The sequence below is a fragment of the Microvirga sp. 2TAF3 genome, assembly GCF_052114965.1.
Lineage (GTDB): Bacteria > Pseudomonadota > Alphaproteobacteria > Rhizobiales > Beijerinckiaceae > Microvirga.
The window spans coordinates 226,625-270,106 of the sequence record NZ_JBFRFT010000003.1; the positions used below are offsets into that span (position 1 = coordinate 226,625).

The following is a 43,482-nucleotide window of genomic DNA, read 5'->3' on the forward strand; positions in this document are numbered from 1 at the left end:
CGGCGTTATTTCACGAGCGAGCGCCGGTGCGCTCAGCAGCGCACAGGAAATCAAAGCCGCCAACCACTTCATTGTCATGCTCCAACAGATCCATCGGCCTATCTGGACCATGTAAGCGGCGCGGCGGAAGGTCAAGGCTCCGCTTGCCGCTTTAATAGATCCCCGAGCTGTTCAGGACGAGCGGCGCGCCCGCCGATAACGGCGGCCGAACCGGTGGCGCATAGGTCTGCTCGATGGGACGCGACGGCGGAACCCGCGAATAGGCTGCGTTCGGTCCCGGTAAATCGGCCGAGAATCCCGCACCCGCATTGGCCGACGGCCGGGGCATCGGGGACTGGAGAGGCGCCGCAAGGGCGGGAGCAGCGGGGATGCCCTCCTCCGGAATATCCTGCTCCATGTCGATAGGCGCCAGGTCGGCCATCTGAGTCATGTTCGCATCGGCCGGGCGACCGCGGTCGGGATCGATTCGCGCCGTGAATTTCAGGATCGGCTTGCAGATGCGCCTCGTGCCCCGGGGATCATGCCGGGCGAGGTCGATATGCAGGTGATCGTAATGGAAAGGGTCTGAGCCTGGGGCGAGCACGGTCGTGAAGTAACGGCAGGCCCCGACGAAGGCTTCGCGCAAGAAATCCTGCTCCGCCGGATCCCCCTTCCACCCTTTCCCCACCGCCACTTCCCGCCCGTCGGCGAGAATGAAGGCCATGACGTCCAGGGCATTGCCGAAGGCATGCTCGGAGGTCTTGGCGCCCCTCTGGTTATTGCGAGGCCGGCAGGAATAGGAGCCTGCCTTCAGATCGACCACCGGCACGCCGAAATACATCACGGCCGCCGGCTTCACGATCTCATCGAGCCAGGTATCGATCCGGGGGATGATCGGGCAGGCCAGCGTCACCTTGGATTTCAAGCCCACCGAGCCGTTTCCGAAAGCGGCCACCTTGAAAGGATAATCGATACCGCAGGCGCCGGGCCCGTCGATCTTGGAGGACAGGGCCATATAGGCGGATGGCTGAACGAGCCGTTGCGCCAGACAGGCCTCTTCCGCCTGCGCACGCCAGGGCTCGCGCTGTTCGAATCGGAACAGCCCGCAACCCGTAAGACCAAGCCCAACAAGCGATAGGGCAAAAAACGCAACTAACCCACGACGCATGACGGCAAGCTAGGCTCACTTGTGTAAACATCTCGTCAACGTCGACGATTATTGTCCTGAGGAGCTAAAAATCAGGGACTGCGAACAGAAAATTCGAAAAATGGTCAATCGCCATAGCAGGTTAATGAATAGATTTAACCTTATGCCGATATACATATGCATATTTTCCCGACATCTTTGAATTAAGCTTTTTTACGATTACGCACAAAATTCATATTTCATTGGCAGAACAACACATTAAGACCTTGGAAACCAATATATCCGTTACGCATCTCTAATTTGACAGGGAGGGTGGGCTTCCCACCAAGCTGAACGTTTGTTAACTTACCCCTCCATTTAGACAGGGGTCACAAATGAACCTGACGTCGAATTTAGATAAGGCCTCCAAACTCAACATCGCGGCGGTGTGCGTTTCGCTCGCCTTCATCTGTGCGATTGTCGTCGGCGTTTTCTAAACGGCAATTCCGGTCGGACCGCGGGGATCCGACACCTGACCAACCCATCTCATTTCAAGACACGCTGCCGGACCTTCCGGCAGCGTTTTTCATGAATCCAGGCACGGCGTCTCGGTGAAAGCCCAGGACGTCACGTTGATTTCCATCTTGCACTTTGCCAGCTTCGGGCCCTCGGTCGTCCTGAGGCAGACCGTTGCGCCAAGGGCAAAGGTCTTCCCTTGAGCCCTGCAGTAACAGTCGAGCGGATTATGGCTGGGCGCCTGCGCCTGATCGGTGCGCGGCGGCTCGAAAGCGCCTGTGGATGTGGCGATCAGCAGGCTTAGGGCGACAACGACGCTACGCATGAGCACCTCCGTCGATCCTTTTCCAGTCGATGGTCCGCCTCTGGCAACATCCCGTCAAGCGAGATATGAAGCCTAGATCATTTTCAGCAAAACTGGACTCCGATTTTGCGGTGGAAAATGCGTCTTTTCAAGAAGATAACGCCTTACGCCCACCGCTCGGTGGCCTCGTCGTCCAGGGCTTTCGCCTCGACCCAGCCGCCGATGATCCCGTCCTTGAGATGCTCGCGCTTCCAGAACGGCGCATGGGTCTTGAGGTAATCCATCAGGAATGAGGCGGCCTCGAAAGCGGCCTCGCGATGGGCGGAGGCGGTCAGGACCAGGACAATGTCCTCCCCCGGGCGGATCTTGCCGAAACGATGGATGATGGTGGTCCCCATCAACGGCCAGCGTTTCTGCGCCCCGGCTGCGATTCTGGCGATTTCCGCTTCCGCCATGCCGGGATAATGCTCAAGCTCCAGGGCGGAGAGCCGTCCTCCCTCATCCCGGCACAGGCCCGTGAAGCTGACGACGGCGCCGATATCGGCACGGTTTCTCGTCAGCGCCGCCGTCTCGGCGGCAAGATCGAAGCTCTCGGCCTGAATCCGGATGGTGGTGTTCACACTCGACCTCGATGTGATCGGCTAGCCCCCGGTCATGGGCGGGAAGAAGGCGATTTCCCGCGCACCGGCGATGGCCCTGTCAGGCTTGGCATGCACATGGTCGATGGCGGCGCGGACGATGTCTTCGTTCTCGAAGGCGTATTCGTATTCCTCGCCGCGCGTCTTGAGCCAGCGCACGAGATCCGCGACGGTCGCGACCTCCTTCGGCACGTCCACATCCTCGTCCGTCCTGCCGATGCGCTCCCGCACCCAGGCGAAGTAGACGAGCTTCATGGCGCCCTACCCTTCATCCATCATATGGTGGATCCCGGTCTTGAGATAATCCCAGCCTGTATAGATCGTCAGGATAGCGGAGACCCACAGGAGGATTGTTCCGATCAGGACCGTTCCCGGCAGAACCGTCTCGCCCGCGGGTCCGGCAATGAGGAAGCCAACGGCCACGATCTGCGCCGTCGTCTTCCACTTGGCGACTCGGCTGACTGGAACGCCGACCTTCAGCTCCGCCAGGAATTCCCGCAGGCCCGAGACCAGGATTTCCCGGCACAGGATCACGATGGCCGCCCACAGGGACCAACCCAGAATCGTCTTGTCGGCCACCAGCATCAGGAGGCAGGCCGCCACCAGCAGCTTGTCGGCGATGGGATCGAGCATGCGCCCCAGGGCGGATTGCTGCGCATAAGTGCGCGCCACGTAGCCGTCGAGATAATCCGTGATGCCGGCAAGGGCGAAGATCCCGAGCGCAGCCCAGCGGGACCAGTGATCCTCCGGCCAGAACAGAAGACCGACGACCGCAGGCACGGCCGCAAGCCGACCATAGGTCAGCAGATTCGCGAGATTGAAGGCCTTCGACCGGCGCATGGAGGAGGCGGTGCTCATGGAAAAGGCAGGAAGCATGCCGAGGGACGTTCCGTCAACCGGACTTCGCCGGCCCGGCTTTAATTGGAGGTGCGTCGCTCGGCGGCAAACAACGAAATCCGACTTTACCATCGAGCAATCGTGAAGATGACGCCGGGCCCGTGTCACCCTCTCTCGTGGAAGAAGTCGTAGACCGCGCGCGCCGTCGCCGCATTCACCCCCGGCGCCTTTATGAGGTCCTCCAGCGCCGCCCTCTGGATCGCCTTCACGGTGCCGAAATGGTGCAGGAGCGCCCGCTTGCGGGTCGGCCCGATGCCGGAAATCTCGTCGAGCGGGTTCTTCACCATCTCGCGCTTGCGCTTCGCCCGATGCGCCCCGATGGCGAAGCGGTGAGCTTCATCCCGCAGGCGCTGGACGAAATAGAGCGCGGGGTCGCGCGGCGGCAGCTTGAAGGGCGGCTGTCCGGGCTTGAAGAAGGTTTCGCGCCCGGCGTCGCGGTCGCGTCCCTTGGCGATGCCGATCAAGGCGACGTCGTCTTCGCCAACGCCCACCTCCGCCAGCGCCTGACGGGCCGCCTCGAGCTGTCCCTTGCCGCCGTCGATGAGGACAAGATCCGGCCAGGCGGGGAAGCTGTCGTCATCCGCCTGCTCCATCTCCCCCTCGAGAGGGGAGGATGACTGGGGTTCCTCCTTCACGAGACGCGCGAAGCGCCGCTGCAGCACCTCGCGCATCATGCCGTAATCGTCGCCGGGCTTCAGGTCCTCCGACTTCATGTTGAAGGTGCGGTAATGCTGCTTCATGAAGCCGTTCGCCCCCGCCACCACCATGGCTCCGACCGCGTTGGTGCCCATGATGTGCGAGTTGTCGTAGACCTCCACCCGCCGCGGCGCCTTCGGCAGGCCGAAGGCCTGGCCGAGGGAGACGAGAAGCTTCTGCTGGGAGGCCGTATCGGCCAGCCGCCGCCCGAGCGCCTCCTTGGCGTTGCGCTGCACGTAATCGATGAGCTGCCGCCGCTCGCCACGCTGGGGAGCGTGAATCTCGACCCTCGCTTCCGCCCGAGTCGACAATGCGGCCGCCATGAGCTCCGAATCCTCGATCTCGTGGGAGAGCAGGATCAGGCGCGGGGCCGGCTTGTCGTCATAGAACTGAGCGACGAAGGACGAGAGAACCTCCTCCGGGCTCATGGACTTGTCGGCCTTCGGAAAGTAAGCGCGGTTGCCCCAGTTCTGCCAGTTGCGGAAGAAAAACACCTCCACGCAGAACTGGCCCGCCTGCTCGTCGATGGCAAACACGTCGGCCTCTTCCACCGATTGGGTGTTGATGCCCTGAACGCCCTGGATCGCCGAGAGCGCGGCGAGACGGTCGCGGCAGCGGGCCGCGCGCTCGAATTCGAGGTTTTCCGCCGCCTCCTGCATCTCCGCCGTGATACGCGCCTTCACCGCATTCGACTTGCCGGACAAAAACGCCCGCGCCTCGTCGGCGAGCTTGGCATAATCCTCGGGCGAGATTTCCCCGGTGCAAGGGCCCGAGCAGCGCTTGATTTGAAACAGAAGGCAGGGCCGGGTGCGGTTCTCGTAATAGCTATCGTTACAGGAGCGCAGCAGGAATGCGCGCTGCAGGGCGTTGATCGTGCGGTTGACAGCCCAGACGCTGGCGAAGGGGCCGTAATAATCGCCTTTCCGCTTGCGTGCGCCGCGATGCTTCACGAGCTGCGGCGCCTCGTGGTCGCCCGTCAGCAGGATATAGGGGAGCGACTTGTCGTCCCGCAAAAGCACGTTGTAGCGGGGCTTGAGCTGCTTGATGAGGTTCGCCTCGAGCAGCAGCGCCTCGGTTTCCGTCGCCGTGGTGACGAACTCCATCGAGGTGGTTTCGCCGATCATCCGGGCGATGCGGTTCGAATGGGCCTGCCCGCGGGCATAAGAGCCCACGCGGGCCTTCAGGCTCTTCGCCTTGCCCACATAGAGCACGTCGCCCTTGCCATCGAGCATGCGATAGACGCCCGGCGCATTGGGCAGCGTCGTCCAGAACCGCTTGATGACCTCGGTTCCGCGCTGGACCGAGCCGGGATGGGCTTCCAGATCGAATTCGACATCGGACCCGCTCTCCAGCGAGACCGCATCGTCATCGTCCTCATTGTCCAGAATGTCGGGGGGAACGTCGTTGGTGGTGTTGCGACTCATGCGGAAGATTTAAGGATTCCCGCCTTCACAGGGAAGAGCCTGGGACGAACTGGCAATAGCCCCCCATCCCGTCTAAACCACTAAGCCCCTGGATATGAACGGAGCTCAGGATGCGTCTGTCGATCGTCACCTCCGCCGTCATCGCGGCTCTCGTCGGCTTCGGCAGCACCATCGCGATCATCATCGCGGCCGCCCATGCGGTGGGAGCGGATGCGGCGCAGACCACATCCTGGGTCGCCGCGCTCTGCCTGAGCATGGCGGCGACGAGCGGATTTTTGAGCGTGCGCTACCGCATTCCGGTCGTCACCGCGTGGTCGACACCGGGCGCGGCCCTGATCGCGGCTTCGAGCGGAATCTCAATCAATGCCGCCGTGGGCTCCTTCCTGCTCGCGGGTGCCCTCATTATCCTCGCCGCCGCCGTCAAACCTTTCGGGCGGCTGATCGAGCGCATCCCGACCGCGATCGCGGCCGCGATGCTGGCGGGGGTTCTGATCCGTTTCGTCATGGCCGTCTTCGAGAGCGCACAAGGGGCACCCCGCCTCGTTCTTCCTCTCGTCGCCGTCTTTCTCCTGGTCCGGCTCTTCAATCCCGCCATGGCGGTGCTCGCGGTGCTCTTCATCGGTTTGGGCCTCGCCTTCGGGGACGGCCTTGCCCACGTCCCCTTCTCCGAGTTGACCTTCTCGTCGCTGACCTTCATTCCGCCGGCTTTCGAGCCCGCCGCCCTCATCGGCCTCGGCCTGCCGCTTTTCCTCGTCACCATGGCCTCTCAGAACCTGCCGGGCTTCGCGGTGTTGCGCGCTTCGGGCTATACGCCGCCCTCGCGCCCCATCCTGGCGGTGACAGGGCTCTCCTCGGTCGTGACCGCTCTGTTCGGCGCGCATACGAGCAATCTCGCGGCGATCTCGGCGGCGATCTGCACCGGGCCCGACACCCATCCCGATCCGACCAAGCGCTGGCTCGTCGGCCCTTTCTATGCCCTCACCTACCTGATCTTCGCGATCTTCGGCGCCGGCCTCATCGCCCTGATCGCGGCGCTGCCGCCGGAGCTGATCAAGACCGTGGCCGGGTTGGCGCTGATGGGGGCCTTCACCGGCGCGCTGAGTTCGGCCCTTTCCGAGGAGGCCAAGCGCTTTCCCGCGGTCCTGACCCTGGCCGTGACGGCTTCCGGCCTTTCCCTGTTCGGCATCGGCTCGGCCTTCTGGGGTTTGGCGATCGGACTTATCGCCCTAGGACTTGATACCCTGGCCCGGCGGATCCGCAAACGGACCTGATCTGGACGGCGGCGCCTGTTAAGCTTAAAACTTCGTTACCACGAAGAAGCGGCACGGGAGGCTCCATGGCCGGAATGAAGCATGCGGAACGCTTAACCGCCTTGGCGATCACGGTTCTGCTGGGAGCCTGCCAGTCCGATTCCTTCGGCTCCCTGAGCGGATCGCCCGAGGGCGTGCCCATCGCCCTTGAGAGCATCGACGGCGCCCCGGCCCCGGTCCGGACGGCCTTCCTCGGCGAACTGACCACAGCCGCCTCCAGCCGCAAGGTGGAGCTTGTCGGGTCGAGCGCCCAGGCGCGCTATCGGGTCCGCGGCTATCTTTCGACGGAAACGACCGGCGGCGAGACCACGATCGCCTATGTCTGGGACGTGTTCGATTCCGAAAAGCGCCGGGCGAAGCGCCTGACCGGTACGGGCCCCGTCCGCGTTGCGGCCAAGTCCATTTCCGCCATCGACAAGGAGACGCTCGCCACGCTGGCCAGCGCGAGCATGGACGAGATCGCCGAGTTCTTGAGCGCCTCGAAAGCGGAATCGCCGATCCAGACCGCCGCCTCCTTCGACCCTGACGCTGTTGCGGCTCAGTAACGGCAGCCCGCCAAGTCAAGAAAGCTGCAAACTGCGGCCATGCGCGTATTGTGACGGTTTCTTATCGCTGCTAAGACCCATGCGCCTTGCCGCACAAGGGCAACAACGTCACGCGGTGGGCTCCACAGGTCACTCTTTAGAGCCAAAGATGCGTTCATGAAGCTCGTCGCGGGAAATTCCAATCGTCCGCTGGCGGAGGCCATCTCCGCCTATCTCAATGTACCGCTCGCCAAATGTCAGGTGAAGCGCTTCGCCGACATGGAAGTGTTCGTCGAAATCCAGGAAAACGTGCGCGGCGAGGACGTGTTCGTGATCCAATCGACGTCGTTCCCGGCGAACGACCATCTGATGGAACTCCTCATCATCATCGATGCCCTGCGCCGCTCCTCGGCGCGCCGCATCACGGCGGTGGTCCCCTATTTCGGCTATGCCCGCCAGGACCGGAAACCCGGCCCGCGCACGCCGATCTCGGCCAAGCTGGTGGCGAACCTCATCACCAATGCCGGCGCTGACCGCGTTCTGACCCTCGATCTCCATGCCGGGCAGATCCAGGGCTTCTTCGACATCCCCACCGACAACCTGTTCAGCGCGCCGATCATGGCGCGGGACGTGAAGGAGCGGCTGGACGGCGGCAACCGTATGGTGGTCTCGCCGGATGTGGGCGGCGTGGTACGCGCCCGCGCGCTGGCCAAGCGCATCGATGCCCCGCTCGCCATCGTCGACAAGCGCCGCGAGCGCCCAGGCGAGTCGGAGGTGATGAACATCATCGGCGAAGTCGAGGGCCGGTCCTGCATCCTGCTCGACGACATCGTGGATTCGGGCGGCACCCTGGTGAACGCGGCCGACGCCCTCCTCGCCAATGGGGCGAAGGAGGTCTACGCCTACATCACCCACGGCGTGCTCTCCGGCGGCGCGGTCTCGCGCATCGCCAATTCCCGCCTGAAGGAACTCGTGATCACCGATTCCATCATGCCGACGGAAGCCGTGAAGGTGGCGCACAACATTCGCGTCGTCCCCATCGCCCAGCTCATCGGCGAGGCCATCGGCCGCACGGCGACGGAAAGCTCGGTATCGAGCCTGTTCGATTAGAACACAGCCTGTCTCGAATGGACGCTTCGGTCGCGACCGAAGCGTCCATTCGAGACGCCTATATTTCCCCTCTGCTAAGCCCGCCCTGCTTTGACACATTGCGAAGGCGGTATGCAGATGAACGACGTTTCAATCCAGGAAAAGGCTCTTCCTTCCCACCGCGTGATCAATCCGTCGGTCCTTTATTTTGGAACTCCGGTCGCGCTGATCACAACGATGAATCCGGATGGCACTCCCAATATCTCCCCCATGTCGTCCGCCTGGGCGCTCGGGGATCGGGTCGTGCTTGGGATGTCGACCGGGGGACAGGGAAGCGAGAACGCCGTCCGTGAGGGCGAATGCGTGATAAATCTCGCTCCCGCCGGCCTTTGGGAGCAGGTGGAGCGACTCGCCCGGACCACTGCCCGCAATCCGGTTCCTGAATACAAAGCTGCTGCTGGCTATCATCACGAACCGCAAAAATTCGGGGCGGCCGGCCTGACTCCCTTGCCCTCGGATCTCGTGCGCCCGCCGCGCATTGCCGAATGCCCGCTTCAGTTCGAGGCTCGCATCGTGGCCGTTCACGCCTCCGGCGGAGAGGAATGGCGGGCAGGTTCCCACCATCCCTTCGCCATTATCGAGACCTGTGTGGAGCGCGTCCACGTTCACGACGACATGACGATCTCGGGGACGAACTACATCGATGTCAGCCGCTGGAAGCCCCTGCTATATGTCTTTCGGCACTATGTCGCAGCCGGAACCGACCTCGGCCGGACTTTCAAAGCCGAGGCATGAGAGCCTGCCAACTTGTTGCATTTCCGGGCGGCTTTCTCTATAAGCCGCCTCGCGCCCGCTCGACACCCTTGGAGGCACGGGCGCCCGACCTGACGGCCGCCAAAAAGGTTTTAGGACCCTGGGCGGCCTTCGGTTTTTAACCACCTGTTTTTAAGGACCACGACCATGAGCGATATCAAGCAGATCACGGCCGTGGCGCGCGACCGGGCCGGCAAGGGGGCCGCCCGGGCCGTTCGTCGCCAGGGCCAAGTTCCCGCCGTCATCTATGGAGGCGGCCAGGCCGCCGAGGCGATCTCCCTCGACTTCAACCAGACGAAGCAGCTGATCTTCGCCGGCCACTTCCTCACCACGATCTTCGAGATCGACGTGAACGGCAAGAAGACCCGCGCGATTCCGCGCGACTACCAGCTCGATCCGGTGAAGGACTTCCCGATCCACGTCGACTTCCTGCGTCTCGCCAAGGGCCAGGCGATCAAGGTCGTGGTGCCGGTGCACGTGGTCGGCCAGGAGAAGAGCCCGGGCGTGAAGCGCGGCGGCACGCTCCAGATCGTCGAGCACTCGGTGGAACTGCTCGTTCCCTCCGATGCGATTCCGGACTTCATCGAGGCCTCCGTCGCCGATCTCGACATCGGTTCGTCGGTCCACCTCGCAGATATCAAGTTGCCGAAGGGCGCCAAGCCGACCTCGACGGAGAACGTCACCCTCGTCACGGTCGTCGCTCCGTCCGGCATGAAGGAAGAGGAAGCGGCTCCGGCAGCGGCCGAGGGCGAGGCTCCCAAGGCCTAAACCGCCTTTACGCCGGGCGTCTGCCCTATCGATCGGCTTCGACGCTCCGACCGCAAGGCCGGAGCGTTTCTTATGAGGGTGTCCCGCGATGCGCCTTTTCGTCGGCCTCGGCAATCCTGGATCCCGCTACGCCAAGAACCGCCACAATATCGGCTTCATGGCAGTGGACGAGATCGCGCGCGCCCATGGGGCCTCCCCCTGGCGCAAGCGCTTTCAGGGCGAGACCGCGGAAGCCGTGATCGGGGGCGAGAGGGTGCTTCTCCTCAAGCCGCAGACCTACATGAACGAGTCCGGACGGGCGGTGGCGGAAGCCCAGCGCTTCTTCAAGATCCCGCTCTCGGACATGACGGTCTTCTACGACGAGCTCGATCTGCCCCCCGCGAAGCTCAGGGTGAAGGTCGGCGGCGGCAATGCCGGGCATAACGGCCTGCGCTCGATCACAGCCCATAGCGGCAACGATTACCGCCGCGTGCGGCTCGGCATCGGTCATCCAGGCCACAAGCCGCTGGTCCAGGCCCATGTTCTCGGGGATTTCGCCAAGGCGGAGGAGCCCTGGGTCGAGGATCTGACCCGCGCCATTGCGGACAATGCGGCGCTTCTCGCCAAGGGCGAGGATGCGAGCTTTCAGAACAAGGTCCACCTCGCCATGGAGGCGAAGGGCTGGACGGACGTGAAACGGCCCGGCGAGAAGCCCGGCCAAGACAAGAACAACGCCGGCTGACGCCGGCACGCAAGGAGTGAGGCCATGGGCTTCAAGATGGGTATCGTCGGACTGCCGAATGTGGGCAAGTCCACCCTCTTCAACGCATTGACCCAGACGGCTGCGGCGCAGGCGGCGAACTATCCGTTCTGCACCATCGAGCCGAATGTGGGCGACGTGGCCGTGCCGGACGACCGTCTCGAAAAGCTCGCCGGCATTGCCGGCTCGGGCCAGATCATCCCGACCCGCCTCACCTTCGTGGATATCGCGGGCCTCGTGCGCGGCGCGTCCAAGGGCGAAGGCCTCGGCAATCAGTTTCTCGCCAATATCCGCGAGGTCGATGCGGTCGCCCACGTGGTGCGCTGCTTCGAGGATACCGACATCACCCATGTGGAAGGCAAGATCGATCCCATCACCGATATCGAGATCATCGAGACCGAGCTGATGCTGGCTGATCTTGAGAGCCTCGAGAAGCGCGTCACGGCGCTCGAGAAGAAGGCGAAGGGCAACGACAAGGAAGCCAAGGAAACCCTCGACCTCGTCAATCGCACGCTTCCCCTGCTGCGCGACGGCAAGCCGGCCCGTCTCGTGGAGCGCAAGCCGGAGGAGGAGCGCCTGTTCCAGATGCTCGGCCTGCTCTCCTCCAAGCCCGTCCTCTATGTCTGCAACGTGGAGGAGGCTTCCGCGGACCAGGGCAACGCCTTCTCGGCCAAGGTCTTCGAGCGCGCCAAGGAAGAGGGCGCCAAGGCCGTCGTCGTCTCGGCCAAGATCGAGAGCGAGATCGCCGTGCTCGCCGCTGACGAGCAGAAGGACTATCTCGACGCCATCGGCCTCGCCGAGCCCGGCCTCAACCGCGTAATCCGCGCCGGTTACGAACTGCTCGGCCTCATCACCTATTTCACGGTCGGCCCGAAGGAAGCCCGCGCCTGGACGATCACCACGGGCACCCGCGCCCCGCAGGCGGCCGGCGTCATCCATACGGATTTCGAGAAGGGCTTCATCCGGGCCGAGACCATCGCCTATCCGGATTATGTCTCGCTGAAGGGCGAGGCCGGTGCGCGCGATGCGGGCAAGCTGCGCCTGGAAGGCAAGGAATACACCGTGCAGGATGGCGACGTGCTGCATTTCCGGTTCGCAAACTGACGGATTTGTGAACGGCGGCTTGGCCGCACGTTCAGCTGCGTCGTGCGTTAATCCTGCATGGAGGGACAGCCCATGCAGGATTCATTGGAAGATATCGCCTTTGCGGTGGGCGGGGCTGTGGTCTCGCCGGGTCCCGGCTCGGCCGAGCTGCTTCTTGCCATTCTTATCGCCTGCGGGTTCGCGTTCAGCACCCTCTATGCCCTCTTCACCGGACGGCACGGGCACGTATCCCGCTGGCCCGAGCGCCACTCTTGAGCGGGATCGTTCGCAAGTCTTGACGCGTTGAGCATCAGACCCTTCTGATGCTCCTTCCATGCAAATTCATCATCGCCATTCCTGGAATCTCTCCCCCGCAGAGGCCATCGCTCTTCAGAAAGAGCTGAGAACCGAAGTCGTTTCCGACCGCCCCATCGACCTTTCAGCCGTCCATGTCGTCGCCGGCGTCGACGTGAGTGTGAAGAACGAGCAGTCGCAGGCCGCCATCGTCGCGATGACCTATCCGGGCTTTCTGCCCATCGAGACGGTCCTAGCCCAGCGCCCCACGCCCTTTCCCTACATTCCCGGGCTCCTGAGCTTCCGGGAGGGTCCGGTGCTGGAGGAGGCTTTCGAGAAGCTGAAATCCGCGCCCGACGTCTTCCTCTTCGACGGCATGGGCATCGCCCATCCCCGCCGCATCGGCATCGCAAGCCATATGGGCTTGTGGCTGCAGCGCCCGACCATCGGCTGCGGCAAGACGCTTCTGTGCGGACGCTACAAGAACCTGGCCGAGGAGAAGGGCGCCGCCGCACCCCTCATCGATCGCGGCGAGACCATCGGCGTGGCCCTGCGGACCCGCACGGGCAAGAACCCTATGTTCATCTCACCCGGCCATCTGGCGGACATCGAGACGGCGGCAACGCTCGTCCTAGCCTGCTCACCGAAATATCGCTTGCCCGAGCCGATCCGCTTGGCGCACAACGCCGCTGGACAGTTCAATCCGTGACCTTCGCGTTGGGAAAGGGCCGCCATGGGCCTTTCCGTTCCATGCAGACGAAAGCCCGATGCCCCGTTTTGCCTTTGAAGACTTCACACCCGGCTCGACCCAAGTTTTAGGCCCGATCACCGTCTCGAAGGACGCGATCATCGCGTTCGCGCGGGAATACGATCCGCAGCCCTTTCATGTGGACGAGATCGCTGCCAAGGACAGTTTCGTAGGCACCCTGATCGCTTCGGGTTGGCATACCTGCGCGCTCAACATGCGCCTGCTCGCTGACGGCATTATCCTGGATTCGACCTCCATGGGATCGCCGGGGATCGACGAGCTCAAATGGATGAGGCCTGTCCGTCCGGGCGATACGTTGCGCTCGCGGATGACGGTTCTCGATTCCCGTCCCTCGAGGAGCAGGCCTTCCATCGGCCTCGTGCAGTTTCAGTTCGAGATGCTCAACCAGGATGACGAAATCGTCATGATCCAGAAGAACTGGATCATGTTCGGGCGCAAGGAGACCGGCCTCGCCATCAACGGAAGCCGCCGCCCTCCGGTGGAGCGAGCTTCCTCTGCATCTGCGTCGGCCATCGAACTGCCGCCCATGTCGGCCAATCCCTATCTCGAAGATCTCGTCGCGGGTCAAACGGAAGTCCTGGGCGAGTATGCTTTCACGTCCGAGGACATCATCCGCTTTGCGAAGCAGTTCGACCCGCAACGTTTCCACGTCGATCCGGACGCCGCGAAGGTGAGCCTGTTCGGTGAACTTTGCGCCTCGGGCTGGCAGACGGCCAGCATCTGGATGAAGCTGTTGGCGGGTCATCGCGACCGCATCCGCAGCGAGACGCTCGCCCGCGGCGAGCGTCCGGCAAGGCTCGGCCCCTCTCCGGGGTTCAGCAACCTGAAATGGCTGAAGCCCGTCTATGTGGGCGACACGATCACCTACCGCACGACGCTGACCGGCAAGCGTGTCTCCGCCTCCCGCCCCGGTTGGGGGCTGGCGACCCACCACAACATCGGTGTGAACCAACACGGTGAAGAGGTCTTTGCGTTCGATGGCGCGGTGTTCTGGGAAAGACGGTCTGAAAGGTAAGGCCGCGTTTGCGGCCGGGTCGGACTCCCTGCGGCGCCCCGAAATGGCGAACTCCACTGTCATTCCGGGCTCTCGCTAACGCACGCCCCGGAATGACAGTGGGAAGTCGCCGCAAGGCCAAAAAGCTCAGTGCCCTTCGAAGCTCACGAGGCTTCGCACCTCGACGCCGAGATCGCGAAGTTTCGCGGCGCCGCCGAGATCCGGCAGGTCGATGACGAAACAGGCCGCCACGATGTTGGCGCCCATCTGACGCAGGAGCTGCGTCGCGGCGACGGCCGTGCCCCCGGTGGCGATCAGGTCGTCGACGATGATGACCCGCTCGCCCTGGCCGATGGCGTCCGTGTGAATTTCCATCTCGTCCACGCCGTATTCCAGCGAATAGGCGATCCGCACGGTTTCATGGGGCAGCTTGCCCTTCTTGCGGATGGGGACGAAGCCGGCTGAGAGCTGGTGGGCGACAGCACCGCCGAGGATGAAGCCCCGCGCCTCGATTCCCGCCACCTTGTCCACGCGCCCGCCCGCGAAAGGATGGACGAGTTCGTCCACCGCCCGACGGAACGCACGCGCATCGCCGAGCAATGTCGTAATGTCCCTGAAGACGATGCCGGGCTTCGGATAATCCGGAATCGAGCGGATCGCTGACTTGAGATCGGTGAGAAGACGCTGGTCCATACACGTACCCTGACACATTTGAGGACGAATGACATCATCCGGGGAGCCGCGTCATGCCCGAACCGTTCCAGCGAACGATTATCACCGACATCGATATCCCCTTCGGAAGCCTGGTTTTGTTTTTCGTGAAAGCCTCGCTCGCTGCAATCCCGGCAGCCTTCATCGTCGCTTTCATCCTGGCTTTTATCGGCTGGCTGCTCCGGCTCATCTTCGGATTCGGGATGATGGGCGGAATGGTGACATGATCAGGCCGCTGCGGGTGTGAGAACCCGGCCCGCCACCGCATCGAGCTTCTTCAAAAGGCTCGGATCCCATGCGGAAGGCGCCGTCATGATAGCGTTGTCGAGAGCACGGTCGGAACCGGCCGGACAGGCTTCATGCTCGGCGGGGAAGTGTTTCGCGACCCGGGCGATCAGCTTGGCTACCTTCGCCGAATTCTGCTGAGCAACGGCAACGACCGCGGCCACATCCACGTCCCCATGCTCCGGATGCCAGCAATCGAAATCCGTCACCATGGCGATGGTGGCGTAAGTGATCTCGGCTTCGCGGGCGAGCTTCGCCTCCGGCATGGCGGTCATGCCGATCACGTCGTAGCCGAGCCCCTTGTAGGTCATCGACTCGGCATAGGTCGAAAATTGCGGCCCCTCGATGCAGACATAGGTTCCGCCGAGCCGGAAGGGGAGGCTCTCCTCGGTCGCCGCTTCCGCGATCCGTTGCTGCAACAGGGGGCCGACCGGATGGGCCATGGGCACATGGGCCACGCAGCCACGGCCAAAGAACGACGTCTCGCGCTTGTGGGTACGGTCCACGAATTGATCGACCAGCACGAAGACTCCCGGAAGAAGCTCCGGCTTGAAGGCGCCGCAGGCCGAGACCGAGATCAGATCGGTGACGCCTGCGCGCTTCAGGACATCGATATTGGCGCGATAATTGATATCGGAAGGCGAATAGCGATGCCCGCGTCCATGGCGGGGCAGGAAGACGACCTTCGTCGACCCGATACGCCCGATTCGCAGCGCATCCGAAGGCTCTCCCCAGGGAGACGATATGTGTTCCTCACGGAGGTCTTCGAGCCCGGGCAGATCGTAGACGCCCGATCCCCCGATGATACCTAATACGGCCTTGCTCATCGTTCCTGCCCTCCTTCGATCCGGGCTTTCTGCGTTCGGGGAGAATGTAGGGCCCGATCGCCGCCTTGGGCCATGACCACCCGCGCACCATCCAAAGAAAAAGGCCCCGGAACGGGGCCTTTTCATCTCAACTTCGCCTAGGCTCAGCTGTGCGTCGCCGTGACGTCGCTATGCCCGACCTTGGCCCAGACCTTCTTCTTGGTGAAGTAGAGCAGGCCGGACAGGAGTATCAGGAAGAGGATGGCCTGGAAGCCGATGCGCTTGCGCGCCTCGAGCTTGGGCTCGGCCGTCCACATCAGGAACGCGGTGACGTCGCGGGAATATTGGTCGACCGTCTCGGGCGCCTGAGGCTGGCCGTTCGCATCCTTCGGATACTCGACCTGGCCATCGCTCAGCGGCTTGGGCATGGCGATGATGTGGCCCGGGAAGTACTCGTTGTAGTGCCCGCCCGCCGGAACCTGGGAGCCTGCCGGAGGCTCCTTGTAGCCGTCGAGCACCGCGTGGACGTAGTCAGGGCCGGTTTCCGCGAACTGCGTGAACATGTCGAAGACGAACCAGGGGAAGCCGCGCTCATAGGTGCGGGCCTTGGCCATCAGCGACAAATCCGGCGGCGCCTTGCCACCATTGGCCGCAGCCGCCGCGTTCTCGTTCGGGAACGGAGCGGGGAAATGATCGGCCGGGCGGGCGGGACGCTCGAACATGTCGCCGGCATCGTTCGGGCCGTCCTGGACCTTGTACTCGGCGGCGAGCGCGCGAACCTGCGCCTCGGAGAATTCCGGACCGCCGGGCTCCGCCAGATTGCGGAAGGCCACATAGTTCAGGCTGTGGCAGGAGGAGCAAACCTCCCGATAGATCTTGAAGCCGCGCTGGAGCTGAGCCCGGTCGAAGGTGCCGAACGGACCGTGGAAGCTCCACTTCAGCTGGGGCGGAACCGGAGTTCCCTCGGCAGCGAGAGCGGGAGCCGACAGGCCGAGAACGGCCGCGGCGATGAGAAGAGTACGCTTCATCATGATGTTATTTCCCCAGCGCTCGCATCAGCCCTTGGACTGCGGCTCGGCACTGGCACCGGCCGGCAGAGCTGCTCCACCCTTCACACCCATCACGGATTCGAGGATCGAATTCGGCAGCGGCAGCGGACGCTCGATGAAGCCCAGCAACGGCAGGATGATCAGGAAGTGGATGAAGTAATAGGCCGTCGCGATCTGCGAGACGATGACGTACCAGCCCTCCGGCGGCTTCGCGCCGAGCCAGCCCAGCAGAACCGTGTCGGCGACAAGGATCCAGAAGAACTGCTTGTAGAGCGGGCGGTAGGTCGTCGAGCGGACCTTCGAGGTGTCGAGCCACGGCAGGAAGGCCAGGACCGCGATCGAGGCGAACATGGCGATGACGCCGCCGAGCTTGTCCGGAATGGCGCGCAGGATCGCGTAGAACGGCAGGAAGTACCATTCAGGCACGATGTGAGTCGGCGTCACCGACGGATTCGCGGGGACGTAGTTGTCCGCGTGGCCGAGGAAGTTCGGGATGTAGAACACGAACCACGCGAAGAAGACCAAGAACACCGCCGTGGCGAAGAGATCCTTGATCGTGGCGTAGGGCGTGAAGGGAACCGCGTCCTTGCCAGACTTGATCGGAACGCCGGTCGGGTTGTTCTGGCCCGGCACATGCAGCGCCCAGATGTGGAGAATGACCACACCGAAGATCATGAAGGGCAGCAGGTAGTGGATCGAGAAGAAGCGGTTCAGGGTCGGGTTGCCGACGGAATAGCCGCCCCAGAGCAGGCTCTGGATGGTGTCGCCGATGCCCGGAATGGCCGCGAGGATGTTGGTGATGACGGTCGCACCCCAGAAGCTCATCTGGCCCCACGGCAGCACGTAACCCATGAAGGCGGTGGCCATCATGAGACCGTAGATGATGACGCCGAGGATCCACAGGATCTCGCGGGGAGCCTTATAGGATCCGTAATAGAGGCCGCGGAAGATGTGGATATAGACCGCGACGAAGAACATCGAGGCGCCGTTGGCGTGCAGATAGCGGATGAGCCAGCCGAAATTCACATCGCGCATGATGTGCTCGACGGACTGGAACGCCATCGAGGCATGCGGCGTATAGTACATCGCCAGGAACACGCCCGTCACGATCTGTGACACAAGCATGAACATGAGGATGGCGCCGAAGGTCCAGAAATAGTTCAGGTTCCGCGGAACGGGGAACGCGATGAACGAGGAATGGATGAGGCCCGCGATGGGCAAGCGGCTTTCGAACCATTTGCCGAAGGCGCTCTTGGGAACATAGGTGGTGGAATGCTGGCTCATGATTATCGCCTGATCGGATTGGCCGTCGCGGAAGGTTACGCCTTGGCTTCTTGGCCGATGACGATCTTCGTATCGGACGCGAAGGTGTAGGGCGGGATCGGCAGATTGATCGGAGCCGGGCCACCACGAACGCGACCCGACGTATCGAAGATCGAACCATGGCACGGGCAGAACCAGCCCTCATATTGACCCTGATGACCCAGTGGCACGCAGCCCAGATGGGTGCAGTTGCCGTAGACGATCAGCCATTGGGCGTGGCCGGGCTTGACGCGGGCCGAGTCAGGCTGCGGATCGCGAAGGGCCGCAACATTCACATCCTCGGCAGCCTTGATCTCGGCCGGGGTGCGGTTGCGGATGAAAATGAGCTTCCCGCGCCAGAACACCTTCACGATCTGGCCTTCGGCGATCGGCGTCAGATCGACTTCGACCGGCGCGCCAGCGGCGACCGTGGCCGCGTCGGGCGTCATCGATTGAATGAAGGGCCACACCAGGGTAGCGCCGCCAACGGCAGCGGCCGCACCGGTGGCGATGAAGAGGAAATCGCGCCGTGTCGGCTCAACGACGGTAGAGGTGGTCTCGGCCACTTGGCTCTCCAGCATACGTCAACAAACGAGAACCGCGCATCTGCGGTGACTTGGCAACCCAAACCGGCAATCCAAGCACCCGGCACGCTGCTCGTTTGAACAAGCATACGCGCCAATGCGCGCGCAATGCGACTGGGCGTCGCCACGCGAAGCGCTCTTTGGCATGGTCAAGCCCGCCTGTCTATAGGTGGATTGGACTTGTTCCAGTCTCTCTCACTCAGATTACCGCCGTTTCCTCGGCTCCGAGGAAGCCGCCGGACTGGCGCCGCCAGAGCCTGGCATAGAGCCCGCCCCTCCGCAAAAGCTCCGCATGGCTGCCCTCTTCGACGATCCGGCCCTTGTCGATGACGATGAGCCGGTCCAGGGCCGCGATGGTGGATAGCCGGTGGGCGATGGCGACCACCGTCTTTCCTTCCATGAGAGTGGAAAGCGCCTCCTGGATCGCCGCCTCGACCTCCGAATCCAGGGCGGAGGTCGCCTCGTCCAGGACCAGGATCGGGGCATCCTTCAGGATCACGCGGGCGATGGCGATGCGCTGGCGCTGCCCGCCCGAGAGCTTCACCCCCCGCTCGCCCACATGGGCGTCGTAGCCGCGCCGGCCCCGGTGATCCTCCAGATCGAGGATGAATTCATGGGCGTGGGCGAGGCGCGCCGCCTGCTCGATCTCGCTGTCCTTCGCCCCCGGACGGCCATAGGCGATGTTCTCCCGGATCGAGCGGTGCAGCAGGGAGGTATCCTGCGTCACCATGGCGATCGCGGCCCTGAGGCTGTCCTGGCTGACCTTGGCGATGTCCTGCCCGTCGATGAGGATTCTCCCCTCCTCCACATCGTGGAGGCGCAGGAGGAGAGAGGTGATCGTGGTCTTGCCCGCCCCGCTCGTGCCGACGAGGCCGACCTTTTCGCCGGCGTGAATCGTGAGATTCAGATCCTCGATCACTCCGTCTTCCCGCCCATAATGGAACGAGACGTGATCGAAACGCACCTCGCCTGCCGTCACCTCGAGCTTCTCCGCTTTCGGCGCATCGACGATGCCGTGCGGCCGGGCGATGGTCTCCATGCTCTCCTGCACGACGCCGATATTCTCGAAGACTCCGCGCACGGTCTGCATCACCCAGCCGGACATGGCGAGGATGCGCATGACGAGGGACAACCCGGTCGCCGCCTCGCCGCTCGTCATCAGCCCGCGCATCCATAGGGAGATGGAGAGCGCGCCGGTCGCCACGAGAAGGGCGCTGTTCATGAGTGCGAGGAGGCCCGTGACGCTGGTGATGAGACGGAAGGAGTTCAGAAAGGCTTCCGTGTGCGCGGCCAGCGCGCTCTGGACGGCCGAGCGCTCCTCCGCCCTGCGGGCAAAGAGTTTGACGGTCAGGATGTTGGTGTAGCTGTCGACGATTCTCCCCACCAGGACGGAGCGGGTATCGGCCACGGTCAGGGATCGCGCCCTCGCCCGCGGCACGAAATAGCGCAGCAGAAGGAGATAGCCGACGATCCAGAGCCCCATCGGCAGGGCGAGCCAGGGGCTGATCCTGGAAAACAGGCCCAGCGCCGTGAAGGCGAAGATCGCCACATAGAGAAGCGTATCGAGCACCGTTACCGCGATTTCGCGGATGGCGCCCCCGGCCTGGGTGATGCGATTGGCGAGACGCCCGGCAAAATCGGCCTGGAAATAGCTCAACGCATGGCCCAGCGTGTAGAGATGGGTCCGCCAGCGGATCATGTTGGTGCTCTGCGGCACCAGAACCTGATTCGTGATCGCCTCATGCACGAAGTGCAGGACCGGCCGCACGAACAGGATCGCGGCGGCGATGAGCAGCAGCGACGTTCCGTGATCGGCCCAGAGCGTATCCGGTGTTGCATGGGCGAGGATGTCCACGATCCAGCCCAGGATGACGTAGAGCGAGGCCTCGAACAGGCCCACGATCAGGGAGGCGATGAAGAGAACGAAGAGCCAGAAACGGATCGGCCGGATATAGTGCCAGGAGAATGCACTGACCGTTTTGGGAGGCGTCTCGTTCTCGTTGAAGGGGGAAAACGGGTCGATCTGCTTTTCAAACCACCGAAACATTCCGGTCCTCGGATCATCCCTCGCCCAGCCCTGCTATAACACGACAGGCGGCGAAGCGTTCACTTGACGTCGGCGCGTGCTTTCGCCGATGAGGCATGCCATGCCCCGACTTGCTCTTTATCAACCGGACATCCCGCAGAACACCGGCACGATGCTGCGCCTGGCCGCCTGCCTCGGCGTCCCGGTCGAGATCATCGAACCGGCGGGCTTCGACGTCTCGGACCGCAACCTGCGCCGCTCCGGCATGGATTATCTCGACCGCGTCGCGATCACGCGCCACATCTCCTGGCGCAGTTTCGAGGCATGGCGGCAAGAGAGCAAGATGTCTTCGAGCAAGGCCCCTTCGAGCAAGCCCCGCCTGATCCTGGCCACCACGAAAGCCGCGACGCCCTATGCCAGCTTCGCCTATGAGCCCGACGACATCATCCTGGTTGGACGGGAATCCGCCGGCGTTCCGGACGAGGTCCACGACGCGGCGGATGCACGGATCATCATCCCCATGCAGCCGGGCCTGCGCTCCCTCAATGTCGCGGTCACGGCGGCAATGATCTTAGGGGAAGCGCTCCGGCAGACGGGTTCCTTTCCGGACCCCACCATTCTACAGACATGAGCGAAACCGACCCAGCCCTCATCCTGAGGAGAGCCGCCAGGCTCGTCTCGAAGGACGAGGGCGATTCCAGAGTGCGCTGGATCATCCTTCGAGACGCTTCGCTCCTCAGGATGAGGCTATCGCCTCCGCTTGCCGAGGACCAACCATGACCGACCCCGCCGTTCAACGCCTGCAAACCGAGGCCCCTGTCTGGTTTTCCGCCCTGCGCGACCGGATCTGCGCCGCTTTCGAGACGATCGAGACTGAGGTGACGGCACCCCTGCCTCCGGAGGCGTCCGAGCCCGGCCACTTCGAGCGCAAACCCTGGGAACGCAAGGATCACAGCGGCAATCCGGGTGGTGGTGGCGTCATGTCGATGATGCGGGGCCGGGTCTTCGAGAAGGTCGGCGTGCATGTCTCCACCGTCCATGGGGAATTCGCACCGGAATTTCGCGGCCAGATCCCGGGCTCGGACCAGGATCCGCGCTTCTGGGCCTCGGGCATCTCGCTGATCGCCCACCCCTGGAACCCGAACGTACCAACCGTTCACATGAACACCCGTTTCGTGGTGACCACGAAGCCATGGTTCGGAGGCGGCGCGGACCTGACCCCGGTGCTCGACCGGCGCAGGACACAAGAAGATCCTGACACCGTCGCTTTCCATGCCGCCCTGAAGGAGGCGTGCGAGCGGCACCCCTCCGCGCCTTACGACAAATACAAAGCCTGGTGCGACGAGTACTTCTTCCTCAAGCACCGCAAGGAGCCGCGCGGTATCGGCGGCATCTTCTACGATTACCACTGGACCGGCGACCCGGATGAGGATTTCGCCTTCACCCGCGATGTGGGCGAGACGTTCCTGAAGATCTACCCGGAAATCGTCCGGCGCAACGTGAGTACGGATTGGACGGAAGCCGACCGGGTTGAACAGCAGGTACGGCGCGGGCGCTATGTTGAGTTCAACCTACTCTACGACCGGGGTACGATTTTCGGCCTGAAGACCGGTGGAAATATCGACTCGATTCTCTCCTCCATGCCGCCGACCGTCCGCTGGCCTTGAGAATTCAGGCCTTGAGAATTCAGGCCTGGGCAAAAACCCGGCCGAGGAGAGCCTTCGCATAGGCCTCGTCGGCGGGGCAGCCCTCGGCGAGCCATATCCGGCGGCCCTGCGCCAGAAGTTCGCCGATCTTCGGCCCCTTGGGGATGCCCCGCTCCACCAGATCAGCCCCGCGGAGCGGAAATACCGGCAGCGGCTCGGCCCCGCTTCGGAACCGAATAAGCGCCTCCGGGGCGCCTTTCTCGAGGGTCGGCCGGGGTTCGCCCGCCGTCGCGGAGAGAACGAGCGAGACCGTCTCGACGCCATGTTCGGCCACGAGGCGGCGGATGGCCGTGGCATCCAGCGGCAGAGACGAGGACTTGAGACTGGCGAGCAGCTCGGCATAGGCGGCAAGCCGGCGTTGCTCGTCGTTCGAGAGCCGCAGGCGCTCGCGCAGGCGCTCCGCATCCTCCTCGGTCATGATCGCAAGCGCGGCCAAGCGCTCGACCGGATCCGCGCTCCGGTCCGGCGCGGAGGCGATCCTCTCGAACCGCCCGAACTCCGCCGCGCCATCCAAGATCCATGTCAAGAAGCCGTGCTCGGCCAGGATCTGCACCGTGTCCTGGGCCCGGCGCGCCACGAGCAGCTTCAGAAGCTCGTGCCGGATCCGCTCGCGGGACAGGATGGCAAGACCCGCCCGCTCAGCCCCGGCAGCGACGAGCCCTTCCGGATCGGGGCCGTTTTCGGCGTATTCCGCGTAGAACCGGAAGAAGCGCAGGATCCGCAAGAAATCCTCACGGATGCGGATATGCGCATCGCCGATGAAGCGGACGCGCCTTGCGGCGAGATCGGCAACCCCGTCCGTGTAATCGTAGAGGCGACCGTTGAGACCCAGCGACAGGGCGTTGATGGTGAAATCCCGCCGGAGCGCATCCGCCTCGAAATCGCGGCCGAAACAGACCACGGCGTAGCGGCCGTCCGTCTCCACGTCTTCGCGCAGGGTCGTGACCTCGAACGGCTCACCTTCGACGATGACGGTGATCGTGCCGTGATCGATGCCTGTGGGAACGGATTTGAAACCCGCCCGATGAGCACGCTCCATGATGCCGTCCGGGGACGCAGTGGTGGCGCAATCCACCTCCATCACGGGCCGCCCGAGCAGGGCGTTGCGCACCGCACCGCCGACGATGCGGGTCTCTTCGCCCTCGCCGTTCATCGCGTCGAGCAGGCGGCGCAGCTTCGGCCGCTCCAGAAGACCGGCGAGCGCCTTTTGATCGAGGGTGTGAATCACTTGAACTGCCCCGGAACGACACGCCCGTTTTCCACATGCGTCGGGACGAAGGCGCCGGTATGACGCTCGGCCAGAAGGCCGCCGATAAGCAGAGAGAGGATCACGAAGGCCAGCCCGGCAATGGCGACCCAGGGCACGTGATCGCTCCAGGAGGACCAAGCCAGGGGATTGCGGCGGAGGATGACGAGATAGATGGCGAAGGCGGCGAAGGGGAGGAGGAAAAGCAACAATTCCTGGATGATCGCCCGCGTCATGAAGTGTAGAGCCTCTCATAGAGATTGCGGAGGATGCCCGCCGTGACGCCCCAGATGTAGCGTCCTTCGTAAGGGATTGCATAGTAGCGACGCACGGAACCCTTCCATTCACGGGAGTGAAGCTCATGGTTGGCGGGGTCCATCAGGAAGCTCAAAGGCACTTCGAAAGTGTCCGCCACCTCGTGCGGATTAAGGGCCAGCGTGTAGGAAGGCGAGACCCGCGCGACCACGGGCATGACGAGATAATTCGTGGTGGACAGATAGGCGTCGAGATAGCCGAGCGGGCTGATGAAACGGCTGTCGAGCCCGATTTCCTCCTCCGCTTCGCGATAGGCCGCGGCCAGGATGGAGGCATCCTCGGGATCGACCCGCCCGCCCGGAAAGGCGATCTGCCCGGAATGCTGGCGCAGGCCCGTCGCCCGCTCCGTGAACAGCAGGGTCGGCTCGTCCCGCATCACGACCGGAACGAGGACGGCGGCCTCCTTCGGTGTCAGCGGCTGGGCCAGCGGGACATTGTCGAGGGAGTGGTCGCCCCGCGGATTGGCGAGCGCATCGCCGAGCTCCGGCGGCTCCGGCCGCAGCCTCTCGGCGGCAAGCGTCAGGAAATCGGGCGCGTCGAGAGGAGCAAGCCTCATCGGAATTCACCTCAATCCCGAAGCGGGAGCGATGGGAAAAAAGGCGCCGCCTGCCCGAACTCCGTAGAGCGCTTCATTGTCCAGGACCCGCTCTTCGCCCAGATCGATCAGGTCGAACGCTAGGGACCGCGTCACCAGCGCCCACAAATCGCCGCGAACTTTCACATATGGCTTCACGCCGCCGCCCGCATCCTGCTCGAAGCGCAGGGGATGATCGGGCCCGACCTGCACGAGATCGTCGACATTGGTGCGAAAGGCGATCTGGCGCTCCTCCTCGTCTCCCTCGACGGCCATTTCGACAGCCAGGAACGGCGCATCATCGACGACGATTCCCACCCGCTCGACCGGCGTGACGAGGACGTAACGCTCCGGGTCTTTGCGCAGAACCGTGGAGAAAAGCCGCACCAGCGCGGGGCGATTGATGAGCGTACCCATGTAATGCCAGCTTCCGTCGGCGGCGATGCGCATGTCGATCTCGCCGCAATAGGCGGGATTCCAACGTTCCACGGGAGGCAGGCCCTTACGCGTTCCATCCGCTCCGAGCGCTTCGGCGAGGCGCGATAGCGCACTGCTTTGAGCTGAGGCGTTTGGATCGGTCATGACACAAGCGTGAACAAGAAATTACACCTCAAGGATCGACGAACGGCTATCAATCGCTACTTGCTAGAGCATAGAGCCAATGCATGCGCCGTCCAGTTCACCGGTTCCTTGCTGCGGCGCAAAGCCCCCCTTGCCTATCGATGCCGAAGGAAGGCACAGTGTCGGTCGGGGCGAACGCTAATGAGTGGAAGGATAACTCATGACGGCCAGTATCGCTCAACCGCCTACCGCGCTGGACGATGCGATCATCCGCAATGCGGAAGCGACGCTCGAAACCGTGGGACGCGCCCGTGAAGCGATCCACTCGGTCATCTTCGGCCAGGAAGATGTGGTCGATCACACCCTCATCACTCTTCTGGCCGGCGGCCATGGATTGCTCGTGGGTGTTCCCGGCCTCGCGAAGACGAAGCTCGTCGAAACCCTCGGCATCGTGCTGGGCCTCGATGCGCGGCGGGTGCAGTTCACCCCGGATCTGATGCCGTCCGACATTCTCGGCTCCGAAATCCTCGACGAAGGCGCCGACCGGCGCCGCTCGTTCCGCTTCGTGAAGGGGCCGGTCTTCACCCAGCTTCTCATGGCGGACGAAATCAACCGCGCCAGTCCACGCACCCAATCGGCCCTCCTGCAGGCGATGCAGGAGCATCACGTCTCGGTCGGTGGCGAGCGGCATGATCTGCCGCAGCCCTTCCATGTCCTCGCCACGCAGAACCCAATCGAACAGGAAGGCACCTACCCTCTCCCCGAGGCCCAGCTCGACCGGTTTCTTCTGGAGATCGACGTCGGCTATCCGGACCGGGCTGCGGAAAGACGCATCCTCATCGAGACCACAGGAGCGGACGAGCATAAGCCGGTCGCCGTGATGAACGCGGAAGCGCTGATGAATGCGCAGCGGCTCGTGCGCCGTCTGCCCGTCGGCGAAAGCGTGGTCGATGCGATCCTCGATCTGGTGCGCTCCGCGCGTCCCGGCAACGAGGCCTTTGAGGGCGTCACGGACAAGCTGCTCTGGGGCCCCGGCCCTCGCGCCAGCCAGTCGCTCATGCTCGCCGTACGCGCCCGCGCGCTGATCGAGGGCCGTGTCGCGCCATCCATCGCCGATGTGGTGGCCCTGGCCGAACCGGTGTTGAAGCACCGCATGGCGTTGACCTTCTCCGCCCGCGCGGACGGGGAAACGGTCAAGAGCGTCGTCGGCCGCCTCACGGCGCGGCTGGCGGGCTAGGATCATCGTCATGGTCCGTACCCGGGTCCTCCCGGAAACTGCCCGCACCCCCGGCAGGCACGAAACGGAGTCTGGGCTGACCCTGGCGCAGCGCATGCCTCACCTCGTGCTGGAATCGCGCCGGGTGGCGGCAAACCTGTCTCACGGCATCCATGGCCGCAGACGGGCCGGGATCGGCGAGACCTTCTGGCAATTCCGCCCCTTCGTGACGGGCGAAGCGGCGCAGCGCGTCGACTGGCGCCGCTCGGGCCGCGACGACAGGCTCTATGTGCGCGAGCGCGAATGGGAAGCGGCGCAGAACATCTGGTTCTGGATCGACCGCTCGGCCTCCATGGGCTACGTCTCGGACCTCGCCCAGGCCCCCAAGATCGAGCGGGCGATCGTACTCGGCCTCGCCCTGGCAGATGCCTTCGTGGAAGGCGGCGAGCGGGTGGGCATGCTCGGCCTCATGCCGCCCCGCGCCACCACCCGGATCGCAGAAGCCATGGCGGAAACCATGGTCGCCGACCGCTCCTCGCTGGAGGACGACCTGCCTCCGCAGGCTCCCATCGCCACCCTCGATGAGGCGATCCTGATCGGCGATTTCCTGACTCCGGCGAGCGAAATCGCCGCCGCCGTCGAAGCCATTTCGAGCAGGGGGGCGCGCGGGCACTTGGTGATGATCGTCGATCCCGTCGAGGAAACCTTTCCGTTCCAGGGGCAGGCCGTCCTGCACGATCTGGAAGACGGCATCTCCCTCAGGATCGGCGATGCCATCTCCTGGGGCGCGGCCTATCGGGGGCGTATGGACGAGCATCGGGACAAGATCGAGCAACTGGTCCGCCGTCGCGGCTGGACCCTGACGATCCACCGCACCGACCGCCCGGCGAGCGAAGCGGCGCTGCGCCTGATCACGCTGGTCGCGGCTACGCGCGGTGCCGATGTGGGAAGGCGCTAGATCATGCTGGGCCTCCCCCTCACCTTCGCCGCCCCATTCGTTCTGATCGCGCTCGCCGCCCTGCCGGCGATCTGGCTACTCCTGCGGATCACGCCGCCGCAGCCGAGGCGGGTCGATTTTCCGCCTCTGAGAATCCTCGCCGATCTGCGTCCCGAGCGGGAGACGCCGGCGCGGACCCCCTGGTGGCTTCTGCTGCTGCGGCTGGCTCTGGCGGCCTTCCTCATTCTCGCCGCTGCGGGGCCGATCTGGAATCCGCAGTCGGAGGGCAGCAGCCGCGCCCCTCTGCTTCTGCTCGTCGATAACGGCTTTGCCGCCGCGCATGACTGGCGCGACCGGATGAACCTGGCATCGGGACGCATCGAGACGGCCGAGCGCGAGGGGCGCGTCGTCGCCGTCGCCGCGATGGCGGAAGAGCCCCAGGACATCCAGCTATTGGCTCCGGCGGCAGCCCTGGAACGCCTGCGCTCCTTCAAGCCCCTCCCCCATCTGCCGAACCGCCAGATCCATCTCGACGCGGTCCGGCGCTTCCTGGAAGCCACGCCCGATGCGGAGATCGTCTGGATCAGTGACGGCATCGCGGGCATCGACAAGCAGGGCTTCGTCGACGGTCTGGCCCCGCTGGCGTCCGGGCGGCGGATCACCATTCTCAAGGCGGAACAATCGCCGGCTCTCGCCCTTGCCGACATTGCGAATGCCGGCGGGCAGCTGAACGTCACATTGGTTCGAGCAGAAGCGAACGGACGCAACACCGGCATCGTTCGCGCGCTGGATCTGAAGAATCTGCCGCTCGCCGATGCGCGCTTCACCTTCGCGCAGAATGCAACGGAAACCAACGCCGCCTTCGATGTGCCGACCGAGATCCGCAACGCCATCGCGCGGATCGAAATCCTCGGCGAGAGCTCGGCCGGAGCCGTGAGCCTTCTCGACGAGCGCGGCAAGCGCCGGCGGGTCGGCCTCGTCTTCGGCGGCACCGCCGACCAGGCTCAGCCGCTCCTGTCGCCCGTCTATTATATCAACAAGGCTCTGGCTCCTTATGCCGAGATCCGGGAAGGCCGAGGCGGCGTCGCGGATGCGGTCAACCAGCTTCTCGACGAGCAGGTTTCCATCCTCGTTCTCGCGGATGTGGGCGGGCTCGACAGCGAAGCCCTGGCCAAGGTGACCTCTTTCGTCGAGCATGGCGGCCTGCTGCTGCGCTTTGCCGGATCGCGCCTTGCCGCCGGCAACGACGATCTCGTGCCCGTGCGCCTGCGCCGGGGCGGCCGCAATCTCGGCGGCACCCTCTCCTGGGACACGCCCAAGACGTTCGCCCCCTTTACCCGGGAGAGCCCGTTCTTCGGCCTGAAGATCCCTGACGAAATCGGCATCCGCCGCCAGATCCTGGCCGAGCCCGACGGCGATCTTCCTGCCAAGACATGGGCCGCTCTTGCCGACGGTACGCCTATCGTCACGGCGGATAAGCGCGGCGACGGGCTTGTCGTGCTCTTCCACGTAACCGCCGACACAACCTGGTCGAACCTGCCCCTGTCGGGCCTTTTCGTCGACATGCTGCGCCGGATCACGGCTCTGGCCGGCGCGGCAAGCGATCCTACCGCCGAAGCGCGCAACGCCGAGAACCAGACCGTGGCTCCTCGCCTCACCCTCGACGGATTCGGCACCTTCACATCGCCGCCGGCGACCGCCCGCGCCGTGACCCGCAATTATGCGGAGCGCGCAAGCGCGGAACACCCTCCCGGCTTCTATGGCCCGGTGGATTCGAGCCTTGCCGTGAACACGCTCGTGGCCGGCGACCGGCTGGCTTCGCTCGACTATGCACCCCTCAACGCCCGTATGGCGCCGCTTGCGGGCTCCCGGACCGTCGATCTGCGCGCGCCCCTGTTCAGCCTGGCGATCGTCCTTCTCCTCATCGACACCCTGGCCTCCCTCTGGCTCGGCGGGCATCTCGGAAACCTGTTCGGCCGCATGCGCCGTGCAGGAGCGGGCGCGGCTGTCGTCCTGGCCGCCCTCCTCACGGTGAGCGTGGCGCCCGATGTCCATGCCCAGGAGCAGAAGCCGCCTCTGACCCAGGAGAGCAGGAATTCCGCCCTGACGACACGGCTCGCCTATGTGATCACCGGCGACGAGCAGATCGATTCCACCAGCAAGGCGGGGCTCACGGGCCTCACGCAGGTGCTCGGCATGCGCACCGCCCTCCAGCCGGGGGATCCCATCGGCATCGACCCCTCGCAGGACGAGCTCGCCTTCTATCCCCTGCTCTATTGGCCCATCGTCGCCACGAGGCCGGCCCCGAGCGAAGCCGCCATCCGGCGTCTCGACGCCTTCATGAAAGGGGGCGGCACGGTGATCTTCGACACGCGGGACGCCTTCAGCGCCCGCCCCGACGGCGCGGTGAGCGCCGAGGGGCAATATTTGCGCCGCATGCTTTCCACCCTCGACATTCCCGAGCTGGAGCCGGTACCCGCCGATCACGTCCTGACCAAGACCTTCTATCTTCTCGACGATTTCCCTGGCCGCTACGCCACGGGCCAGACCTGGGTCGAGGCCCTGCCGCCCGCAACGGAGGAAACGAGCAACCGCCCGGCCCGCTCGGGCGACGGCGTCTCGCCCATCATCATCACCTCCAACGATCTGGCCGCCGCCTGGGCCGTCGGACCGCGGGGAGAAGCCCTCTTCCCGGTCGTCGGCAGCGATCAGCAGCGCCAGCGGGAGCTATCGTTCAGAAGCGGCATCAACATCGTGATGTATTCGCTCACCGGCAATTACAAGGCGGATCAGGTGCATGTGCCGGCCCTGCTCGAGCGTCTTGGGCAATAGGGTGAGGACATAGCGATGCTTTCGGTCAGTTTCTCACCCCTCATCCCCGTCTACGTCCTCTGGACCGTCGGTGCGGTCGCGGCGATTCTCGCCGTTCTGGCTCTCGTCTCCCGGGGGCCTGTCGCCATCGTGAGAGCGCTTGCCCTCGCCCTGATCCTCCTGGCGCTTGCCAACCCGTCCCTGGTTCAGGAGGAGCGGGAGAAGGTGAAGGACATCGTGGCGGTGGTCATCGACCGCACGACTTCCCAGACCCTTGGCGACCGACAGGAGATGACAGACAAGGTTCGCGCCGAGCTGCAGCGCCGCTTCGGCGCGCTTCCCGATGTGGAGCCTCGCTACATCGAGGCCGACGACGGCGCGGGGGATGACGGAACGCGTCTTTTCGCGGCGCTTTCCAACGGCCTTGCCGACGTACCGCCGGACCGGCTCGCTGGCGTCCTCTTCGTGACCGACGGCGTTGTGCACGACATTCCGCCCTCCGTCGAAAGCCTCGGCTTCAAGGCGCCGCTGCACGCCCTCATCACCGGGCGTCCCGATGAGCGCGACCGGCAGATCAAGCTGCTGGAGGCTCCCCGCTTCGGCATCGTCGGCAAGGATCAGACCATTCGCGCGGTCGTCATGGAGCGCGGCGGCACCGGCTCCGCCACCGTGACCGTGCGCCGGGACGGACAGGAATTCTCACGCCAGCAGGTGCGGGCCGATACGCCGTTCTCGATCAATGTGCGCATCGAGCATGGCGGCGCGAATGTGATCGAACTTGAGGTGGACGGCCTGCCCGACGAGTTGACCCTGGCCAACAACCGGGCCGTCGTTCCCATCGAGGGCATCCGCGAGAAGCTGCGCGTCCTCCTCGTCTCGGGCGAGCCGCATCCCGGCGAACGAACATGGCGGAACCTTCTCAAGTCCGACGCCAACGTGGATCTTGTCCATTTCACGATCCTGCGCCCCCCCGAGAAGCAGGACGGGACCCCCATCAACGAGCTTTCGCTCATCGCTTTTCCGACCCGGGAATTGTTCCAGCAGAAGATCAAGGAATTCGACCTCATCATCTTCGACCGCTACGCCAACCAAAGCGTTCTGCCCTCGAGCTATTTCGAGAACATCGTGCGCTATGTGCGCGAGGGTGGTGCGATGCTCGTGGCAGCGGGACCCGAATTCGCAAGCTACGGCAGCCTCGCCCAGACACGGCTTGCGCCGATCATTCCCGGCGCGCCGGACGGACGTATCGTCGAGGAGCCTTACAAGGCGCATATCACCGACACGGGCGCGCGCCATCCTGTCACGCGGGACCTGCCCGGCTCGGAGACGCAGCCGCCATCCTGGGGCGAGTGGCTGCGCATCATCGGCTCGCAGGTCAGTTCCGGCGCGACGGTGATGTCGGGTGCGAACGACCTGCCGCTGCTCGTCCTGCGCCGGGAGGAGAAGGGCCGCGTCGCGCTTCTCCTCTCCGACCATGCCTGGCTCTGGGCGCGCGGCTATGACGACGGAGGTCCGCATCTCGATCTTCTGCGCCGCCTCGCCCATTGGCTGATGAAGGAGCCCGCGCTGGAAGAGGAAGCCCTGCGCGCCAGCGCCGCCGGTCGCGACATCAGGATCGAACGCCAGACCATGAAGGACAGCGCCGATCCGGTCATTCTGAAAGCACCGAGCGGCGCGGAGAGCAGCGTCGCCCTCACCGAGACGCGACCCGGCCTGTTCACCGCGCAGGTGGCGAGCCGCGAACTCGGACTCCACACGGTCCGCTCGGGCGATCTCATCGCTTTCGTGAGCATCGGGCCCGCCAATCCGCGCGAGCTGACCGATGTATTCAGCAATACGGACGCTTTGCGTCCCATCGCCGAGGCGACGGGCGGCTCAGTCAGGCGCGTGGCCGTGGAGGGTGACAAGGGCATCACAGTGCCGCGCATTCTCGCCGTGCATTCGGGCTCACGCTTTTCCGGCAGCGACTGGATCGGGATCAAGCCGAGCGAGAGCGCCATCGTTCGCGGCATCTCCGTCTTTCCCCTGGCTCTTGGCCTGCTCGGCCTCGTGCTGCTGGTCGGCGCGACCCTTGCGGCCTGGCTTGCCGAAGGTCGCCGTCGCGCCTGACCGGCAATCGGGACAGGTTCGGATCCAACGATCTCTTGAGATAAGATAGCGCTTGTGAGCGGGAGCGGGCACTCCTCCCTTTGAGCATTTCTTGGCATTTTCTTGTGACAAGCATGGGCGTATACTAATGCGCCATAAGGATTGCCGACTGAGCATCCGCATGAATGGAGGTTTTCTCCATGCCCGAGTATCCGGCGCCTGAACGTCGTCGCTTCGACTGGCTGAATCTGCTGCTCCTGCTGGTGCCTTTCATCGCTCTGCTCTGGGTTCCTTTCTATAATTCGATAGAGCCGACCATCGCAGGCATCCCGTTCTTCTACTGGTATCAGTTTATCTGGGTGTTCATCACGTCGGGCCTGATCCTCTGGGTACATCGCAGAGCGGGCTAGGAGCCCCTGTATCTACGAACTGCCGGCGACCCGTTCCGAGGAGTTCGGACATGAACTGGACCGCGCTGATCGTCTTCACATTGCTGTTTGGATTCATCACCGCCCTCGGCTTCGTCGCCGCCAACTGGCGACGCGGCGATCTCGACCTGCTGCATGAATGGGGGCTGGCCGGCAGGCGTCTCGGAACGTGGGTCGTCTGGTTCCTGCTGGGCGGCGACGTCTATACCGCCTACACATTCATCGCGGTGCCGGCACTCGTCTTCGGCGCCGGCGCCATCGGCTTCTTCGCACTGCCTTACACGATCATCGTGTATCCGCTGGTTTTTCTCATCCTGCCGCGCATGTGGTCCGTGGCGCACAAGCACAACTACATCACGGCGGCCGACTTCGTTCAAGGCCGGTACGGCAACCGATGGCTCGCCCTTGCGATTGCGGTGACGGGCATCGTCGCCACCATGCCCTATATCGCGCTGCAACTCGTCGGCATCGAGGTAGTGATCGGCGCCATGGGCGTGCAGGCGGAAGGCATCCTTGGCGAATTGCCGCTCATCATCGCCTTCGTCATCCTTGCCGCCTTCACCTATACGAGCGGGCTGCGGGCGCCCGCGATGATCGCAGTGGTCAAGGATACGCTGATCTACATCACGGTGATCGCCATGGTGATCGTGATTCCGATCGAGATCGGCGGCTACACCAAGATATTCGCCGCCATCCCGGAATCGAAGCTCCTGCTCGCGTCACCGAAGGACGGCAATCTCGGCCAGTACTCGGCTTATGCAACGCTGGCGCTCGGCTCCGCCTTCGCTCTCTTTCTCTATCCCCACACGGTCACCGCGATCCTGAGTTCGAGCGGGCGCGAGGTGATCCGCCGCAATGCCGCTTTCCTGCCGGCCTATTCGTTCCTGCTCGGGCTTCTCGCCATCACCGGCTTCATGGCGCTGGCCCTGAATGTCGACAAGCTGCCCGAATATGCGCCGCAATTCGCCCGCTACAGGTCCAATTTCGCGGTGCCTGCGCTGATCCTTCATTCCTTCCCGAACTGGTTCGTCGGCGTTGCCTTCGCCGCCATTGCGATCGGGGGCCTGGTGCCGGCGGCGATCATGTCGATTGCCGCCTCGAACCTGTTCACGCGCAACATCTACGTCCAGTTCATCCGGCCCGACTGCACGCCCAGGCAGGAGGCGCAGAACGCCAAGATCGTCTCCCTGATCGTGAAGTTCGGCGCGCTGGTCTTCATCCTCGCCCTGCCGCTGCAATACGCTATCCAGCTCCAGCTCCTCGGCGGCATCTGGATCAGCCAGACCATTCCGGCCGTCATCGTCAGCCTCTACTCGCGCTGGCTCAATCCCTGGGCCCTGCTGATCGGCTGGGCCGTGGGCATCGTATCCGGAACGTGGATGGCGGCGTCTCAAGCTTTCCAGTCCGCCGTCGTGCCTCTCACCCTCGACGGCCTGACCATTCCCGGCTATGCGGCGCTCTATGCGCTCGGGCTGAACTTCGCCACGGCCATCGTGCTCTCGCTGGTCCTCAACCCGATCCGCGCGACGCGCGGCATGGACCAGACCGTCGCCGCAGATTATCGGCTCTAGCGCATCGTGCACAAAAGTGGACCCGGTTTTTCGCTGACGCGGACCTTCGGTTCGCACAAAACGATGCGCCGCTTCAAGAATTCAGAGCGGCAGCGTGCCTACCATCCCCTTTGCATGGGACAGGGCGCCGTCGGCCAGTTCCAGTACGAGGAACCGATCCGGATTGACCGGCCCGGGAAGCTGGAGATGTCCCGTCGGGACGCGCTTGAAGCCGAAGCGGCGGTAATAGGGCTCGTCGCCCACCAGGAGCACCAGGGTATGCCCCTTCTCTCTGGCCGCTTCGAGGGAGCGCCGCATCAGCGCTCCGCCGATGCCCCGGCTCTCGAAGGCGGGCTCGACGGTCAGCGGACCAAGCATCAGGGCTTTCTTCGTTCCCGCCAGCACCGGCGTCAGGCGAACCGAGCCGACGAGCAGCGTACCCACGAGGGCTGTGAAGGAGAGATCGAGCAGATGCGGCGCCCCCTCCCGCAGCCGGGAGGCGGTACGGGCAAAGCGCCCCGGGCCGAAGGCGCGCTCATGGAGGCGCTCGATGGGATCGGCGTCGATAGGTTGTTCGGTGCGTATGATCAGAGAGAGCTCGGTCATGAACGGACTCGCAAAGGACGAAAAGAATTGTGGGCTGGACTGGTGTCAGCCGTTTCGTCGTCGCAAGTTCCGGGTTGTGGTCATGAAGATTGAGCGTTTCCTGAAGTTTCCTGGCCATAGCAGCGTCTGCGGTTCTGTGCAAACGGTTCTGAACGCGCAACCCTTACCAAGCGGTCCTTGGAGGCTCGCCATCGAGGATTTCCGCCAAGCGCCGGCGGGTGGCGGCGCTTACCCCTTCGGGAAGCCGGTCGAGCGGAAAGAAGCCCGCCTCGGCGATTTCCCGGTCGGGAACTTTCGGTCCGGCGACCGTGAAATTCCTGATGATGTAAACGATGACATGGTCGCGCCGGGACACATGGTTGTTGAAGAATACCCCATGCAACCGCGGGATATCGTTCATGGCGATGCAGGCTTCCTCGTACAGCTCCCGCTTCAAGGCTTCCAGCACCGGCTCACCGGTCTCGACCCCGCCGCCGGGCAGATGCCAACCGGGAATATACGTATGCCGGATCAGGAAGACGCGGTTGCTGTCGTCGAGGACGACGGCTCGGACCCCAAGGGTCATCCCGCGGGAGAAGCGCCAATAGGTATGAAGTCCCCAGCGAATGAAGCGTGAGGTCAGTTTCGACTCTTTGAGTTGGGACATCTTCATGAATGGATCATAGCTTAGCTTACGGAATGATGAATGGATTCATTCATTAAACGCATAGCTGATTCATTGTTTCAGCACGTGACCTGCACCGGACGCAGAGCTATACGAAGGCCAACAAAAAGGCACTCCCCATGTTTCTCTCTCTCATCCTGTCCCGTCTCGCCCGGTCTTCGCGGTTTTCCTGGTCGCCCGCCCTTGATCTCAACGATCACGCGATCCGCTCGACCCTGATCCCGGGTGCCCAGTACTAAGAACCTTCACTAAGAACCTTCAAGCCCTCGCAAATTCCTCTTTCGTGAGGGCTTGGCTTGTCCCCGGAATCCTGTTTAGAATAGTTCTAAATAGGGGATCGTGGGATGAAAGCGCTTTCGGAACTCACTGAGCGCGAGGTTATTGCCCTCGCCATCGCCAGTGAAGAGGAAGATTCCCGAATCTATCAGGATTTCGCGGACCGGCTGCGCCCCGACTTCCCCTCCTCCGCCGAGATCTTCGACGACATGGCGGAAGAAGAGCGGCACCATCGCAATTTCCTCTACGATTTCTACCGTTCCCGGTTCAGCGAGCATCTGCCGCCGATCCGCCGGGAAGACGTGCGCGGCTTCCTGAAGCGCCGCACCGTCTGGTGGAGCGCCGGGCTCGACCTCGACAAGATGCGCCGCGAGGCGGAACTGATGGAATTGCAGGCGGCGAATTTCTACGAGAAGGCCGCCCGGCAGACCCTCGATGTCAGCGTGCGCGAACTCTTCACCAAGCTGGCGGAGGTCGAGCGAGGACACGAGCGCAAGGCCTCCGAGCTGCATGCCGCCCACGTCACCGCCAATGCGGAGGTGGCTGAGGAAGAGGCGCGGCGAAGGCTCGTCATCCTGCAATATGTCCAGCCGGGGCTCGCCGGCCTGATCGACGGCTCCGTGTCGACCCTGGCCCCCCTCTTCGCTGCCGCCTTCGCCACCCACAGCAACTGGGAGACCTTCCTCGTGGGCCTTGCGGCCTCGGTGGGCGCGGGCATCAGCATGGGCTTCACGGAGGCCTTGTCGGATGACGGGTTGATCACCGGACGCGGCTCGCCGCTGCTGCGCGGTCTGATCTGCGGCGCCATGACCGCGATCGGCGGTCTCGGCCATACCCTGCCCTATCTGGTACCGGATTCCTGGCCCAACGCCTTCATGATCGCGACCTCCGTCGCCGCCTTCGTGGTCGCCGTGGAACTGGTCGCCATTTCCTGGATCCGCACGCACTACATGGATACGCCCTTCCTGAGGGCCGCTTTCCAGGTGATCGTCGGAGGCGTTCTGGTCCTCCTCGCGGGCATCTTCATCGGCAATGCCTGACGCATCGCTTTAAGGTTTGGCGAAGTCCCGCCGACGCCATAATGTCCGGCCGTCATGTTCCGCCTCGCTCATCTCACGGACCCGCATGTCGGGCCGCTTCCCCGCCCGCAGCTCCGGCAATTGCTGAGCAAGCGCCTGACCGGCTGGTACAACTGGCATCGCAGCCGCGCGGGCGCTCACGACATGGAGCTTCTCGCCGAACTTGTCGCCGATATCCACGCGCAACAGCCCGACCACATCGCCTGTACCGGCGATACCTGCAATATCGGCCTCCCCAGCGAATGGGCGACCTCGCGGATTTTTCTCGAGAGCCTGGGCGATTCGGCGCATGTCAGCTTCGTGCCGGGCAATCACGATGCCTATGTGATGGGCGCACTCGAAGGCCTGCTGAAAGAGGTCGGGCCCTGGACACGCGGGGATGACGGCTCCGAGGGCGTCTTTCCCTTCCTGCGCCGCTACGGCCCGATCGCCATCGTCGGACTCTCCTCCGCGATCCCGACCCTGCCCTTCGTGGCAAGCGGACGCATCGGCTCGAAACAGATGAAGGCGGCAGAGCAGGCCCTGGAGGCGCTAGGGCAGGATCGTAGCTGCTTCCGCATCGTCCTGATCCATCACCCGCCCCATCGCGGCGGCGCGCAGCCGGGCCGCAATCTCACGGATGCCCGCGCCTTCGAGGCCATGATCGGCCGCGTCGGCGCCGAGCTCGTGCTTCACGGGCATAACCATGTGGGGTCTCTCGCTCATCTCTCAGGCCCTCGTGGCCCAGTGCCGGTCATCGGAGCGCCCTCCGCATCGGCACGGGCCGGAACGCTGACCCATAAGGCAGGCTATCACCTCTTCACCATCGATCAGGATGAGACGGGCTTTCTGCTCACGGCCGAATTGCGAGGCTTGAGGCCGGACGGCAGCATCGGCGGGATGGGCATGCTGTCCCTCGGCCAGATCCGCCAGGCCAGCGAGAGTCCATAAGCGCATTGCGACCTCAGGCGTCCGCGGCGCCACAAGTTCTGGCGCAAGCCGTCAAGGCTGGGACGAAACGCGCGTCCTCAGGGGCTCGATCCGGGCCCGCACAACCTCCGTCGCTGGCCGCTCGAACAAGAGATGCACGATCAACCCGGCGATAACCACCGACAGAAGGGTGAGAACGACGAATCCCCATGGTCCGAGAATGACATCGGCCCCGGTGCGATGGGCGATCTCGCCGATCCCCCTGATCACGAAGGGATGGATGAGATAGATGGCGTAGGACGCATCTCCGGTCAGAACCCCGAAACGGGTGAGCGCATTCAACGACAGTGGACGATCGGGGCCGAGCGCTGCTGCCGCCACCAGGCAGGCTGCCGGAATTCCCCAGGCCAGAGGCCGCATCTCATTGAGATCGCTCGCCATCCCAATGAAATTCATCGCCAGGAGAGCGATGCCTGTTACGGCAAGTCCCCACCGCCAGATCCGGCTTAGGGTGAGACCCTCGGCGCGCAGCCAGCCGAGCCCGAGGCCGAAAGCGAATTCGAGGATGATCGGATCCGTCCAGAAAGCCAGCGGCTGCGGCAACGCAATGAGACGGCCGATGATGACGAGCCCGGCTAGAAGTCCCACAAGCAGGCTCAGCGCCCATCGGCGGGGCCAGATCAGCACGAGGGCGAACAGGCCGTAGAAAAACATCTCGTAATTGAGGGTCCAGCCAAGCGTATAAAGGGGTTGGACGAGGCCGTTCGGCCGCTCGAACGGGATGAAGAGATAGGAGGCCAGAACCTGCCAGGGCGCGAGGAGGTCGTTGTTGAGCAGCGACGGCGCAACCAGGGCAATGGCAAGATAGAGCGTGGTGACAATCCAGTAGAGCGGCGCGATCCGCGCCAGACGGCGCGCCAGGAAGACGCCCTGCGCACCCGGTTTCCCGAACAGGGACCGGGAAGCATGGACCATGATGAAGCCCGAGATGACGAAGAAGACATCGACACCGGCCATCCAGGGGAACCGGTCGAGGGCGGTAAAGGATTTCCCGACGCGCGCCGCCAGCGCCGCAGCATCATGCTGAGCATGCAGGAAGGCGACCGACAGAGCGGCGAACGCTCTCAAGAGTTGGACGTGGATAAGTTTCGACAAGCGGATCTCGGGATCGGATCAGCGCTCATACCGCATCGAAGCGCGCATCGCATCCCGGTTCCGGTAGAAAGGACGCCTATTTGCACTGACAAAGTCTATTTTCATGTAAGCTAAGCTTTAATGCTCAATAAAAACGTATTCATAAGATCATTATCTCAATTTTGGAACCGCTCAGGCGCCATCTCGTTATCGAGTTGCAGCAGTCACCCATCGTTTATTGCAAGCCGACAGGCCTTGCGAGGGAGTTCTGCGTCTCCGGAAAACAGAGGTTCATTCCATGAAGAAACATATTGCTCTTGCGGCCTTGCTGACGACCATTTCCGCTCCGGCCTTTGCGCAGCAGATGGACAGTCTGACCTTCAGAAACATGGCGGCACAGGCTGACGCCTTCGAAATCGCATCAAGCCGGCTTGCTCTCGAACGCTCCCGGAACCAGCGCGTCCTCAATTTCGCGCAGAGCATGATCTCCGACCACGGCCAGACGAGCCAAGCTCTCAATGGCGGCAGTCAGGTCTATTCCGCCAACGGCGAGTGGATGGGCAGCACCGTTACAGGCACCCTGGCGGGTGCCGGCATCGGCGCCCTGTTCGGCGGCCCGGTCGGTGCTGCCGTCGGCGCCGGTGTTGGCGCCGGAGTCGGCGCGACGACCGGAACCATCGCATCCGCCCCGGTCCCCGGCCCGAAGCCCGGCTATGATCCGAACTATGATGGCCCGCTCGGCCATAACAGCAATCTTCGTTCGGGCAGCCTCGCAACGGATCCTGGCCGCAGCGGCGCGATGGATGTCGTAGCGACCGGCACCATTACTCCGATTGCCCCGATGCCAGTGCAACTCGACGCCGAAAAATCCCAAATGCTGAACGAGCTTGCCTCGACAAGCGGCCCGCAATTCGACCGTCTCTACGGTCGCTATCAGCGCGCGGCGCATCAGGAGACGCTCGCGCTGTATCAGGAATATGCCCAGAACGGCAGCGATCCGGCGCTGGTTCAATATTCCCGGTCGGTGCTCCCGCATCTGGAGCACCATCTGGCCGAGACGCGCCGCCTACCCGGCGCAACCGGCAGACGTTAATCTCACACGTATTGGATCAGCGGCGGGTCGTCTTGGCCCGCCGTTTTCATGCGGCCCGGATGAAGGACTCGACATCCTTGCGCAGGGGCATCGGCCCCACGGCGCCCTGCCCCAAAGTCGAAAGGGCCGCTGCCGCATTGGCATAGGCCGCAGCCTTGAAAGCATCGCCGTGAATGACCCATTCGGCGAGAAACGCTCCATCGAACGTATCGCCCGCTCCCGTCGCATCGACCGCCTCGACGGGACGCGCCGCGATCACTTCCCGGCGCTCCAGCGTTGCGACCATGGTGCCGGATTTGCCCATGGTGAGCGCGACAACGCGGCAGCCCAGGCCGAGATAGAAGGCACAGATATCCTCCGGCCTGTCGAGCCCTGTCAGCTGTCGGGCATCGTCGAGGCCGGGCAGCGCGAGATCGGACAAGGCGACAGCCCCGTGGATCACGGCCCGCGCCCTGTCGAGCGGCCAGAGCCGCAGGCGCAGATTGGTGTCGTAGCTGACGACCGTGCCGTTCGCTTTCGCATGGCGGATGGCCGCGAAAACGGCATCCGCGCAATCGTCCGATATCGCCTGGCTGATGCCCGACACGTGCAGGATGCGCGACGCAGCAATCTGATCGAGAGGCAGCTCGCCCTTATGGACGAGGCTCGCGGCGGATCCCGCACGGGCATAGGAGAAGACGTGTCCCTCCTCACCGTAGCTGATGAAATAGACGCCGGTCCGACCGTCCTGTCTTAGAAGGACCGAGGAGCGGTCGATCCCCTCCCGATCCCACAGCTTCAGGAACTCCGCTCCGAAGGCATCGCCGCCCAAAGCCGTGAAGATGGCAGCCTTCGCCCCCTGCCGCGCGGCGGCGACCGCCGTGTTCGACACATCGCCCCCGAAGCCCGGCAGATAAAGCTGTTCGCTGCCGCGCCGAACTTCGGCGAATTCCATGAGGGGTTCGCCGATAGCCAGAAGATCGATGGTTTTCATGGAAGTATTGCCGGGGCTGGAAAGGTCGCGGGATTGCTCTCCCCCATGGCGACGACTTTGCCGGGGTTGAGAATGTTCTGCGGATCGAGAGTGTGCTTGATGGCGCGCATGAGATCGAGGGCCACCGGGTCCTTATAGAGCACCAATTCGTCCCTCTTGATCAACCCCACGCCATGCTCGGCGGCGATGGAGCCGTTCATGCCATGGACGATGTCGTGCACGATGCGGTTGAAATGCTCCCACTGCGCCAGAAAGGCATCCTTATCCATGCCGATGGGCTGGGACAGGTTGAAATGGATGTTGCCGTCGCCGAAATGGCCGAAGGCACAGACGCGGATGCCCGGCATTTCCGCCTCGCAGGCCTTGGTTGCCGCCTCGATGAACTCGGCGACCCGAGAGACCGGGACGGCGACATCGTGCTTGATCGAGCCGCCTTCGAGCCGCTGCACCTCTGAGAGGTTTTCGCGAAGTCCCCATAAGGCAAGGCTCTGCGCCTCGCTCGCGCCCAGCACTGCATCCTCGATGAGGCCATCCTCCAACGCTTGCCCGAGAACCGCCTCAAGACGCCGCTGAAGATCCGCATCCTTCTGGGGCGATGACAATTCGATCAAGGCATAGGACGCATGGTGGCCGGAGAGCGGGCGGACCGTGCCCGGTCGGTGCTTGAGTACGATACCGAGCCCGAAATCCGGCATGTACTCGAAGGCGGTGAGCTGATCGCCGGCCACCTCGCGCAGGCGGTCGAAGAGGTCGAGGGCCCTGTGGGGAGACGCGCAGCCGATGAAGGCCGTCACCCGCGCCTGCGGTTTGGGGAAAAGCTTCAGGACGGCCGCCGTGATGATGCCGAGCGTCCCTTCCGAACCAATGAAGATATCCTTCAGGTCGTAGCCCGTATTGTCCTTGCGAAGCCCCTTCAGGCCGTTCCAGACGCGCCCGTCCGCGAGCACGACTTCGAGGCCGAGGGTCAGCTCGCGCATATTCCCGTAGCGCAGAACCGCCGTGCCGCCCGCATTGGTGGCGAGATTGCCGCCGATGCGGCACGACCCTTCGGAAGCCAGGGACAGGGGAAAGAGATATCCGGCCTCATCGGCCGTTTCCTGTACCGACTTGAGGATGCACCCGGCCTCGACCGTGATCGTCGCGTTGACCGGGTCCAGTTCCCGGATCCGGTCCAGGCGTGCAAGGGACAGGACCACGCCGCCATAGGGAACGCCGCCGCCGACCAACCCCGTGTTGCCACCCTGCGGAACGATCGGCACGCCGGCTTTCGCACATTCCCGCACCACGAAGGCGACCTCGTCCCGGTCGCGTGGCCGCACGACCGCCAGGGCCTGTCCCCGGTACAGCCCCCGCAGCTCGACGAGAGCACTCTCCATGTCGCCGGGATTCGTCAGAACGGCGGCCGTCCCGAGCCTCTCCGTCAGGGTATCGATCAGTGCCGCGCGCGCGGCTGTCTCTATGGCCATCCCTGCTCCTCGCGATTGCGCATAGTCATTGCGTCTTGTGAAGCGGATCGCAAGGTGTAGGAAGGCAGGAACCGGCATGCCTCACAGGAAGGCCGGGAGAACAACACCGATTTTCCACGCTTTCGCGGATCCCCGATGACCTATGTGATTCCTGTCCCCACACCCCCTGCCCTCCCGGTTGCGGGTTCGAGCGATCTGTTTCCCGTCCGCCGCGTCTATTGCGTCGGACGCAATTACGCGGCCCATGCCCGCGAGATGGGAGGCGATCCGACCCGTGAGCCGCCTTTCTTTTTCATGAAACCCGCCGATGCGCTTCAGCCCGTGCCGAACGGCACGGTGGTGGATCACCCCTATCCGCCCAAGACACAGAATTATCATTTCGAGATCGAGATGGTCGTCGCCCTGGCCAAAGGCGGGCGTGACATTCCGGTCTCTCAGGCTCTCGACCATGTCTTCGGCTATGCGGTCGGCCTCGACATGACCCGCCGCGACCTTCAGGACGAGGCCAAGGGACTCCGCCGGCCGTGGGAGCTTGGGAAAGGCGCGGATTATTCGGGCCCTGTCGGGCCGCTCGTGCCCGCCTCCCGCATCGGCCATCCACAAGCCGGCGTGATTTCCCTGACCGTCGACGGCGTCGTGCGGCAGAAGGCCGATCTCTCGGACATGATCTGGTCCGTGGCCGAGCAGATTGCTTATCTTTCGTCCTATTTCGAGCTTGCGCCGGGCGACGTAATCTTCTCGGGCACGCCTGATGGTGTCGGGGCTGTTACGCAGGGCCAGGTCATGGTCGGCGCCATCGACGGCTTGGGCGAGATCAACCTGCGGGTCGTTTAGCCCTGCCGAACGAGCCTTGCCTTTTTGGCGTGTTTGACCGTTACTCAATCACGGCGCGATCAGAATGATCGCGAGAATCGTGGCTCGCCTCAGCACGAGCCTTTAAAACTAAGGGAACGACAATGAAGTTCTTCAAAACTGTCAGCCTTGGCCTCCTGGCTTCCGCCCTTGCGATGGGTGGCGCCGTGGCCCAGGACAAGACCGTGAAGATCGCCACCGAGGGCGCCTATGCGCCGTGGAACTTCACCGGCGCCGGCGGCAAGCTGGAAGGGTTCGAGATCGACCTCGCC

Annotated in this window: 45 protein-coding genes and 1 pseudogene (1 of these 46 running past the window's edge); 24 read left to right on the forward strand and 22 right to left on the reverse strand. The window is 63.8% G+C overall.

Features of this window, described 5'->3' with window-relative positions:
- The 7 genes from AB4Y97_RS05235 to uvrC all read right to left on the reverse strand — a co-directional run.
- Positions 1 to 72, reverse strand: the start of a protein-coding gene (locus tag AB4Y97_RS05235) for a hypothetical protein (protein WP_441997956.1). 360 nt of this gene lie to the left of the window's left edge; the window shows 72 of its 432 coding nt (coding positions 1-72); it begins with the start codon at positions 70 to 72; the stop codon falls past the left edge of the window.
- Between the two features lie 79 nt (positions 73 to 151).
- Positions 152 to 1,147: an extensin-like domain-containing protein gene (locus AB4Y97_RS05240; protein ID WP_441997957.1), complete on the reverse strand. Its 996-nt coding sequence runs from the start codon at positions 1,145 to 1,147 to the stop codon at positions 152 to 154.
- Positions 1,148 to 1,691: 544 nt separating this feature from the next.
- Positions 1,692 to 1,946 carry a hypothetical protein gene (locus AB4Y97_RS05245; RefSeq protein ID WP_441997958.1) on the reverse strand — a complete coding sequence of 85 codons (255 nt, stop codon included), beginning with the start codon at positions 1,944 to 1,946 and terminating at the stop codon, positions 1,692 to 1,694.
- A 143-nt stretch (positions 1,947 to 2,089) separates the two neighbouring features.
- Complete coding sequence (locus AB4Y97_RS05250; protein ID WP_441997959.1) at positions 2,090 to 2,545, reverse strand: molybdenum cofactor biosynthesis protein MoaE; 456 nt, start codon at positions 2,543 to 2,545, stop codon at positions 2,090 to 2,092.
- Positions 2,546 to 2,566: 21 nt separating this feature from the next.
- Positions 2,567 to 2,818 (reverse strand): molybdopterin converting factor subunit 1, encoded by a 252-nt coding sequence (moaD, locus tag AB4Y97_RS05255; protein ID WP_441997960.1) that lies wholly within the window; start codon positions 2,816 to 2,818, stop codon positions 2,567 to 2,569.
- Between the two features lie 6 nt (positions 2,819 to 2,824).
- Positions 2,825 to 3,439, reverse strand: a complete 615-nt coding sequence (gene pgsA, locus AB4Y97_RS05260; protein WP_441997961.1) for a CDP-diacylglycerol--glycerol-3-phosphate 3-phosphatidyltransferase — start codon at positions 3,437 to 3,439, stop codon at positions 2,825 to 2,827.
- A gap of 125 nt (positions 3,440 to 3,564) precedes the next feature.
- Complete coding sequence (uvrC, locus tag AB4Y97_RS05265; protein WP_441997962.1) at positions 3,565 to 5,580, reverse strand: excinuclease ABC subunit UvrC; 2,016 nt, start codon at positions 5,578 to 5,580, stop codon at positions 3,565 to 3,567.
- 110 nt (positions 5,581 to 5,690) lie between these two features.
- On the opposite strand from uvrC, the gene AB4Y97_RS05270 reads away from it, so the two are divergent.
- The 10 genes from AB4Y97_RS05270 (at position 5,691) to AB4Y97_RS05315 (ending at position 13,984) form a co-directional block, all read left to right on the forward strand.
- The gene (locus tag AB4Y97_RS05270) at positions 5,691 to 6,851 is read left to right on the forward strand and encodes a benzoate/H(+) symporter BenE family transporter (RefSeq protein WP_441997963.1); all 1,161 of its coding nucleotides are present in this window, start codon (positions 5,691 to 5,693) and stop codon (positions 6,849 to 6,851) included.
- Between the two features lie 65 nt (positions 6,852 to 6,916).
- Positions 6,917 to 7,435, forward strand: a complete 519-nt coding sequence (locus AB4Y97_RS05275; RefSeq protein ID WP_441997964.1) for a hypothetical protein — start codon at positions 6,917 to 6,919, stop codon at positions 7,433 to 7,435.
- Between the two features lie 156 nt (positions 7,436 to 7,591).
- Positions 7,592 to 8,524 carry a ribose-phosphate pyrophosphokinase gene (locus AB4Y97_RS05280; protein ID WP_441997965.1) on the forward strand — a complete coding sequence of 311 codons (933 nt, stop codon included), beginning with the start codon at positions 7,592 to 7,594 and terminating at the stop codon, positions 8,522 to 8,524.
- Between the two features lie 117 nt (positions 8,525 to 8,641).
- A complete protein-coding gene (locus AB4Y97_RS05285) occupies positions 8,642 to 9,298 on the forward strand; it encodes a flavin reductase family protein (protein ID WP_441997966.1) in 657 nt (218 codons plus the stop codon).
- Between the two features lie 165 nt (positions 9,299 to 9,463).
- Complete coding sequence (locus AB4Y97_RS05290) at positions 9,464 to 10,084, forward strand: 50S ribosomal protein L25/general stress protein Ctc (RefSeq protein ID WP_441997967.1); 621 nt, start codon at positions 9,464 to 9,466, stop codon at positions 10,082 to 10,084.
- Positions 10,085 to 10,172: 88 nt separating this feature from the next.
- Positions 10,173 to 10,805 carry an aminoacyl-tRNA hydrolase gene (pth, locus tag AB4Y97_RS05295; RefSeq protein ID WP_441997968.1) on the forward strand — a complete coding sequence of 211 codons (633 nt, stop codon included), beginning with the start codon at positions 10,173 to 10,175 and terminating at the stop codon, positions 10,803 to 10,805.
- Between the two features lie 24 nt (positions 10,806 to 10,829).
- On the forward strand, positions 10,830 to 11,927 hold the full coding sequence (gene ychF / locus AB4Y97_RS05300; protein WP_441997969.1) for a redox-regulated ATPase YchF: 1,098 nt from the start codon (positions 10,830 to 10,832) through the stop codon (positions 11,925 to 11,927).
- Between the two features lie 72 nt (positions 11,928 to 11,999).
- Entirely contained in the window at positions 12,000 to 12,182 is a 183-nt protein-coding gene (locus tag AB4Y97_RS05305; RefSeq protein ID WP_441997970.1) for a hypothetical protein, read from the forward strand.
- A 58-nt stretch (positions 12,183 to 12,240) separates the two neighbouring features.
- Positions 12,241 to 12,909: a deoxyribonuclease V gene (gene nfi, locus AB4Y97_RS05310; RefSeq protein WP_441997971.1), complete on the forward strand. Its 669-nt coding sequence runs from the start codon at positions 12,241 to 12,243 to the stop codon at positions 12,907 to 12,909.
- Between the two features lie 58 nt (positions 12,910 to 12,967).
- Positions 12,968 to 13,984 (forward strand): MaoC family dehydratase, encoded by a 1,017-nt coding sequence (locus AB4Y97_RS05315; RefSeq protein ID WP_441997972.1) that lies wholly within the window; start codon positions 12,968 to 12,970, stop codon positions 13,982 to 13,984.
- Between the two features lie 126 nt (positions 13,985 to 14,110).
- On the opposite strand, the gene AB4Y97_RS05320 is transcribed toward AB4Y97_RS05315, so the two are convergent.
- A complete protein-coding gene (locus tag AB4Y97_RS05320; RefSeq protein WP_441997973.1) occupies positions 14,111 to 14,656 on the reverse strand; it encodes an adenine phosphoribosyltransferase in 546 nt (181 codons plus the stop codon).
- A 53-nt stretch (positions 14,657 to 14,709) separates the two neighbouring features.
- Between AB4Y97_RS05320 and AB4Y97_RS05325 the strand changes: the two genes are divergently transcribed.
- Positions 14,710 to 14,901: a hypothetical protein gene (locus tag AB4Y97_RS05325; protein WP_441997974.1), complete on the forward strand. Its 192-nt coding sequence runs from the start codon at positions 14,710 to 14,712 to the stop codon at positions 14,899 to 14,901.
- On the opposite strand, the gene AB4Y97_RS05330 is transcribed toward AB4Y97_RS05325, so the two are convergent.
- The 5 genes from AB4Y97_RS05330 to AB4Y97_RS05350 all read right to left on the reverse strand — a co-directional run bounded on the left by AB4Y97_RS05330 (position 14,902) and on the right by AB4Y97_RS05350 (position 20,747).
- A complete protein-coding gene (locus tag AB4Y97_RS05330; protein WP_441997975.1) occupies positions 14,902 to 15,786 on the reverse strand; it encodes an S-methyl-5'-thioadenosine phosphorylase in 885 nt (294 codons plus the stop codon).
- A gap of 143 nt (positions 15,787 to 15,929) precedes the next feature.
- Entirely contained in the window at positions 15,930 to 16,796 is an 867-nt protein-coding gene (locus tag AB4Y97_RS05335) for a cytochrome c1 (protein ID WP_441997976.1), read from the reverse strand.
- Between the two features lie 24 nt (positions 16,797 to 16,820).
- Positions 16,821 to 18,098, reverse strand: coding sequence for a cytochrome b (locus tag AB4Y97_RS05340; protein ID WP_441997977.1), 1,278 nt, complete (start codon positions 18,096 to 18,098; stop codon positions 16,821 to 16,823).
- Between the two features lie 35 nt (positions 18,099 to 18,133).
- Positions 18,134 to 18,682 carry a ubiquinol-cytochrome c reductase iron-sulfur subunit gene (petA, locus tag AB4Y97_RS05345; protein ID WP_441997978.1) on the reverse strand — a complete coding sequence of 183 codons (549 nt, stop codon included), beginning with the start codon at positions 18,680 to 18,682 and terminating at the stop codon, positions 18,134 to 18,136.
- A 217-nt stretch (positions 18,683 to 18,899) separates the two neighbouring features.
- Complete coding sequence (locus tag AB4Y97_RS05350; RefSeq protein ID WP_441997980.1) at positions 18,900 to 20,747, reverse strand: ABC transporter ATP-binding protein; 1,848 nt, start codon at positions 20,745 to 20,747, stop codon at positions 18,900 to 18,902.
- Between the two features lie 100 nt (positions 20,748 to 20,847).
- Between AB4Y97_RS05350 and AB4Y97_RS05355 the strand changes: the two genes are divergently transcribed.
- Both AB4Y97_RS05355 and hemF read left to right on the forward strand, forming a co-directional pair.
- Positions 20,848 to 21,357 (forward strand): tRNA (cytidine(34)-2'-O)-methyltransferase, encoded by a 510-nt coding sequence (locus tag AB4Y97_RS05355; RefSeq protein ID WP_441997981.1) that lies wholly within the window; start codon positions 20,848 to 20,850, stop codon positions 21,355 to 21,357.
- 145 nt (positions 21,358 to 21,502) lie between these two features.
- Complete coding sequence (gene hemF / locus AB4Y97_RS05360; protein WP_441997982.1) at positions 21,503 to 22,393, forward strand: oxygen-dependent coproporphyrinogen oxidase; 891 nt, start codon at positions 21,503 to 21,505, stop codon at positions 22,391 to 22,393.
- Positions 22,394 to 22,412: 19 nt separating this feature from the next.
- Here hemF and AB4Y97_RS05365 read toward each other — a convergent pair whose 3' ends face one another.
- The 4 genes from AB4Y97_RS05365 to AB4Y97_RS05380 are packed head-to-tail and all read right to left on the reverse strand — an operon-like array spanning position 22,413 to position 25,149.
- The gene (locus AB4Y97_RS05365) at positions 22,413 to 23,660 is read right to left on the reverse strand and encodes a CCA tRNA nucleotidyltransferase (protein ID WP_441997983.1); all 1,248 of its coding nucleotides are present in this window, start codon (positions 23,658 to 23,660) and stop codon (positions 22,413 to 22,415) included.
- The gene (locus tag AB4Y97_RS05370; protein WP_441997984.1) at positions 23,657 to 23,914 is read right to left on the reverse strand and encodes a DUF6111 family protein; all 258 of its coding nucleotides are present in this window, start codon (positions 23,912 to 23,914) and stop codon (positions 23,657 to 23,659) included. The genes AB4Y97_RS05365 and AB4Y97_RS05370 overlap by 4 nt, the downstream gene beginning before the upstream one ends.
- Entirely contained in the window at positions 23,911 to 24,549 is a 639-nt protein-coding gene (locus tag AB4Y97_RS05375; protein WP_441997985.1) for a CoA pyrophosphatase, read from the reverse strand. Before AB4Y97_RS05375 ends, AB4Y97_RS05370 begins: the two co-directional genes overlap by 4 nt.
- Before the next feature lie 6 nt (positions 24,550 to 24,555).
- Complete coding sequence (locus AB4Y97_RS05380) at positions 24,556 to 25,149, reverse strand: DUF1285 domain-containing protein (protein WP_441997986.1); 594 nt, start codon at positions 25,147 to 25,149, stop codon at positions 24,556 to 24,558.
- 199 nt (positions 25,150 to 25,348) lie between these two features.
- Here AB4Y97_RS05380 and AB4Y97_RS05385 point away from each other — a divergent pair, with 199 nt between their 5' ends.
- The 6 genes from AB4Y97_RS05385 to mctP all read left to right on the forward strand — a co-directional run bounded on the left by AB4Y97_RS05385 (position 25,349) and on the right by mctP (position 34,179).
- The gene (locus AB4Y97_RS05385; RefSeq protein ID WP_441997987.1) at positions 25,349 to 26,365 is read left to right on the forward strand and encodes an AAA family ATPase; all 1,017 of its coding nucleotides are present in this window, start codon (positions 25,349 to 25,351) and stop codon (positions 26,363 to 26,365) included.
- A 10-nt stretch (positions 26,366 to 26,375) separates the two neighbouring features.
- Entirely contained in the window at positions 26,376 to 27,302 is a 927-nt protein-coding gene (locus AB4Y97_RS05390) for a DUF58 domain-containing protein (protein ID WP_441997988.1), read from the forward strand.
- A 3-nt stretch (positions 27,303 to 27,305) separates the two neighbouring features.
- The gene (locus AB4Y97_RS05395) at positions 27,306 to 30,113 is read left to right on the forward strand and encodes a DUF4159 domain-containing protein (RefSeq protein WP_441997989.1); all 2,808 of its coding nucleotides are present in this window, start codon (positions 27,306 to 27,308) and stop codon (positions 30,111 to 30,113) included.
- Positions 30,114 to 30,128: 15 nt separating this feature from the next.
- A complete protein-coding gene (locus AB4Y97_RS05400; RefSeq protein ID WP_441997990.1) occupies positions 30,129 to 32,201 on the forward strand; it encodes a hypothetical protein in 2,073 nt (690 codons plus the stop codon).
- 179 nt (positions 32,202 to 32,380) lie between these two features.
- Positions 32,381 to 32,590, forward strand: a complete 210-nt coding sequence (locus tag AB4Y97_RS05405) for a DUF3311 domain-containing protein (protein WP_441997991.1) — start codon at positions 32,381 to 32,383, stop codon at positions 32,588 to 32,590.
- A gap of 50 nt (positions 32,591 to 32,640) precedes the next feature.
- Positions 32,641 to 34,179: a monocarboxylate uptake permease MctP gene (mctP, locus tag AB4Y97_RS05410; RefSeq protein WP_441997992.1), complete on the forward strand. Its 1,539-nt coding sequence runs from the start codon at positions 32,641 to 32,643 to the stop codon at positions 34,177 to 34,179.
- 81 nt (positions 34,180 to 34,260) lie between these two features.
- Here the strand turns inward: mctP and AB4Y97_RS05415 are convergent, their stop codons facing one another.
- Positions 34,261 to 34,764, reverse strand: a complete 504-nt coding sequence (locus AB4Y97_RS05415; protein ID WP_441997993.1) for a GNAT family N-acetyltransferase — start codon at positions 34,762 to 34,764, stop codon at positions 34,261 to 34,263.
- 163 nt (positions 34,765 to 34,927) lie between these two features.
- Positions 34,928 to 35,410 carry an NUDIX domain-containing protein gene (locus tag AB4Y97_RS05420; RefSeq protein ID WP_441998008.1) on the reverse strand — a complete coding sequence of 161 codons (483 nt, stop codon included), beginning with the start codon at positions 35,408 to 35,410 and terminating at the stop codon, positions 34,928 to 34,930.
- Between the two features lie 362 nt (positions 35,411 to 35,772).
- Between AB4Y97_RS05420 and mbfA the strand changes: the two genes are divergently transcribed.
- Together mbfA and AB4Y97_RS05430 are read left to right on the forward strand one after the other, a co-directional pair.
- Positions 35,773 to 36,744, forward strand: coding sequence for an iron exporter MbfA (gene mbfA / locus AB4Y97_RS05425; protein ID WP_441997994.1), 972 nt, complete (start codon positions 35,773 to 35,775; stop codon positions 36,742 to 36,744).
- Positions 36,745 to 36,798: 54 nt separating this feature from the next.
- Complete coding sequence (locus AB4Y97_RS05430; RefSeq protein ID WP_441997995.1) at positions 36,799 to 37,713, forward strand: metallophosphoesterase family protein; 915 nt, start codon at positions 36,799 to 36,801, stop codon at positions 37,711 to 37,713.
- Positions 37,714 to 37,764: 51 nt separating this feature from the next.
- On the opposite strand, the gene AB4Y97_RS05435 is transcribed toward AB4Y97_RS05430, so the two are convergent.
- Positions 37,765 to 38,847 (reverse strand): acyltransferase family protein, encoded by a 1,083-nt coding sequence (locus AB4Y97_RS05435; RefSeq protein WP_441997996.1) that lies wholly within the window; start codon positions 38,845 to 38,847, stop codon positions 37,765 to 37,767.
- 277 nt (positions 38,848 to 39,124) lie between these two features.
- Here AB4Y97_RS05435 and AB4Y97_RS05440 point away from each other — a divergent pair, with 277 nt between their 5' ends.
- The gene (locus AB4Y97_RS05440) at positions 39,125 to 39,919 is read left to right on the forward strand and encodes a DUF4142 domain-containing protein (RefSeq protein WP_441997997.1); all 795 of its coding nucleotides are present in this window, start codon (positions 39,125 to 39,127) and stop codon (positions 39,917 to 39,919) included.
- A 46-nt stretch (positions 39,920 to 39,965) separates the two neighbouring features.
- Here the strand turns inward: AB4Y97_RS05440 and AB4Y97_RS05445 are convergent, their stop codons facing one another.
- Positions 39,966 to 40,892 carry a sugar kinase gene (locus AB4Y97_RS05445; RefSeq protein WP_441997998.1) on the reverse strand — a complete coding sequence of 309 codons (927 nt, stop codon included), beginning with the start codon at positions 40,890 to 40,892 and terminating at the stop codon, positions 39,966 to 39,968.
- Positions 40,889 to 42,358 carry an FAD-binding oxidoreductase gene (locus tag AB4Y97_RS05450; RefSeq protein WP_441997999.1) on the reverse strand — a complete coding sequence of 490 codons (1,470 nt, stop codon included), beginning with the start codon at positions 42,356 to 42,358 and terminating at the stop codon, positions 40,889 to 40,891. The genes AB4Y97_RS05445 and AB4Y97_RS05450 overlap by 4 nt, the downstream gene beginning before the upstream one ends.
- 135 nt (positions 42,359 to 42,493) lie before the next feature.
- Here AB4Y97_RS05450 and AB4Y97_RS05455 point away from each other — a divergent pair, with 135 nt between their 5' ends.
- Both AB4Y97_RS05455 and AB4Y97_RS05460 read left to right on the forward strand, forming a co-directional pair.
- Positions 42,494 to 43,192, forward strand: a complete 699-nt coding sequence (locus AB4Y97_RS05455; RefSeq protein WP_441998000.1) for a fumarylacetoacetate hydrolase family protein — start codon at positions 42,494 to 42,496, stop codon at positions 43,190 to 43,192.
- A gap of 122 nt (positions 43,193 to 43,314) precedes the next feature.
- Positions 43,315 to 43,482 (forward strand): annotated as a pseudogene (locus AB4Y97_RS05460) (ABC transporter substrate-binding protein); the annotation flags it as partial.

Excerpts from the sequence above, each read along its gene's own strand:
- AB4Y97_RS05240 (WP_441997957.1), bottom strand. The coding sequence starts at position 1,147 with ATGCGTCGTGGGTTAGTTGCGTTTTTTGCCCTATCGCTTGTTGGGCTT.
- AB4Y97_RS05245 (WP_441997958.1), bottom strand. The coding sequence starts at position 1,946 with ATGCGTAGCGTCGTTGTCGCCCTAAGCCTGCTGATCGCCACATCCACA.
- moaD (WP_441997960.1), bottom strand. The coding sequence starts at position 2,818 with ATGAAGCTCGTCTACTTCGCCTGGGTGCGGGAGCGCATCGGCAGGACG.
- pgsA (WP_441997961.1), bottom strand. The coding sequence starts at position 3,439 with ATGCTTCCTGCCTTTTCCATGAGCACCGCCTCCTCCATGCGCCGGTCG.
- uvrC (WP_441997962.1), bottom strand. The coding sequence starts at position 5,580 with ATGAGTCGCAACACCACCAACGACGTTCCCCCCGACATTCTGGACAAT.
- AB4Y97_RS05270 (WP_441997963.1), top strand. The coding sequence starts at position 5,691 with ATGCGTCTGTCGATCGTCACCTCCGCCGTCATCGCGGCTCTCGTCGGC.
- AB4Y97_RS05275 (WP_441997964.1), top strand. The coding sequence starts at position 6,917 with ATGGCCGGAATGAAGCATGCGGAACGCTTAACCGCCTTGGCGATCACG.
- AB4Y97_RS05280 (WP_441997965.1), top strand. The coding sequence starts at position 7,592 with ATGAAGCTCGTCGCGGGAAATTCCAATCGTCCGCTGGCGGAGGCCATC.
- AB4Y97_RS05285 (WP_441997966.1), top strand. The coding sequence starts at position 8,642 with ATGAACGACGTTTCAATCCAGGAAAAGGCTCTTCCTTCCCACCGCGTG.
- AB4Y97_RS05290 (WP_441997967.1), top strand. The coding sequence starts at position 9,464 with ATGAGCGATATCAAGCAGATCACGGCCGTGGCGCGCGACCGGGCCGGC.
- pth (WP_441997968.1), top strand. The coding sequence starts at position 10,173 with ATGCGCCTTTTCGTCGGCCTCGGCAATCCTGGATCCCGCTACGCCAAG.
- ychF (WP_441997969.1), top strand. The coding sequence starts at position 10,830 with ATGGGCTTCAAGATGGGTATCGTCGGACTGCCGAATGTGGGCAAGTCC.
- AB4Y97_RS05305 (WP_441997970.1), top strand. The coding sequence starts at position 12,000 with ATGCAGGATTCATTGGAAGATATCGCCTTTGCGGTGGGCGGGGCTGTG.
- nfi (WP_441997971.1), top strand. The coding sequence starts at position 12,241 with ATGCAAATTCATCATCGCCATTCCTGGAATCTCTCCCCCGCAGAGGCC.
- AB4Y97_RS05315 (WP_441997972.1), top strand. The coding sequence starts at position 12,968 with ATGCCCCGTTTTGCCTTTGAAGACTTCACACCCGGCTCGACCCAAGTT.
- AB4Y97_RS05320 (WP_441997973.1), bottom strand. The coding sequence starts at position 14,656 with ATGGACCAGCGTCTTCTCACCGATCTCAAGTCAGCGATCCGCTCGATT.
- AB4Y97_RS05325 (WP_441997974.1), top strand. The coding sequence starts at position 14,710 with ATGCCCGAACCGTTCCAGCGAACGATTATCACCGACATCGATATCCCC.
- AB4Y97_RS05330 (WP_441997975.1), bottom strand. The coding sequence starts at position 15,786 with ATGAGCAAGGCCGTATTAGGTATCATCGGGGGATCGGGCGTCTACGAT.
- AB4Y97_RS05335 (WP_441997976.1), bottom strand. The coding sequence starts at position 16,796 with ATGATGAAGCGTACTCTTCTCATCGCCGCGGCCGTTCTCGGCCTGTCG.
- AB4Y97_RS05340 (WP_441997977.1), bottom strand. The coding sequence starts at position 18,098 with ATGAGCCAGCATTCCACCACCTATGTTCCCAAGAGCGCCTTCGGCAAA.
- AB4Y97_RS05350 (WP_441997980.1), bottom strand. The coding sequence starts at position 20,747 with ATGTTTCGGTGGTTTGAAAAGCAGATCGACCCGTTTTCCCCCTTCAAC.
- AB4Y97_RS05355 (WP_441997981.1), top strand. The coding sequence starts at position 20,848 with ATGCCCCGACTTGCTCTTTATCAACCGGACATCCCGCAGAACACCGGC.
- hemF (WP_441997982.1), top strand. The coding sequence starts at position 21,503 with ATGACCGACCCCGCCGTTCAACGCCTGCAAACCGAGGCCCCTGTCTGG.
- AB4Y97_RS05370 (WP_441997984.1), bottom strand. The coding sequence starts at position 23,914 with ATGACGCGGGCGATCATCCAGGAATTGTTGCTTTTCCTCCTCCCCTTC.
- AB4Y97_RS05375 (WP_441997985.1), bottom strand. The coding sequence starts at position 24,549 with ATGAGGCTTGCTCCTCTCGACGCGCCCGATTTCCTGACGCTTGCCGCC.
- AB4Y97_RS05380 (WP_441997986.1), bottom strand. The coding sequence starts at position 25,149 with ATGACCGATCCAAACGCCTCAGCTCAAAGCAGTGCGCTATCGCGCCTC.
- AB4Y97_RS05385 (WP_441997987.1), top strand. The coding sequence starts at position 25,349 with ATGACGGCCAGTATCGCTCAACCGCCTACCGCGCTGGACGATGCGATC.
- AB4Y97_RS05390 (WP_441997988.1), top strand. The coding sequence starts at position 26,376 with ATGGTCCGTACCCGGGTCCTCCCGGAAACTGCCCGCACCCCCGGCAGG.
- AB4Y97_RS05395 (WP_441997989.1), top strand. The coding sequence starts at position 27,306 with ATGCTGGGCCTCCCCCTCACCTTCGCCGCCCCATTCGTTCTGATCGCG.
- AB4Y97_RS05400 (WP_441997990.1), top strand. The coding sequence starts at position 30,129 with ATGCTTTCGGTCAGTTTCTCACCCCTCATCCCCGTCTACGTCCTCTGG.
- AB4Y97_RS05405 (WP_441997991.1), top strand. The coding sequence starts at position 32,381 with ATGCCCGAGTATCCGGCGCCTGAACGTCGTCGCTTCGACTGGCTGAAT.
- mctP (WP_441997992.1), top strand. The coding sequence starts at position 32,641 with ATGAACTGGACCGCGCTGATCGTCTTCACATTGCTGTTTGGATTCATC.
- AB4Y97_RS05415 (WP_441997993.1), bottom strand. The coding sequence starts at position 34,764 with ATGACCGAGCTCTCTCTGATCATACGCACCGAACAACCTATCGACGCC.
- AB4Y97_RS05420 (WP_441998008.1), bottom strand. The coding sequence starts at position 35,410 with ATGTCCCAACTCAAAGAGTCGAAACTGACCTCACGCTTCATTCGCTGG.
- mbfA (WP_441997994.1), top strand. The coding sequence starts at position 35,773 with ATGAAAGCGCTTTCGGAACTCACTGAGCGCGAGGTTATTGCCCTCGCC.
- AB4Y97_RS05430 (WP_441997995.1), top strand. The coding sequence starts at position 36,799 with ATGTTCCGCCTCGCTCATCTCACGGACCCGCATGTCGGGCCGCTTCCC.
- AB4Y97_RS05440 (WP_441997997.1), top strand. The coding sequence starts at position 39,125 with ATGAAGAAACATATTGCTCTTGCGGCCTTGCTGACGACCATTTCCGCT.
- AB4Y97_RS05445 (WP_441997998.1), bottom strand. The coding sequence starts at position 40,892 with ATGAAAACCATCGATCTTCTGGCTATCGGCGAACCCCTCATGGAATTC.
- AB4Y97_RS05450 (WP_441997999.1), bottom strand. The coding sequence starts at position 42,358 with ATGGCCATAGAGACAGCCGCGCGCGCGGCACTGATCGATACCCTGACG.
- AB4Y97_RS05455 (WP_441998000.1), top strand. The coding sequence starts at position 42,494 with ATGACCTATGTGATTCCTGTCCCCACACCCCCTGCCCTCCCGGTTGCG.